The following is a 56,872-nucleotide window of genomic DNA, read 5'->3' as shown; positions in this document are numbered from 1 at the left end:
ATTTTGTACATTTCTACTATATTTAGTTTCATTTCACTTGGTATTACTATGGTTATGATGCCATTAACAACTGCTGGTATGAATGCTTTACCGATACGTTTAATCGCACATGGAACAGCGGTCAATAATACTCTTCGTATGGTGGCTGGGGCTATTATAACTGCTCTGCTGGTTACTATAATGAGTAGTACAAGCAGTTTTTATCATGATCTTTCAATGAATCAAGCAATGCTGAATGGTATACGAGCTGCATTTATGACGGCAAGTCTTTTAAGTCTAGGAGGATTTATCATAGCACTCCTTTATAAAAATCCTATAAAAAATACTTAATTCCTGTAACAATTATTATATAGTAATACAAGAGCCTTTCAATAAATTCGTTTTACCATTTTTATTTCGAAAAGGCAATAAATTAAAGTCAGCGCTGAACACGACTTTGAGCTTTACTAGAACAAGTCATTATGCAGTAATATTTTTAATGATTTCAGGAGGTTGAATGATTGTTACGTATTCATCTTATCCTTCTGTAATGATGGATGATACTAGCGATTTTATTACTTATACTTATTGGTAGTTTGATAGGAGTGATCCTTAAAAACATGAAAAGTATTACTATTGTAGAGAATCAGGAGAAGAAATTATTAGAAACTGCGACAAAGCTTAAAGGATATAGCTGGGTGACATTATTATCCATTATTTTGGCTATTTTCATTATGACAAATCGCAGTTTATTTTCCTAATGGAGGAATAGGTTGAATGAAAAGAAACATTGGTATATTGCTATTAATTGTCTCGATTATGTGGGTACTCCATACATTTTCAAAAAATTTTATGGTTGACCCTACTTTTGAAAAATTTATTTCTAAAAAGGATCTGCTTCTTACTGATCAATCCCTGTGGATCTTCATGATTCGACTTCATATTTTGCTTGCTATTATTTCGTTGCTTACTGGTCCATTAGGGATTATGAAAAAAATCCGAATTAAATCTATTAAATTCCATCGCTGGAATGGTCGATTCTATGTATTATCCATTATCTTAAATTTCATTCCTGGTCTCTATGTTTCATTTTTTGCCACTGGGGGATGGCTAAGTACAATAGGATTTCTTATTTTAAATAGTTTATGGCTTACAGCGACATGCCTTGGCTATTGGTATATCAAGAAACAAAAAGTAATTTTGCATAGTCAATGGATGATTCGAAGTTTTTTCCTTTCCTTTTCAAACATGTTGATTTATATCATTGTCGCCATTACATATAGCTTAATCAATATGCCCTACGAAATTTCCTATATCATAGCAGTCTGGTTATGCTGGATGATTAATCTGCTAGTAGCAGAGATAATTATTAGGAAGAAAATATGCTTATAAACCATAGTATAAGCAACAAAATGAATAGTAGTAGATTTGCAAAGCTATTTCTGTGTACAGTGAAATCTGTTTATAGAAATGGCTTTTTCAACATTGTTTGAAAAAATTCAGTTTCCTTTCATTTTTGATTTCTACAATGACAACAAAGGGAGGTATTGATGATGAAGAAATTAACTTTAGTAATCGTTCTAATAGCCGCAAGCTTTACAACAAATGGTGTAGTCGTACATGCAGATGATCACAAGCATGAAGATAAAAAATACGAAAAGTATAAAGACTATGACGATGATGATGACGACGATTACGAGTATGATGACGAATATTACGATGATGATGAAAATGAAGGTGAAACTTATTATTTTCAAGATGCAGTAAGGGAAAAAGGGACCTGGAATATTTGGACTCGAACTGTTACGGCAGATAAAGAAATATTACCTTTCACGGATTCTCAGAATGTTACTTTTAAGTTAGATGGAACAAATAAGGTATTAAACGTTTTTGTTATTCCTAAAGATGGAGAATTTTTTGTACCTGGAAAAACAATAGCACAGGCTTTAGGAGCAAAAGCAACCTTTTATCAAGCAAGTAAAATATTAGATATTCAGGATCAAGCTAATGAATTAATTTTTCGTGCTGGAACAAACGTTGCCTATGATAACAACGTTAAAGCACCCATTCCTGCACAAGCATTTTATGTGAATGAAGAATTGTATGTACCGATTAGTACAATCACGAACGGTTTAGGCTATATAGCTGAATGGCAAGCAAGCACTCAAGCATTTGTATGTCATCGAATTACGAAATAGGAGGGTAGGATTATGAAAGATCCGAAAAAGGCAAAATGGGTTTTAGGTGCATCGGGGGTACTTTTATCTGCAGCATTACTAACTCAAATGAACAGCCCAACACAGGCTGAAACATCACGCTCGAACAATATACAAAATTTAGATCAGGAAAGTATGACAGAAAGAGAAAAAGAACTCGTGCAGCTTGACTGGACAAATTTTGAAGTTACAAGTCAAGCAGCTGTTAAAAGCGAGCGAAAAACGAAAAGAACTTAATGGAGTTGGTCGTGTGGATACACTAACTTTGCAGATAATGAATACGGAATTTTATATTGCTATGCCCAAAGGTGTACACTTCACTTGGAAGGAAAAAGCAGAGAGATGGCTGCAATACGTAGCAAAAGAATGGTCAAGGTTTCAACCAAACAATGAATTATCAAAACTAAATGAATTAAAAATCGGAGATACGCTCCGCATAAATTCGTTTTTATATGATTGTCTCTTACAAGCAGATCAATATTATCAGCTTTCTAATGGTCTATTTTCACCATATCTTAAACTGCAAATAGAACAGCATGGCTACAATCAGTCCTTCCCGTTTAAAACTGCTAAAAGCAACACCTATCAAAACAAAACTCTGGCTGTGGGGAAACCATTTCAGTTTCTAGGCGATCGGTTAGTTATGAAAGTATCTGATCTGGAAATTGATTTGGGCGGATTTGCTAAAGGGTATGCCATAGAAAAATTGGCTAATTGGTTGAAGGAAGAAATAGCTGTTGATTTTGGTCTAATTGATGGCGGTGGGGATATGCAAATGTGGTCTGCTGGAGAAAAAACTTGGACAATCGGTGTTGCAGATGCCTTGGATATCGATCAGGAAATTAGTTCGATTAAAATGAAAACAGGTGCTATTGCTACATCTAATCGTGTTTATCGAAGCTGGCTGTATGAGACAACAAAAAAACATCATTTGTTGAATGGACAAACTGGTGAAGTTGTAGAGACAAATGTCTTACAGGCTTCTGTTGTAACATCCTCGTTATGTGATGCAGAGGTTGGTGCAAAACTTTGCTTTCTATTGGAAGAAGCTGAGCTGCAGCAATGGTTTGAGAAAAATTGTCTGAAAAGTGCACGCTTTATTGTGAAAGAGGGGCAAACAGCTACTTGGCAGATGACGGGAGTGAACTAAATGCTTACAAGTACATGGGAATGGATTCGATTATTAGGTTTTTTAGCGTATTTTTACTTTACTATTTCTATTATTTTTGGCTTGTTAAGAAAATCATCGTTTGTAAAATCACATAAAAATTTAATTTATCATATACATCAAAATGCAGGGTGGCTAGGGTTAATCACAGTGATAGCGCATATGCTTGTGCTAATAATAGATCACTATGAGCCGTATCGTTTAGGAGAGATTTTACTTCCTTTCACAGCTAACTATCAGCCATTTTCATCAGCTTTTGGGACAATAGCATTTTATTTATTTTTAATAGTGATCCTGACATCTGATTTATGGATTCGAACGATGAATCGCTCTATATGGAAAAAAACTCACTTTCTGGTGTTACCAGCATGGGCATTTTCACTTGCCCATGGTGTGCTTATCGGAACTGATTCAGAAAATCCTGTAATTCTCTTGTTTTATTTAATCTCCGCTGGGCTTACACTATCGATTTTGGGAGCGAGAACAGTAGGTCAACTAATGAAAAAGATAGATGTTTCAACATCACATCAAAAATAAAAAACATCCGCTTATCTCCTGGAAAAAGAGATAAGCTGATGTTAACATGTCACAAAGGGAATTCGATATGGAATGTAGTGCCTTTACCAATTTGACTTGTTGCATAGATTTTTCCATTATGCTGCTGAACAATTGCCTTTGCTATGGCCAGTCCTAAACCAGTGCCATTTCGTTGACGAGCAGTATCACTTCGATAAAATCGTTCAAACACTAAAGGTAGTTCCTGTTCCGTCATACCCATACCACTATCCGCAACTGTAATTTTTACAATGTCTTGATTCTTTAACAGCGTAAGTGTTATTTCTCCGCTATTTGTATATCTAATGGCGTTGTCTAATAAGATATAAAGCAGCTCTTGTATTTTCGAAGCATCGCCAAGGAGTTGGATGTTTTCTTGAATGTCAGTTGAAAATCGTATATCAGAAGGCATAATCCTTTGAAATTTTACACTGACTTTTTTAAATAAGGTAGATAATGGTATTAATTCTTTGGTAGGAGAAACCTGCTGTTGATCGTGTCGTGCTAAGAATAATAGTTTATCAATTAGCTCTTTCATTATCTCAGCCTCATCTTTTAAGTCCGCAATTAATTCCTTCCCTAGAGGGCTTAACTGTTTAGCTTCTTCTACCTCTAAAATTTCAAGTGAACTATAAAAAATACTGAGTGGTGTCCGTAATTCATGAGATGCATCTGAAACAAACTTTTTTTGCTTATTGAATGACCATTGAATCGGTATCATTGCTTTACCCGCTAAATAATAGCTTAGTAGCCCAATTAAGACCGTAGAAATACAGGTTAATAATATTAGTAAATATCTTACATTTTGGAAAAAGTGCTGCTGTGACGTTACAGATTTACCAACGATAATATAGCCGACTACCTCATCGTTGCTGAAAATTGGTTTTTTTTCAAGTAAAAAATGCTCTTCCTGCCATTTATAATGTTTCACAATGTTAGCACTTGGGCTGCTATTGTAGAAGACCTTTTCAACCTGTTCTTTCAGACCCTTATAGGATTCATCACCATGGACAAACAGACCATTCTTTGTGTAAATATAGTAAAAAAAATTACGATTTGGGTCATAGCTTAATATTTTTTTGTTTGCATGAACATGCTCAAAAAAATCATGTTCTTGCCTTACGTAAAAATCTTCTAATTCCTTCATTTGTTGATTTTCCATTAGTTTAACGAGTGAAAAATAAAGAACGATCACAAAGAGTGAAAATAATAGGAAATAAAGCGTTGCATTGATGTAAGCTAATTTTTTTCTCGTTGTATGAAACATTAGTTATCCCTCAGTTTATAGCCAATCCCTCTGATATTTTGAATATGTGATTTGGATTGACCATCATCGATTTTTTTCCGAACAAGCTTGACTAGCGCGTCTAAGGAATTATTCGAAACATCGTAATCGTAGCCCCATATATAAATGCAAATTTGTTCTCTTGTGAGTATACGACCTTTATTCATAAATAAATATTCTAAAAGTAAGAATTCATTTTTAGTGAGATCAATCACTTTATTATTGTACAAAAACACACGAGAATCTACATACAGTTGTAAATGATCTATTTGGATGACCTGTTCAATGATTTTATCTTTTCTTCGGAGCAATGCGCGAACTCTTGCTAGTAGCTCCTCCATTTTAAATGGTTTTACAATGTAATCATCTGCACCGCTATCAAGCCCTTTAATAATGTCATCTGTGTCATCCTTTGCTGTTAGCATTAAAATACTACCATTAAACCCAGTGTGTCGCAGCTGCCTGCAAACTTCAATTCCACTAATTTTTGGCATCATCCAGTCTAAAATAACAAGATCGTATATCTCAGTATGAGTATGGTCTAGCGCATCCTGTCCATTATCTGCCTCTGTAACAAGATGAAATTCCTTTTTTAATATATAAACAATATTTCTTCTAAGCCTTGTATCATCTTCTGCTAATAATATTTTCAAGGTTGTTTCCTCCTGTTTATACTATCAAGCTAACTATACGTTTTAAAAATGACATGAAACTGAAAATGTATTCCATACTTCGATGAGAGTCGAAGCTTTTCCTATCTATAATGTTACTTAAATATAGAAAAAGGAGGGACAACTATGAATATTTATAAATTTATTGCATTATTAGTCCTAACTACATTTTTAATGGGATCTTCCTTTGCCATTGTTAAGTTAGGTCTGCCTTATTCATCGCCATTATTATTAGCTGCACTTAGATTTATACTAGCAGGGGTTATAATGGCTGTTATAGTAATAGCTTTCAGGAGACCTCATCCAACCTCAAATGGTAGTTGGATGAAGATTTTAATAATTGGAGCATGTCAAACAGCTGGTGTTATGGGCTGTATTTTTTTAAGTTTGCGAACGATTACAGCAAGTGAATCTTCCATCTTAACATTTACAAATCCCTTACTCGTTGTAATATTTGCCACTCTCTTTACAAAGGCACGCTACCGCACATATCAATGGTGCGGTGTTGTCCTAGGATTGGTAGGCGTGATGATTACAATGGGTGCACAGGTTACCATACAAATCGGACTTATTTTTGGTATTCTTTCTGCTGTTTTTTGGGCAATGGCAACATTGCTAGCAAAAAAATGGGGAGTTTTATTTGATACTTGGGTTTTATCAGCCTATCAAATGCTTTTTGGTGGTTTAATTCTATTACTAGCTAGTTTCTTGCTTGAGCAGCCATTTTTTATTGTGAATAAGACTTCTATTTTTATTTTGTTATGGTTAAGTATTTTATCCTCTATCGTGCAATTTGCTGGCTGGTACTATCTTTTACAAAATAGCGATCCTGGGAAAACAAGTGCCTTTTTGTTTTTAGCCCCATTTTTCGGAGTATTAACAGGCTGGGCACTATTAGATGATCCACTCAAGCTTTCGTTAGTAGTAGGAGGTGTCTTTATTATTGCAGGAATTTATTTAGTAAATCGTAATTTTACTGCAAATGATAAGAAAAATCTCCGTGGAGAGATAACAGATGATAATTGATTAGTCTAGCTTATATCCATGTTAAAAACTTCTTTAAAGCCAGCTCGTCCTTTTTCAGTGACTTTAATAGCTCGGATAGATGGGACACGCGTAATCCATTCTAGGTTTAATAAATGTGTCAGCAGTCCGTGACCGAGAGCTCCACCAAGATGATATCGTCGTTCACTCCAATCTAAGCAGGCATGAGAAAATGAACGACGCTTTCTTTTTAATTCATCTAAATCAAGACCGAAATTAGTAAAAAATTGTGTACCTTCAGCTGTAATGACAAACTGTTTTTGGTCTAGCTCTAAATAACCAGTGGTAAGTAATGATTCAGTTAATTGCACACCTAATTTTCCAGCTAAATGATCGTAGCAGGTTCTTGCATCCTGTAGAATTTTTATTTGACTGGACTGCTTTAATGAACGCACTTCAGGTGGCGGAGACATTACGAGGAAGGATTCCAATAATTGTGCAATGTCTTCACCTGCTAGCTGAAAATATCGATGGCGACCTTGCTTTTCTACTTTGACAAGCTTGCCATCCACTAACTTAGCGAGATGAAAGCTAGCTGTTTGAGGTTTAATTGCGGCCATATATGCTAATTCACTGGCTGTATGGAAGCGACCATCCATCATACTAGCAAGCATTGTAGCTCTTGAGGTTTCGCCTAGAAGGGAAGCAATTTCTGCAATGTTCGGATTAATACTCATTTGTCACAATCCTTTCTCAATCGATGTTTCATTTTTCGTAAGAGTATTTATCGTTTACAATAATACATATAAAGGAGGGAGTAAATAGCATGGAAATGTCTTATGCTGTAATTTTTACATCACAGAGAGCAGAAAAGGATGGGGAGGGCTATGCTAAGATGGCTGAAGCTATGGATAACTTAGCACAAAAGCAGCCAGGCTTTATTCGTGTAGAAAGTGTTAGAGATGCCGAGGGAAAGGGAATTACGGTATCCTATTGGGAAACGTTAGAGGCTATTCAGGCGTGGAAGGAAAATACCAAACACTTAGTTGCACAGCAATTTGGGAAAGAGAATTGGTATACGCAATATCATGTGGAGATTTGTCAGGTCATGAAAGAATATTCTTTCACGAAATAATGAAACCTTATGATAGAGGGAGTTACTATATGACTACATCTATTTTAGAAGAATGGCACGAACAACGGAAAAATTTCAATCCATCTAATCCTGTTAGCATTAATCAAGTGCATGAGTTTAAAGAACAGGTGAAGCTTGAAGAGCAGACAGAGGGAACTTATCACAGCTTCAGCTTTGATGACTTCTGGCGGGGTTTACTATCATATGTGGAAAAGTTTACAGAACACTGAATGATTAGCTGTTCTTTTATATTTTGCTGAAGACTATTGAGACCATCAAATAAAGACGTCATTGTTACTATAATAAGCGCTTCTTTAGCTCATATTCTAAGATGTTAGTGAGAATGGAGGAATGAAAAATGTCAATTGAACGATTGGGGGAGTGGTTACAATCCTCAAAAAGGACAGTTATTTTAACAGGGGCTGGCATGTCAACTGAAAGTGGTATACCAGATTTTCGTTCAGCATCAGGATGGTGGCAAAATATTGATCCTCGTACAGTAGCCACTACCGAGGCATTGATGGAAAATTATACATTGTTTCATGAATTTTATAAAATGCGCATTGAGCATTTAGAAAATGTAGCACCACATGAGGGACATAAAATTCTTGCGGATTGGGAAAAACGTGGGATTGTATCTTTAATGATGACTCAAAATGTAGATGGGTTTCATCAATTGGCAGGTAGTCAGAGGGTGGAGGAACTACATGGCTCGATTCGCTCAATTCGCTGTCACCGTTGTCAGCAAGCCGCTTCAATGGAATGGTTTCTGAATAAGGAGAGCTGTAGACATTGTAATGGGAAATTACGGCCAAATGTTGTACTTTTTGGTGAAAGTTTACCCCAAGAGAGCTGGCACAGATCGATGGATGCTATTAAATCAGCTGAGCTTGTACTTGTCATAGGTACTAGCCTTGAAGTGTATCCTGTGAATCAGCTCCCTGCGATGACAAAAGGAAAAACGGTTTATATCAATTTAGATATAACACAGCATACCATACCATTTGATTTAATTATCGAAGGGAAAACAAAAGAAGTGTTGCAACAAGTGCAAATTTAAAAGAAGGCGCCTCGAGAAATCGATAGGCGCCTAAAACATTTGTGGTAAAAACTCCTTCATAAAGCGTTGATTTTTACGTAACCATATTTTCAAAATCATTCGATGTGTAAGTAGTCTTTGTCTTTTATGAGGTCTAGCCTTTGCCTCTATTAAGCTTTGCAGTAGAATACTTGTTTCTGTTGCAAATATTTGAGGATCGACAAGAACATCAAGCTTATAATCAATTAGTTGTGCAGCCTGTACTTTGGCGAGTAACTTCGAAAAGAGACTGTTCATTTCCTGAAAATTTTCTTCTAATTCTAAGTCGATCAAGGTAAATAATGTTTGTTCAATTTCAGTTTCAAGTATTTGTAAATCATGTGTTGACGGTATCAAAAAATCACCTCTTTCTTATACTATATAAAATCCAAGCGTCGCAAAAAGTATTCCGACCAAAATGGACGTAGACATATAAATAATCGCATGTCTCCATCTTTTCTGTTCTATGAGCTGTAAGGATTCAAAACCAAATGTTGAAAAGGTTGTATAGGCCCCTAAGAAACCAATTCCGATAAAATGCCATAGCCAATCGCTTAGATGTAATGCAAACAAAAGTCCAAGTGCGAAAGAACCTGTTATATTGATGAAAAATGTTGCCCATGGATATGTATGAACGATCCATTTCCCTAAATAAAATCTCGTCAATGCACCTAAAAATCCACCGATACCAACAAGAATCATACGGTACGCCCCTTCGCCAGTTTATGTCCTAGCCATGCACAAAGTAAACCGCCAATAACACTTATGAAACAATAAAACAGGGCTTGCATCCATTGATGATCTTGTAGTAGTAATAGGGTCTCCAAGGAAAATGTCGAAAAGGTTGTAAAGGCTCCAAGAAAGCCTGTCCCGACGCCTAATACAATGGGTGTGCGCTTTGGAAAAGTAGTAAAAAGCCATGCTAAAAAGAAGCAACCTATTAAGTTAATACAAAGTGTTATAACTGGAAAACCACCTGTAGTGGGAAAAGTCAGGCTAAGACTATAACGACTGATGGCCCCTAAAAATCCTCCAATTCCAACTGCTAAAAATGATTTCAAAGTTAGTCGCTCCTTAAATTTTATCCTGTACAAGCAGGCAGTAATTTTATCGTATTGTTGGAACAAGACTACACATATGTAAAAGTGTACAGAGGGCTCCACTATTTAAAGTTTCACATTCTATAAAGATTTTATCATGAGATATCATTTATGGAAATTTTAGATACCTAATTCTATAGAAATGATATTAATATAACAATATAATTATAGTGGAAATAGTTTTGAAACAACGAAAAAATCTACTACCAAAGAATGAATTTTCTGATTTTTCTATAAATTTATCTAAAAGCCATTGATTAGTATATATAGGGAGGATTAAAATAGAATTATATTTATTATTATTTAATAAATATATAAAAAAACGATTGGGGGTTTTTTATGAAAAAAACAATATCATTATTTGCATTACTGCTAGTGACGATGGTTGTTTTGATTGCATGCAACAATGATTCAGGGGAGAAGGAAGCAGCCGCTGAGAAGGATGTAGGATCACTTGTTATTACTGGGGATACAGTGACTGAGCAAGGTGGATGTGTACTAGCCAGCCGTTTTTCACCAGGAGATAAAATTATTTTCCGGAACAATGTACTAGATGGATTAACAAATGAGCAAGTAAAGGATGCAAAGGTGCAGGTACACCTATCTACGGGAGAAACACTTGATATGAAATATGGCAAGCATGGTGATGATAATTTTTGGGTAGTAGCTTATCCTGTAACAAAAGATACACCAACTGGAACACTTGATTATTCAGTTACAGCAGAATATAAAGAGCAAAAGGGAGAATTTAAGCCTTTTAATGTTGCTCCTTCTTTATTAACGATTGTGTCTGAAGACGTTGCACAGACACCAAAAGAGGAGCCGGTTTCTGCTGAGGCAGATGCGTCTGCTGTCGAAACGAATCAAGCTGTTGATATAATTGGAAAAAATTTTGAATTTCATGGTCCAAAGGGAGAAAAAGCTTTTTATGTAAAAGCAGGAGAGGAAGTAACACTTTCGTTAAAATCTGAAGAAGGTATGCACGGAATTACTATAGAGGGATTAGATGTTAATTTAGAAAAGGATGGCACTGTGAAATTTACGCCTGAAAAAGCTGGAGAATTTAATATGGTATGTAGCGTTTTTTGTGGTGCAGGTCATAGTGATATGACAGCTAAACTAGTAGTTGTTCAATAAAGGGGGGGTTTTATGAAGCACTTATTAAAATCGCCTTTGCTCTTCATCATTGTATTATTAACTAGTTTAAGCTTAATAGCTTGTTCTGATAAAGAAGAGCAAGCCATTAATGGACAACAAAATTCATCGACTAAAGCGGATGCTGAAAAACAAGAAACAGCTCAGGAAAAATTATTAAACAATATTTCCTTATCTAAAGTTCGAGGGTTTGTCCGAGATGAAGTTACTTTTAATGTCGATCAGTTAAAGGCAGGTCAACCAGTTGAATTAGTATGGAATGCTATAGATGGAGAATATCTCATCGAGGATTTGTATACAGTCGTTGGTCCAAAGTTTACAGAAAAAGAAATAATTTTACAGCAGGGTATCGCAGACTCAACAGGAAAATGGGCTGGCAAGTTTAATGTGCCTGAGGGCTTTGGCGGAGATTTTACATTATGGGTCAAACAAGAAGGGGAAAAAATCGGTCAAATTGGTTATACCGTTGATCCATCGTTTGTCATGGAGCCTAAATCTGGTCCTGTAGGTACAGAAATTAAGATTAAAATGGAAGGCCTTGGTTGGAGCACATATATGCGAAATTGGCAATTAACCTATGATAATAAATATACAGGGCTAATTACAGGGATTTCAACAAATGGAACTGCAGAGGCGAAAATTCGCGCTGCTGGCTCTGTAGGTGATCATGCCATTCGTCTTCGTACAGGATACTTAGGAATGCAATATATAAACTATTTACAGTCTCCATATCCAGACAAACCAGCACCAGATTTTATGTTTACAATTACAGATGGGGCTGCACCAACTATTGCTAATTATATAGAAGATGCACCAGTAGCTGCATCTGGCGGTGTTGACATGCCAAAATTGAAGCAGGGTGAAGGTGTCAAGGTTGAGCTAACTAAAAATGAGGGTATAGTAGGTGATCCTGTAAAACTGACATCCTCTGGTTTACCTAAGGAGACAGAAATAGAACTTATTTGGAACACAATGAAAGGAAGCCGTGTAAGCGGCAAAGGCTTTGGAGAGGAAACTACATTACTGAAAAAAGTTAAAACGGATGAAAATGGAGAGTTAAAGTATGATTTTACAGTTCCAGATGATTTAGGAGGCATACCTCATCGTCTCGATTTAGCTGCAGAAGGTAAGGTGTATGGGCAAGCTTATTTACGAGTTTTACCTTCTATCGTTGAATTTTCTCCAAAATCCGGTCCAGTTGGAACAAAAATTTCCATAACTATTAAGGGCGGTGGCTGGACTGAGTTTGATAATGCCTATTATTTAACTTATGACAATGCCTATACAGGTTATTTATGTGCCTTTAATAGCCAAGGAAATTTAACTTTTGATGTTATTGCAACGGGTGATGCTGGATATCATTTAATTGATTTATATCCTGGCATTTATAAGCAGCAGGAAAAGGAGACGGATATGACCTTGATTCCACAATTAACCTACTCCACGGATCATCCTGGTTCTGCAATGCCTGCTATTCGATTAGCTTTTGAAATTACAAAATAGTAATTCATTGCTTTAAAGCGCTAATTAATTCTTGAAAAACGTAAAAAATAACAGGAAGATAGTTGACAAATATTTCTATAGTATGATAATCTTCAAGAACACTATAACAAATCAAGTAAAGGAGGGCATGACAATGTTTAATTTATCAGTATCATTTCAAAACATATTTGCATACATTGTCCATGCCTAACTTTTATTTCTATTGCAGTAAAAGGCATGGGTTACACTTTGCCTTTCATAAGAGACACATGCTCTTTTTAGGGGATGTGTCTTTTTTGTTGCGTAAAAAGTTGTAGTGATTACACAAAAAGGAGTGTATTAGTATGCGAAGTACAGCACTAAAAATGATTTTCATCAAGGAATTTCTGGATAGTGGGTAGCAACGTTTTCACAGCACGAGGGAAAGAAGGTTATGATGTATGTTTGATGTATTAAGTAAGCTAAGCTGGTTTTTTAAGCAATACTGGAAACAATATACGGTGGCAATCATGTTCTTAATAATTGCTAGTGTTCTAGAGGTAGTACCTCCTTATTTACTAGGGTCCATTATTGATATATTGACTGTTGGGGAAATGTCGTCAGCTATTTTATCAAAGTATATTTTGATTTTTGTGGGAATTATTATTGGTGGTTATGCCCTGAATTTTGTGTGGCAATTCCGACTATTTGAAGGGGCTATTAATTTAGAGAAAATATTACGCCGGAATCTTATGCAGCATTTTTTACGTATGACACCAACGTTTTATGAAAAAAATCGTACTGGGGATTTAATGGCTCGTGCAACTAATGATTTAAACGCCGTGTCATTAACTGCTGGGTTTGGGATTATGACCCTGATTGACTCGACGATTTATATGGGGTGCATTATTTTTGCCATGGGCTATCTGATTTCTTGGAAGCTCACATTTTTTGCTATGCTACCTGTTCCAATCATGGCTATTCTTATTCAATATCTTGGAAAAATTGTGCATGAGCGTTATATGAAGGCTCAAGATGCATTTGGAGAGCTGAATGATAGTGTGCTAGAGTCGGTTGCAGGTGTACGGGTAGTACGTGCTTATGTGCAAGAAAAAAAGGATGAGGCAAGTTTTGCAGAGATGAGCGAAATTGTCTATGAAAAAAATATGCATACAGCAAAAATTAACGCGCTATTTGGACCGATTACAAAGGTCGGTACTGGCATTAGCTATGTTGTAGCACTTGGTTACGGTGCTCATTTAGTTGCAACTGAGGCGATGACAGTAGGGCAGCTTGTGACATTCAATGTTTACTTGGGGTTAGCGGTTTGGCCTATATTTGCCATCGGCGAGCTTATTAATGTGATGCAGCAGGGAAATGCTTCTCTTGATCGTGTACAGGAAACGCTCAACTATGAGGCAGATGTTCGAAATATTGCGAATCCACAAATGATTGCGACACCAAATGGAATTGGCTTTGATGATCTAACATTCCAATATCCTATGAGTCAGGTGAAAAACCTACAACGAATTTCATTGTCGTTGAAAAAAGGGCAGACACTTGGCATTGTTGGGAAGACAGGGGCAGGTAAAACAACGTTCCTACGACAATTATTACGTGAGTATCCAATCGGTGAGGGACAGCTATCAATTGATGGAGTAGATATTACTGCACAAACGAAAGAGCAATTACTAGATTGGATTGGTTATGTACCACAGGATCATGTGTTGTTCTCACGTACAATTCGTGAAAATATTTTATTCGGAAAAGAAAATGCGACACAGGCTGAATTGCAGCAGGCGATTCACGCTGCATACTTTGAAAAGGATTTAAAAAATTTACCGATGGGTCTTGAAACACTTGTAGGTGAAAAGGGCGTTTCCCTTTCAGGTGGTCAAAAGCAACGTGTGTCCATTGCGCGTGCCTTGATTAAGGATCCTGAAATTTTAATGCTGGATGATTCATTATCTGCTGTAGATGCTAAAACAGAGGCAAAAATTATTGAGAATATTCAGCGAGAACGACAGGATAAAACAACGATTATTACCACACATCGATTATCAGGCATACAGCATGCAGATATAATCATCGTGCTAGATGAAGGTCAAATTGTCGAACAGGGAACACATGAGCAGCTTCTTGCACTACAAGGATGGTATAAAGAGCAATTCGACCGTCAGCAGCTAGAAGGAGGTGCCTCATGAGTACGAGTCAACGTTTAACACGCTATGCCATGTATTTTAAAAAACCAATTTTACTCGGTCTGTTTTTCTTAACAATCGCTGTATTTACCGAGCTAGTCGGGCCATTTATTGCCAAGCATATCATTGATAATTATATGACAATTGGTCACATTGAAATCAAGCCAATTACATGGTTATTACTAGTTTATTTAATTTTAGCAATTGCTACTGCAGTATTACGCTATTTTATGTATATTTATTTGCAGATTGGTGCTAACCGCGTAGTGCAAAAATTGCGAAAGGATGTATTTGGGCATATTCAAACATTACCAATACAATATTTCGATAATTTACCAGCAGGAAAAATTGTAGCCCGTGTTACGAATGATACGGAGGCTGTTCGAAATTTATATGTACAGGTACTATCCAATTTTGCGACGAGTTTCATTTCAATTATTGGTGTTTACATTGCACTTTTCATTTTAAACTGGAAAATGGCTATGATAGCCTTACTCATGATTCCAGTGGTTTACTTATGGATGATTCTATATCGTAAATTTGCTTCTAAGTATAATGATGTCATTCGTACCAAAATTGCAGATATTAACGCTATGATCAATGAATCCATTCAAGGAATGACGATTATTCAGGCATTTCGTCGAGAGCAGCAAATGACAAAGGAATTTGATGATATGAATAATGAGCATTATGCGTATGAACGCAAGCTGCTTGTTCTTGATTCAGCGACTTCCTTCAACCTTGTCAATACATTAAGATTAATCATGTTTACAGTCTTTATTTTCTACTTTGGCACACAGTCCTTTACTGCAACACAAGTGGTATCTGCTGGAACCTTGTATGCCTTTGTTGATTATTTAACAAAATTATTTAATCCCATCACAAATATTGTCAATCAGTTTTCACAACTGGAACGTTCACTTGTTGCAGGGAAACGTGTATTCGAGGTGCTGGATATAAGTGGTGAGCCTGTCTCCGAAAAAAGCATACCAAGATATAAAGGAAATGTGATTTTCGAAGATGTTTCCTTTGCTTATAAAAACGAGGAATATGTATTGAAAAACCTTTCCTTTGAAGCTCACCAAGGCGAAACAATTGCCTTAGTAGGTCATACTGGATCTGGCAAAAGCTCCATTATGAACTTATTATTCCGCTTCTATGATCCATCTAAAGGGAAAATTACAATTGATGGTCTAGATATCACATCGGTGCCGCGTCAAACAATGCGTGAGCATATGGGAATTGTTTTACAGGATCCTTATTTATTTACAGGAACAATCGCTGCGAATGTTAGTTTAAATAATCCTAAAATCTCACGTGAAAAAATAGAAGCTTCATTGAAGGCTGTTGGCGGTGAGCGTGTTTTAGGAAATCTTCCAAATGGCTATGATGAGCCAGTGATTGAGAAGGGTAGTACGTTGTCATCTGGACAGCGTCAGCTTATATCCTTTGCTCGAGCGCTTGCCTTTGACCCTGCTATATTAATATTAGATGAGGCTACTTCAAATATTGATACAGAAACAGAGGAAATTATTCAGCATGCGATGGATGTGCTGAAAAAAGGGCGTACAACATTTATCATCGCACATAGACTTTCTACTATTAAAAATGCAGACCGTATCCTTGTATTAGATCGAGGTAAGATTGTAGAACGAGGTACACATGATGAATTATTAGCACAGGGCGGTATTTACGAAACAATGTATCAGATGCAGGCAAATTCATTACATCAATAGGTAGGTTTTTGATGGATAGTTAGCCCTGTCAACTTTAGGAAGCCCCATTTTGCAAAAAAAAAGTGGGGCTTTTTTTAGAGGGCACTGAAGAAGAAAATTCTTTTTGTATATTAAAAATCTATCTTTTGTTTGATTTAAAAACATATCACATTTTTTGTGGTAAATCGACTTTTTCAGTGTCCTCTTTTTTTATCGAATAAAAATGGTGACATGTCATTCCTTGTAAAATAACAAAGGTGTTTCATTGTAAAAGGCTAGCTTTTTCCGTAGAATAAAGTGATAAAAGTTGAAATTTACCAATTGGAGGAACTATGAAAAAGAATTTTATAATTTGTACAATGATCTTTTTGCTGTGCTGCTTCCCAATCACTTTTATTGACAATGTGGAAGCTAGTGAACAAACAATGACAACAAAAGTGAATAGCATTATCTCAAAAAACTGGAAGAACAATGAGTACAGCATTACCGTAAGAGATATGGAGACAGGAAGTATTCTTTATAATAAAAACGGTGATAAAATGATACGCCCTGCTTCTACACATAAGCTTTTAGTGAGTGCTGCTGCATTGGATTTGCTGGGAGCAGATTATCGATTTGAGACAAAGGTTTATATTGATGGACCAATTGAAAATGGTGTTCTTCAAGGCAATATTTATTTACAGGGCGGAGGAGACCCAACGCTTTTACCTGTCCATTTAGAATCATTTGCTAATGGACTGAAAAAATTAGGAATCTTGAATATCACGGGCTCTTTAATTGCCGATGACACGTGGTTTGATACAGAACGTTTAGCAAAAGGCATTGTTCCTCAGGACGAAGCGCTATCCTATGCTTCACGTATTTCAGCATTAACGATTTCGCCGAATGATCAATATGATATTGCTACTGTGCAAGTGAAAGTGACAGGCTCAAAGGTTGGAACTATGGCAAATGTTCAGCTTGCCCCGTTTGCTAGTACAATTCCAATTGTTAATAAGACTAAAATCGTTAAAAAGGGTGAGAAAAATACCATAGCTATTACACGAGAATATGGCACAGACCGTATTGTTGCTACAGGAAATTTACCAGCTGGTACAGAGAAAAATACATATGTGACTGTTTATGATCCAACTTTGTATACACTTGATGTATTTCGGGAAAAATTACTGGCAAAAGGAATCCAAACAATGCCTCTGGAGGTTGGCGAGGTACCCGACAATGCAAGGAGAGTAGGAATTTCCTATTCAAAACCATTAAAGGATATTAATTTTCGTTTTTTAAAACTTAGTATTAATGGTATGGGGGAAATGCTTACAAAGCAAATTGGACGAGAGCTACTTGGAGAAGGAAGCTGGTCAGCAGGCATTCAAGCAATTCGTACATATGGTAATGATAGTGGACTAAATATGGAGCAGTGGTATTTTGAAGATGGTTCAGGTTTAAATCATCAGAATCGTGTAAGCAGTATACAAGAAAGTCTACTGTTATATAAAATTCGAAGTAAGTCTTGGTATTTCTCCTACTTAGATGCATTGCCTCAGGCAGGAAGAAAAGGCAAGCTTGTTGGAGCGACTTTAGAAAATCGCTTACAGGGATATAGTGTATCTGCTAAAACTGGGTATATATCTGGTACATATGCTTTAAGTGGTTATGTCAAAGGAAAGAGTGGTAAATGGTATATTTTTAGTATTTTAACACAGGCCAATAAAACGTCTGCTATTCCAACCATCGATGACATTGTCAAACAGATTGCAAATGAATTGTAAAGGTTTTCACAATGATAAGCAATTTAGTTTTATTGTAATTTATTTAATGATAAACTATTTAATATTGAACTATTAAAGCAGCATTACCCTATTTAAAAGAAACAAAAGGAAATGTTATTAACTTTGCATCTGGTGCTGGTTTACAAGGACATGAAACATAAGCGGCTTATGCGGCTGCAAAAGAGGCAATCCGTGGTTTGTCTCGTGTTGCAGCAAATGAATGGGACGCTTCGGTATTAATGTAAATATTATTAGTCCACTTGCTAATTCACCAGGTGTACAAGCATGGGCAAAAGGCACAACCGAGTATTATGAAGCTGTTAGAGGTAAAATCCCACTAGGTCGCTTCGGGGATGTTGAACAAGATATTGGTCGTGTAGCTGTTTTCTTAGCTTCCGACGATTCGCAATATATCACAGGTCAAACCATTATGGTGGACGGAGGTTCAGTAATGCTTCACTAATTGCTTGGGGCTTTGAGGAGGATTTTTTTGAAACAAACAAATATTTTTAAACTCATTCATATGATTGAACAAATGAACAATGCCAATATTATTCGTTTTACGAAGTCATTTCCCTATCCGTTAGGGATTTCACCAATTCTTGTTTTAAGCGAGCTCCAGACAAAAGGGCCGCAGAAACAAGCTGAATTAGCAGAAACGATTGGCTATACAAAAGGAGCAATGACGAATATTGCTGAAAAATTAGTCAAGCTCGGTTTGGCAGAAAGATTATATGATCCGTCTGATCGTCGTACAATTCGCCTACAAATTACAACAGAAGGTGAAAAAGCCTTAATAAAAGCCCAATCTATTGGACAAGAGGTTTTTATGCAGCTTTTTGAAGTATTGAATGAAGAAGAGATTGCACAATATTTGCTAATCCAAGAAAAATTAGTGCAAGGAATACAAGACAAAAATATATAGTTAGAAAAGTCGCTTCGTTGTGAGGCGGCTTTTTTATTGTGATTGTGAAATATATACATAATTTAGCTGACGGATTTGAAAATTATTTAGATACATTTTATAATTATAATGTGGTTCTAATATAGAGACATTTGAGGTGGAAAATGGCATTAAAAACATTAGATAATTCATTAGAAGTATTAAAATATTTTAGTAAAGAGAATCCTACCTGGGGCGTGCGTGAATTAGCAAAAGAAATGAATATAAGCCATTCTATCATTCACAGGATTTTAGCTACCTTTGAAAATCATGGCTTTTTAAACCAGAACCCTGAGACAAAAAAATATGAATTAGGACTACGTTTTTTAGAGTATGGGCAAATGGTAAAAGAAAAATTAAATCTTTCTGATTTTGTTTTACCAATCATGAAAAAACTTTCTGAGGAAATAAAAGAATCCGTCTTTTTAACATGGCTTGACGGAGCAGATGGTGTAACGGTTGAAATTGCAGAAAGCTCGCAAACAATTAAGTTCTCTGTTTCAATGGGAACTCGTACACCGTTATACATAGGTGCATCTTGTAAGACCATCATGGCTTATCTTCCGGAGAAGAAGCAGAAGGACATTATGGATAGTGGCATGAAAAAATTAACAACTGAAACGATTACAGACCCTGGGGAGCTGTTAATTGATTTAGAAAAGATTCGAACACAGGGCTGGTGCTTTACTACAGGTGAATATTCTCATTCAGTATTTGGTCTCGGCGTACCACTTTTTAATAATAAAGGTGAGATTATTGCTTCATTAACCATTGCTGGTCCTAATTATCGTAAACCAGTAGAGGAAAAACTGCCTGATATGGTCAAAGTGCTCCAATATTCAGCGATGAGTATCCAACGATATTTCGATCAATTTAGTTTTAAATTATATCATGAGTAATCAACAAAAGGCTCAGATAGTTTTTTCTACTCTGAGCCCTTGCTTTTGTCATTTATAGTAGTTCTTTTATCAATGAAATGGCAACATCGATCTCCTTGAATGTGTTAAAATAATGTGGCGAGAAGCGAGCCATCTTATTGATGCTGTTTCGTTCCATAATCGTATTAGCCATAAAGGTTCCAGCCTCAATAATGACTCCATGCGTTGCTAAATAATTGGTCACATCATCTGGTGAAATACCTTCAATATTAAATGGGGTAATCGATAAACGGTTTGCTATTTGCTGGGGGCCATATATGACGATACCTTCTATAGATTGAAGCTGCTCTAGCAAATAAGTAGTTAATAGCTTTACTTGCTGATGGATGGCATGCATCCCAATATTATTTGCGTAATCGATAGCCGCACCTAATCCTAAAATACTAGGAATGACAGGGCATCCAGGTTCAAAGCGTTTGGCTGTTGTTACAAAAGAATAGTCATTGTTGGGATAGTCCCAATTGGTGCTTCCCCAACCAATCATTATCGGTGTTAGTGTTTGTATAAGCTCTTCACGAACATAAAGAATGCCTGAGCCTTCTGGACCCCGCAGCCACTTTCGTCCACAGGTAAGTAAGAAATCACAGTCAAGATCTTTGACATCGATTGGAATCAAGCCCACTGTTTGGTTTGCATTAATTAGTGTTAAAACATTCTTTTGCTTGGCTAGCTGACATATTTCCTTTGCTGGCTGAAGAGCACCTGAAGCATTAGACATATGTGCAAATGCAATCATTTTTGTTTTAGGTGTTATGAATTTTTCTAGCTTGTCTAGATCCACCATATAGTTTAAGTTTGTTTTAAAAACCTTTAAAAGAACACCTTGTTGCTCAAGTGCAAGCCAAGGCACATAGTTACTTAGCATCTCGGTATCCAAAACAATGACTTCATCGCCTTTTTCCCATTGCAAACCACCTGAAACAAAATTAACAGCCATCGAACCATTCGGGACAAAGGCGATTTCTTCTTTTTTTGCGCCTATTAATATTGCTGATTTTTCACGAACAATATCAATATTTTCGTAGGTTTCCTGACGAAAGGAGGGCAAATAGGGACCAATGCTAGCTTGTTTCTGTATATAGCTCGTCATGGTATCTACTACTGGCTGTGGCATTGCAGAAGCAGCAGCAGTATTCAGGTAGATATATTTGTCCAGCAGTGGCATATCCTTTTGAATCTTTTTTATATCAATTGTCATGTCCATCCCAACCTTATAAAATGATTAAATCTTTGGAAAACGTCATTAAATTTTCATAGCCATCCTCTGTGACTATCAAGTTATCCTCAATACGGACACCGCCCACATCCTTTACATATATCCCTGGTTCAATGGTAAAAGCCATGCCAGCCTTTAAAACGAGATTATTTTGCTGCATTAAATAAGGTTCCTCATGAGCACTTAGTCCAATTCCATGTCCTAGTCGATGTGTGAAAAACTCTCCATAGCCAGCATTTCGAATAATAGTTCTTGCAGTATCATCTATTTCATGAGCCGTTTGCCCGGGTTTAATAGCCTCAATAGCAGCTTCATTTGCTACCTTAACAATACTATAGATTTTTTCTAATGTTGGTGAAATTTCTCCTAATGCCACTGTTCTTGTTATATCTGCCACATAGCCTTTGTAAATCGAGCCGAAATCTAAAACGATTAATTCACCAGCTTCAATAGTTTTCGTAGAGGCTCTACCGTGTGGAAGTGCACCTCTATAGCCAGAAGCAACAATTGTTCCAAATGGTGTTCCTTCAGATCCTCGACGTCTCATCTCATACTCTAATTGTGCAGCCACCTCCATTTCTGAAATCCCGGCTTTAATAATTGGTAATGTTGCTTCGAGACTCTCTTCTACTATGTTCACAGCTTGTCTCATTAATTGAATTTCGTTGCTATCTTTATTTATACGAAGTTCTCGAATCACCTCTCCTATATCATATAAATGCTCATATGTAAGAGACTCAATTGTTTTTTGTTCTTTCACATGCATGAAGTCAAATTCTACTCCCATTACACGCAATGAACCTATTTGTTGTCTTAATTGCTGAAGAGCATGAAAAGGTCCTTCTTCATCTGAATAAGAGAAAATAGCATTGCTGCTTTTGGCATCCATTTTATTTAATTCTACTTGTGGCATTAAAAAATATAATTTTTCGCCTTTCGTGATAATTGCTAAAGCTATGCGTTCACTTTGTTTTAAATGTAAGCCTGTAAAATAATACATATTGGGTCCTGGAACCAAGACAGTTATGTCGATAGAGTTTTCCCTCATAAGGGAGACTAATTTTTCTCTTCTTTTTTGATACATTGAAAATACCTCCTAAATGCTAGTAAAATTATCCAACACCGTTTCTTTTATAGAGACAATGTATCTATTAATTTTAAAAAAAGTATATATCAACAATAATGAATTTTCAATTAATCAGAAAATTTTTTCTCAACTAAGTACTATTTCTTTGGTGATGAAGTGGTTTACACAGACTTTTTAAATCGAGGGATTTATCTCAAGGCTTTGAAGATTATTTACCAATTCAGGAATAGGTTGGCGTATATTTAGTAAATACTAGTGTACGTCTTTTTTTCGTCCAATATGCATATAAATAGACTATATAAACTTTTTTCCAACTTAAAACGTCAAAAAGAGGGGTAAATCTGTTTAGCAAGAAAGGACTTATGTATGGAAAAAAAAATGAAACGCTCTAAAGAGAGAAAGAGCAAGAAGAGAATATGGCTTTGGATATTAGGCAGCCTAGTAGCAATTTTTTTAATCTTTATAGGTACTGCTTATTATACGATCCAGAAAACGATGAATAAAATAAATACACCTTTAATTGAAGCAGCGGATAATGAGGGGATAGATCAAAAAACAGTAACAAAAAAAGAGCCATTTTCTGTGTTACTGCTTGGAGTGGATGAGCGTAAAGATGATAGTGGACGCTCAGATACAATGATTGTTGTAACGGTTAATCCTGCAAAACAAACGATGAAAATGCTTAGTATACCACGAGATACTCGGACGGAGATTATAGGTCATGATTCTGTGGACAAAATTAATCATGCCTATGCATTTGGGGGAGTTCCCATGGCTGTCGATACGGTAGAGCATTTTTTAGATATTCCAATTGATTATTATGTGTTTATTAATATGGAGGGCTTCCTTCAAATTATTGATACGATTGGCGGCGTTACCATCGAAAATGACATGGATTTAACCTATAATTCATATCATTTTCCAAAGGGAGATGTCACTTTAACGGGAGATGAGGCACTAATTTTTTCTCGCATTCGATATGAAGATCCTCGCGGTGATTTTGGTCGACAAATTCGTCAACGACAAATTATTGAGGCGGTTATGAAAAAAGCTTCTTCCACATCATCTATACTTTTAAAGGCTACTGATATGCTGGAAGTAGTTGGTGATAATGTACGTATGAATTTCACAATGAAAGATTTAATTCAGTTACAAAGTATTTATAAAAAAATGAATCGCAATATTGATCAGCTGTCATTTGAAGAGGGAGATGGCAAAAAAATAGATCATATATGGTATTATATCCCAAATAATGCGGAGCTTCAAAAAATTCAATCAGAGTTAAAAGAGCATTTGCAGTAAACGGGAAGGAGGTTGGTAGGGACTTTTTGGGTAATATAGCTGTAAAACTTTCGATCGTGAGGGGAGGGAGATGAATGAATGGGAGGACCCAGGTGCTTAGGTACACAGCTCTCAATAATTGCATGCACAGCTATGTACCTAAACGTAAGGCTCAAAAACATCCAATTAGATCTACTATACAGCAGTTACAACTATTGTGCTTAAAAATCTTTATATAAACTTAAAAAATCATTCAGGTAGGGTGCATGCCTAGTTGAATGATTTTTTTCTTTTTTATTTGAAATATCAGAAAATTTAGTGTATACTTTGATTTAGAAATGGTTTAGGGAGTGATTGTGATGATTATTGGGACAATTTTATTAGCAGTTGCATTACCTGTAGGTATTGTTTTAGCAGTAGACTTATTAAATGAACAACATCACTCTGCTACGCAAAGTAACCACTGATAATTTTTTAAAAAAAATTAAAATTAAGCTAGGCAAAGTGAAAGAAAGCTTTGTCTATTTTTTGTGGCTATGAAACAATTTTTGTGAATCATTCGTCAATACACTTTAGAAAATGTTATACTATAAAAAAACAGTATCGGGGAATGAATATGCAAGAGGAAAAAACAAATTTTAAAAAAGAAGTACTATCCTATCTTAAAATTATTGTGATTACAGCTATTGTTGTATTAGGCTGTAAGCAATTTTTATTCGCACCGATTAAAGTGCAGGGTGCTTCGATGTACCCCACTTACCATGATAAGGATATCATTGTTGTTAGTAAAACGAGTAAAATTGAACGCTTTGATCAAATTGTTTTTCAATCACCAACAGAGGACGAGTTATATATCAAACGGGTAATTGGTTTGCCAGGTGATACGGTTGAAATGAAGGATGATGTTCTATATGTTAATGGTAAAGCTTATAAAGAGGATTATGTGAATCGTCAAACGGATGACCCGAATCAATTACGCATTACAGAAAATTTCACTTTAGAGCAACTGGTCAATGAAAAAAAGGTGCCTGAGGGAATGTATTTTGTTCTTGGCGACAATCGTCTAAAAAGTTACGATAGTCGTCATTATGGTTTAATTTCTGAAGATGCCATTTATGGTGAAGCTAAAATAACCCTCTATCCGTTTAATCAATTCCATGTTGGTTCAAAAAAATAAACGTTTTAAATGTTTATGTATAAATATGTTAAAATGAAAAGGCAGAAATATTATTTTCAATCAATATTTCTGCCTTTTGCTATTTACTTTTTTAGCTGAAATACATTTTTTTAGTTATTTGATAGAGCGGTACATTCTGTATAAGAGGGATAATAGACACAAACCGTTGAATTTTCTACAGTTTCTTTGATGGGAATTGGCTGTTTGCCTAGTTTAGAGGAAATGTTTGCTGGTTCACCGATTGCAAGCTCTTCTATTACTAGTTCTACGCCATAAAACAACACTAAGAAATAGCATACTAAACCTACTATACGCAAACAATCACCTCGCAATATTCTTTCTAGTATTATGTATGGCCAAATTTGAAAAAATATAAGCTAAATCTAAAATCTTTCTTCTGTAAATTGCATTTTTTATTGTAAGTCGCTAGCTATATGTACAAATAAAAGGTATTAAATTCTATTTTTAACCATTTTTATATAGTGGATGTAAAGTAGAATCATAAAAAATTGTTGTCATGTAAAATTCAATATGCTAATATAGCTAGGGTAAATATTTGATCTGTATAACCTCAATAATATGGATTGAGGGTCTCTACCAGGAACCATAAAATCCTGACTACAAAAATTGTTCTTCATTTTTGTAGTCAGGATTTTTTTGTTTTTGTTAGCCCATCTCTGTTATTCCGGATAAATCAGGCTGATGTGGGACGAATGAAAAGTATCCTCTACAAAAATGATGTCTAACGGAAGGGTGATTACGATGAATTGGAGAGTTTATATTCTTGCTGCTACTACTTTTGCAGTAGGATTAGTGGAGTTAATTGTTGGTGGTATATTACCAAAAATCGCAGAGGATTTAAATGTATCCTTAGCAACAGCAGGTCAATTAATTACCATTTTTGCTCTTGTCTATGCAATTTCTGCGCCTGTCCTTTTATCATTAACAGCAAAAGTGGAAAGGAAGCGCCTATATCTTATTTCTTTATTAATCTTTACCATTGGGAATATCATGACATTTTTTAGTACAACATTCCTGACAGTGATGGTTGCTAGAATTTTTACAGCAATGAGCACAGCTTTAGTGATTGTCTTATCCTTGACGATTACAACAAAGATTGTCGAACCAAGACATCGTGCGAAAGCATTAGGACTTGTTTTTGTTGGAGTTAGTTCCGCACTCGTCATCGGTGTACCGATGGGAATATTTGTGACAGAGGCATTTGGCTGGCGAGCTGTGTTCTTAGGAATCGCTCTACTTTCAACGCTATCCATGATTCTTATTGCGTTGCTGCTTGAAAAAATGCCAGTTGTAGAAGTGGTCCCATTAAAGGCTCAAATTAAATCATTGGCTAATTTAAAAATCTTTAGTGCACAACTAACTACACTATTTATGCTGGCAGGTCATTATATGCTCTATGCATACCTCACACCGTTTTTAGTAGAAGCATTTCATATGAACGCTTCTTGGATTAGTATTTGCTATCTAATCTTTGGAATAGCGTCTGTCAGCGGGAATGCACTAGGTGGCTGGCTGAGTGATAAAATTGGTACTGGGAAAGCGATTATCATGATTGTCTTAGCATTTGCGGTTGTATTATTTAGTATTCCTTATACAATTGTTGCCCTGCCACTGTTTTTAATTGTCACTGTTTTATGGGGTGCACTTAGCTGGGCACTTACTCCTCCGCTGCAAAATTATTTAATACAAATTGATCCAAAAACATCTGATATTCAACAAAGCTTAAATACAGCCGCATTACAGATTGGAATATCCATAGGTTCTGCTGTTGGAGGAGCGATGTTTGCTGTAACAGGGTCCGTCATGCATTTATCTAGCTTTGGTGCCATCTTAGTTTTATGTGCATTAGGCTGTGCTATTTTCTCTTTAAAGAGAGCACCACTTTCTCAAGAGCATGAGCTGGACTTGACCTCCGCTCAGCACAATTCATAGAAATTTTTAAACATATCGTTCTGGGGGAAATAACCAAAAAAGTCATTTAAAAAGAAGGACAATCATGGCTCGAGATAGAATGTAAGTTTAAGGGAGGTTGGTAAATATATGCAGATAGATTTAACAGAGTTTAAAAATGTCAAGGTGGTTGCAGCAATTGATCAGACGTTTTATCGAAATGTGGGTGCTATTATTTTGTATGAAGAGGATTCACATACTTTATCTGTCCGCAAACTAAAAAGAAAAATCGCCAATCAATATATACCAACAGACGAACTCGAAAACTTTATGTTTGATTCTCAAGCGGATGCCATAAAGTTTACCCATAAACTTACTAGAATGAGTGCACTTGATTATTTACTAGTAGTGAATAAAGAGCAGCAGTTAAAATAATGCCCTATAGGGAGGCATTTGGAGTAGCCATATTCCAAATGCCTTTTTTGTATGGATACGATATTCATGGCGAATATTAGTTGACTAATGCTCAAATTGTTATGACGTATTTATTTTATACGTTCAGCTATCAAACAAATAATTAATTTCTCTATCAATTATTATCATACTGGAATAGGACAAGGAATAGATTGTTGTAGTTAAAGTATTTTAGGGGCTCAAAGAGAAAGAGATAAGGCCAATGTAATACTATTTTTTGATATTAGTTGAAAGAATTCTACTGATAAGAATCTAATCTTATGAGCTAATAAGGCGCAATGTAAAAATACAAAAAATTGTTTACAAAGACTTTACCTATTCTTGTAAAAGGAAAAGAGCCACTAATCATTTTTCTCCTGAATGTTAGTCAGTGAGAGGGAATTTAGCATAATCAGGCCTTTACAAAGGGTACGGCTCGTCTAATCATTTCAAATGGAGGGGGAATCGAATGTCAGAGTATCATCAACAGTCATCAGCTGAAGTTATGAAAACATTGAATGTAACAGATCAAGGATTGAGTGATTATGACGTTCAAAAGAGACAGGAAGTATACGGCTATAATGTATTGGAGGAAGGAAAAAAGACAAGTACATTAGCCGTTTTCCTTGGACAGTTTAAAGATTTATTAGTGATTATTTTAATCATTGCTGCATTCGTTTCATTTTTATTAGGGGAAGTAGAAAGTACAATCGTTATCATGATTGTTGTTATTTTAAATGCAATCCTAGGCACCGTACAACATGTCAAGGCTGAACAATCTTTGGATAACTTAAAAGCATTGACCTCTCCAATTGCCAAAGTCATGCGCAATAATCAGCTAATAGAGATTTCCTCGGAAGATATAGTCGTTGGTGATCTTCTATATTTGGAGGCTGGTGATTATATCAATGCGGATGGACGATTATTAGAAAGTCATAATTTGCATATCAATGAAAGCTCTTTAACGGGTGAGTCTATTGCTGTGGCCAAACATATCAATCCAATCAGGAATAGCAATGTAACAGTGGCTGATAAAAAGAATATGGTATACTCTGGTAGCTTTGTGACAAATGGGCGTGGCATTGTCATGGTTACAGCGATTGGCATGCAAACTGAAATCGGTAAAATTGCTAATTTATTAGATACAGCGAAAGAAAAGAAGACGCCCCTGCAAATAAGTTTAGATCAATTTGGGGAAAAATTAGCTTTAGGTATTACATTAATCTGTTTAGCTATTTTTACAATTGACCTGTTTCGTGGACGAGCACTAGTAGAATCGTTTATGTTTGCGGTATCGCTTGCAGTTGCAGCAATTCCAGAGGCTTTAAGTTCGATTGTTACCATTGTACTGGCTTTTGGAACGCAAAAAATGGCTAAGGAAAATGCTATTATACGAAAGCTCTATGCCGTTGAAAGCTTGGGAAGTGTATCCGTTATTTGTTCGGATAAAACAGGCACATTAACTGAAAATAAAATGGTGGTGCAAGAGGTCTATGTGGATCAAAAAGTGATTCCACATGATTGGCTGCACACGACGAATACAGTTGAGAAAAATTTGATTATCAAGGGGTTATTATGTAGTGATGCGGTGGAAAGAGATCAAAAGGAAATAGGTGACCCTACTGAAATTGCCCTTGTGAAATTGGGGAAGCAATATGGCTTTGATGAAGTTGTTATTAGGGAACGTTATCCAAGAATAGCTGAAATTCCTTTTGATTCAGATAGAAAGCTGATGAGTACTGTAAATAAGATGGATCAACAATCGATTATGATTACTAAAGGAGCAGTAGATGTTCTTTTACCTAAAGTCGTAAAAATTCAAACATCTGCAGGGATTCATGATATTACACAGCACCATCGTCAGAAAATTGAAGCGGCGAATCGTGATTTCTCTATGAATGGGCTAAGGGTACTGGCCATTGCCTATAAAGAGGTAAGGGACAGTCAAGCTATCAATGCAAGAGTCGAACGAGATTTAATCTTTGTGGGGCTTGTCGCTATGATGGATCCGCCAAGAAAAGAATCCAAAGAGGCTGTTGAAAATTGTATAAAGGCGGGTATAAAGCCAGTAATGATTACTGGAGATCATAAAATAACAGCGACTGCTATCGCCACGCAAATCGGTATTTTAAAAGATCCTTCAGAGGCGATTGAGGGGCATGAAATTGCAGGTTTAACAGATCAACAACTACAAGAAAAAGTGAAAGATTTTTCAGTTTATGCACGTGTCACACCAGAGCAAAAAATTCGCATTGTGAAGGCATGGCAGGAAACGGGGAGGGTCGTTGCTATGACAGGAGATGGCGTTAACGATGGTCCTGCCCTAAAACAAGCCGATATTGGTGTGGCGATGGGCATTACAGGCACAGAAGTAGCAAAAGATGCCTCCTCAATGATCTTAACGGATGATAATTTTTCAACGATTGTCAAGGCTATTGCAAATGGCAGAAGTATTTATACGAATATTAAAAATGCTATTTTGTTCTTATTATCAGGGAATGTGGGTGCTATTTTTGTTGTGCTATATGCAACTATTTTAGGCTTACCAGTGCCCTTTGCACCAGTGCATCTCTTGTTTATTAACCTGCTTACTGATAGCTTACCGGCTATTGCAATTGGTCTAGAGCCTAATAATAAAAAAACAATGAAGGACAAGCCTAGGGATATCCATCAACCGTTATTAAATAAAGTATTTACGACGCAGGTGGTGCTTGAGGGGATATTAATTGCCATCTCGACCATTATTGCCTTTCAAATTGGGTTGTCAACAGGTGATACTTTAACTGCGAGCACGATGGCATTTACCACATTATGTTTGTCACGCTTAGTGCATGGCTTTAACTCTAGATCAAAAGAATCTATTTTTACCATTGGTATATTTTCCAATAAATATACTTGGCTAGCATTTTTAATTGGCTTTTTAAGCTTACATGCCGTATTATTTATGCCAATGCTTACAGGTGTTTTTGAAGTTGCTACATTAAGTTTGGCACAATTAGGTTTTATTTATAGTCTGTCTGTTCTACCATTCCTTGTCAATCAGTGGTACAAGCTGTTTTTTGTGAGAACTCGATAATAGGTGAAAAGCAACAAGCTCTCGTTTTTTTGAAACGAGAGCTTGTCATGTTGTTGAAATACTATTATGTCAATGACATCAAGGTGACAAATTAAAAAGTATAGCCCTTTTTCAAAACGAGGGGTTGATTTCCGTTCCGACTGAGTGCTTTCCTGGGGGCGTCCGATGAGCCGCTTCACTCGCGTAGCTCGCTCCAGGGTCTCATCTGTGACGCTGAATCCCCGAGGAGTCACTCAGTCTACACTCCAATCAACCGTTGCTCATCGTATTTTCTATTGGCATTTCACATAAATGTGTAGTGATAAAATGAAGTCCTAACCAATACTATTTTGCGCAATAGTGGAGCCTTGAAAACATTTTTCTATGCGAAAACGAGTGACAGCAATAAGTGGCTTTATGTAAAGCAACAAAATGATTCTATACATAAAGTTTAGGGCAACAACTATAGAATTGTGCTATTATATCCATTTAATGATGGTAAGTAACATACTTTTACTTTACTTTTGAGGGAAGAAAATATTTAAAGTTCTACACTATTGTTGATTGGAGTGCAAGGCTACTCGACTCCCGTGGGATAGCGAGACAGACGAGACCCTGCACGGAGCGTCAGCGCAGGAAGCGGCTCGTCGCTCGCCCACAGGAAAGCGAGTAGCCTGGAACGGAAATCACCTTCATTTGACTTAGTAGTGTTCACAAAGAGTCCCTTGACCATTTAGTTTTTCAACACTATGACAAGCTCTCGTTTTTTTGAAACGAGAGCTTGTTTTATCTATTTGTAGCTGGAGCTAGTAACCAGCCTTTGTCCTTACTTAACTGTATGAGCTTTGCACCCAGTATGGCATATCTCATATGAAGCTCACCATACTTTGACACATATTTCTTTTTTACAGCTTTTTCAAAAGATTGGCTAACTGAAATAACAGAGGAAGCAATATTCATCGATAGGATGGCACTGATTTCGGTATCATTGATAGCAGTTTTCCCACGTATATCTCCCATTTTTAACTTTTTATAGTCAATGGATGCAGAAGGGGTAAGCACGCCATTGTCCTTTAATAAGGTTTGTAATTGCTTATTTTCCTCTTTTAAACATTGAATAAATTCTACGATAATCACCTTCAGATTTTTATCGGTAGCATGCTTAAAAAATGCATGATTGGACGCTATATAGCTATTATTAACGCCAAGCTGTGTCCAAATCTGAAAAATTTCCTTAAAACGTAATGACTCTAAATTATTATTTACCAATTCCATAATTACACTTCCTAATTCTCATTGTATTTATTTAAAAGTAGGATGTGTTTTAAATTGGAATTTTAATCATTTTTTACATTAAAAGGTTATTTTTCTTCTTATTTTTATAGCTATTAATGGTTGTTTTCAATGCGGCAAAGTTTCCAATTGCTGCATACCCATAAAAAAAGCCCATAAATACACCGGCAAGAAGGCTATGTCGATGGCTTATAAAGATAGAAATAATCAAGCCAATAGCAAGGGCAATTACTGGAACATATTTAGGCTGAACATGCATAAATACCTTAATTAGCTGTGTAATAAGTAAAACGGCTGGAACGGCTATCACAGCATCCCAAAAATTTGTATGGATCAGTGGAAATAATTCCATTCTTTACACCTCATTTAGTAAAAACAAAGCGATGACTTTACTATATATGGTTTCCCTTTTATCTATTTTTATGCGATAAAAGTTGATCAACGTTGAGTGCTGCTGCCTATTAATTAGTAATAGGGGCCATATGGATACATATATGGGCTGCGGTGCGGGCATGAATACGGATTTGTGTACTGTGGATACTGATACTTGTGTTTACGATGATGAGAATCTTTTGGTTTATCAGAAGTTGATTTTACACGATTACAGTCTTTGGCTGGTCCAATATATGTCGATGGTACAACTGGTGCTATTGCTTTTTTCCACAGATTTTCATCTAAGCAATAAGTGTGAGCCATAATATTGGAAGGTGTAAATCTCAATATATCTGAACCTAAAATAACCTCAGGAGTCGGGGCATCAAAAATAGCTAGTAGATGCGTGTCATCCTCAGTAGCTACCTCATAATGCCACCAGCCTTGAGGTACATTTGCAACTTGGCCCGGTTTTATAGGATAGTTTTGAAGCTTCTTAGTAAAAGGATTAAGTATGGATACGATAGCAGCACCAGCAATACAATATACAAGCTCTCCTGCATTTTGATGATAATGTGGTTCAATTACATTGTCCCTACTTAGAAAAATATCAAGCAAGGACACATTTTCCAATGTATTTAATTGTTCTATTCCAAGAACATTTATATAATTTCGATTATCTTTTTTAAACAGCGTACTTTTATTGACGTCAAAAGTGAACTGTGTGGATGGTGACGTATAATCAATTGTTGAGCTAATAATGACATCCCTTCTAAATCAAAATGAAACACTCATCATAAGCATATGTACAAAGTCATTTTAGGCTTAAACAAAAGCCTATGTTTAGTTTCCATGTTAAAGTCCAAATTAGCTAAAATTACCACTTCTAATTAAGAACGTGTGTGCGTATAATAAAAACACAAACATTCGTTCTGTGTCAGGGGCAGCTTTGTTAGACTCACTTGATTTTTGGGGAGGAAAGTAAAGGTGAAAGAACAGTTAATAAAGGCAATGCAACGTCAACAAATAGTCAGCATGATGTATATATCCCAGTCTGGTGCCATTACGAAAAGGCGTATAAAGATCATCAAGCTTGCTGGTGATTCATTTACAGCATTCTGCTTTACAAGGCGAGCAAAACGCACATTTATGATTAACAATGTTCTAGCGATAATGCCCGCTGCACGTGGAAAGCGTGAGGTTATATGAATTATGACGCTCTACCACATAGGGACATTTTTTGTATTGATATGAAATGTTTTTATGCTAGCTGTATTGCCGTGCTAGAGGGTTTAGATGTTTTGAAAGTTCCTATTGCCGTTATAGGTAATTTTGAACAGCCAGGTAGTATCGTACTTGCAGCTTCACCAATGATGAAGGAAAAATTTAAAATCAAAACAGGAAATAGGCGTTATGAGATTCCTAAGCATCCAGATATTAAGCTTTTTGAACCGAAAATGTCATTTTTTCTAGAAATGTCAATGGAGATTACTCGACTTATAGCTAAGTATGTCCCTGCTGAGGCGATTCATGTCTATAGTGTCGATGAAAGCTTTGTAGATTTAACAGGTACAGAAAAGCTTTGGGGCTCTCCTGAGCAAGCAGCTAAAACGATTCAACAAGCGATTTACGAGCAATTTCGCATCCCCTCCGCAATCGGTATGGGACCCAATATGCTAATGGCTAAATTAGCATTAGATTTAGAGGCTAAAAAATCTGGCTTTGCTAAGTGGAGCTATGAAGATGTTCCAAAAAAGCTTTGGCCAGTACGACCATTGTCCGAAATGTGGGGTATTGGCAAACAGATGGAACGGAGCTTACATGCAATGGGTATACAAACAGTTGGAGGGCTAGCAAACGCAGATTTAAAGGAATTAGAAAAACGTTTTGGTATTATGGGCAATCAATTATATTACCATGCATGGGGAATTGATCTTTCCTCGTTAGGAGAGCCTTTAGTAACGAATGCAGCGTTAAGCTTTGGGAAAGGACAAATGTTAATGAGAGATTATCATACCCGAAAAGAGATTGCGGTTGTGCTACTGGAAATGTGTGAAGATGTAATGCGGCGAACGCGTGAAGCAGGATATGTTGGCCGCACAATCAGCTTAGGGCTTTCCTATAGCCGTAATGCGATGACAAAAGGGTTTCATCGCTCTCGAACGATTGAGGTACCAACAAGTGAAACGCTTGTCATGTATCAAACTTGTCTTGAATTACTGGATGAGTATTTTGCGGGTGAACCAGCACGTCAATTGTCTGTTAGAATAACGAATTTGGAACCGGAACGCAGTATCCAATTGGACTTATTTGATGCACATAAGGAGCAGCGACAGATCATTGGTCATGTTATGGATGCAATCCGCAGAAAATATGGAGCAATAGCCTTATTAAGGGCAGCTTCTTATACAAAGGCGGGTACAGCTATCACACGAAATCGTTTAGTAGGTGGGCATTTAGCATAAGGAGTGAATGAGATGATACGAGATAGAGGAAATATTAAATGGACGGCGATGATGTTACCAGAGCATCTGAAGCTTCTGAAAGAATGGAAACAAGAGAGCTATGTTGAGTTGCCACGTGAACTTGCTGAATGGGAGCTGGAAGAATTACAACAAAGCATAGAGCGTGCTTTAATGGAAAATAAAAATATTATGTTAACTGTATGGGAGAACGCTAACTATTTGCAGTGGAGTGGGGTCATTCAAGCCATTGATGAGGAGAATCAAGAGCTATTATTAGAAACAATTACAAACACAAAGCATATCCCTTTACGTAAAATTTATGCCGCACATCTAGAAGATGATTATAATGATTAACGGTGAACAACGAAGTTTACTGCATCAATATATTTTATTGGATTTAGCTGTAAAATCATTGCAGCAGGATTACAAACGGGCAGAGTACTTTAAAATGAAGCTTGTTTTTTTACCTTTAATGGATGCCTTGTTAAAGAATTTACGAAAGGATTATTTCCAGCTAAAACGTCAACTAGCTCAGCAGCAAATACGAGTAGTGGGGTGGCATCGCATCGATGAATATTTTAGTGATGTGCAAATTGCCACAGCAGGAAACGATGAAGTGCTACGCTACGCCAACCAAGCGTTAAAAACACAAGTTGAAGAACTATTGTTGCAGCAATTACAAAATCACTCATTTGAGCTTACATAATGAGTGATTTTGTAAAATTAGTTAACAAACCTTGAGGAATCACATAAATCGCCAGGAAATCCACAAGTGATTAATTTAAATTCGATAATAGCTAAATGTGTAAATTCATAACAATTTGCTCACCAATAGGCCCCATTCTTCTTTCCCCATGATCAACAAAGCCTACTTTTAAATACAGGTTTTGAGCAGGAATATTTTTATGGTTCACCACTAAAGCGACCTCGTTGCATTCCTTAAATTCTCTTTTAATAAAGTCTGACAGTGCCAGCATGCCCTTTTTAGCGTACCCATTTCCTTGTTGCTTATGGTCAATAGATAATGCCGTAAGTAGCATAGCATTTGGATTGCTAGAGTATTCTTTCACTCTCTCTGTTGCATGAAGAACAAAAAATCCAACTGGTACATTGTCACTTAAAATAACAATTGGGTACTGTCCAACCATTTCTATAGAAATCTCTTTAGGAAGGGCCGTAAATTGAGATTGCTCTTCTGGAAGATCAAAGTCATGTAAAACATCTACATAATCTTCTGAGAAATGTACTAATTCAATGGTGTTTATAGTTTGCATAAAAATGACCTCCTTTTTTAGTATTCTAACACAAGAACAAATGTTCGTAAATAGAGTGAGAAGATCAAAAGGAAGTGTACCTTAGTGAAAAAAAGAGTGACTATAAAATCACTCTAAACAAAACAACAGGGGGAAGGGGTCACCTATCTATATAAAGGATTCTTATAAATCATCTAATTTTACAAGTTTGCCATTCGTAGCGTTGACTGCAAATGCACAATCTAATTTCCCACACAAAATATATTGTGCTAATTGTTTATCGTAGACATATACAGGTGTAAGCTCAAGATGATCTTGCAATTTATCAAATGCTTGATTTTCGGTGATTGTTCCTTTTTCAGCGGTAGTATAAGCTTCAAATGTCTTTAACATAAATTGACTATCCATACTATTGATTGCTTGTAAATTTTCCGCATCAATGATAACAAGTAGCTTTCGTTTGAAAATAAAATTGGAATGCTCATTATATTTTAAAGTTGCATAAATATAGTTATCCTGACGATAAAGGGTTGTCAGTAACCACTTCCCAGTATCATTCGGATATTCTTGACGTAAAAAATCGGAAACGGTGCTTATACACTGTTCTTTTTCAAGATTTGTAATTGGTAATAAATTCGGATGACATTCCCTAGATATAACTTGTTCTAAAGTGACATCATTGTCAACGGTAAGGGATGTTTTTTCGAATGATTGCTTAATTGGTGAATCCCAATAAATAATTTTATCGATTGGCAATTGTATTTTGTCATCTACAAAAAATTCATAGGGGATTGTCCTTGTTAAATCATTCGTTACATAAATTTCCTCAAAGCCATAAAAGGGAAGAATTTGCTTCTGCTTCTCTAAGGGGAACTCGATAAGCTTTATTTGTTTTTTTTGCAAATCTGCAACCTTTTCTAAGGATAATGCAGGAACATCTTGTTTAAATTTTTCTTTAGGAGGAAATTGACCTATGGCTGAAAAAAGTGTCAGCTGACCATCCTGATTATATTTAATTTCAATAAAGCCGGATGGGGAAACCGGGATACCCATAAAACATTCTTTAAAAAATAATCTTCCACTTTCCTCTTCTATTAACTGAAACTGCTCGTTATAGGTAAGTCCTGTTTCTTCCTCAACCCATTGAATAATATCGTTTGTGGAAGTGCTGACAATTATGTTTTTTTCAGCAAAAGACTCGTTATCTACAAATAAGATGCTTTTAAGTTGACCAGTATGCACATCTATGTCAATAATTGCAGTTCCTGGTGGATTTAAATCATTCTCTTCTGTCTTTTTAGCATGAGAAGGAAGCCATTCTGTAGTGAATATATAGGTTGTATCTTCAAATATGTCTAAGCTTCTATGAAATGAAGAGGTATGTAAATAATAATTAGTTAATCCGAATTTTTCTTTTGTTGCAGCAATTAATGCTTGTATTTTTTGTTCCATATAATAACGCTCCTCAAAATAATCGTTTCAATTGATATACGATAGTGCTATTGGAAAAGTTTCGTAATATAAAGAACAAATGTGTAATCATCAAAAAAAGCTATAGCGTACGGTAGCGCTACAGCTTCAAGTGACCTATTTAGGTTAGTCAGTAAAGGCATTATATCATATAGTTTGAAAAACAAACAATAACAAAGCAAGGTAGATAGAACGGTAATAAAATACAAAAAACAGTAAAAATATCTAATGATTTTCTTGCAGAAATAGGAATGTTCGTTCTAATATATTAGCAAGCTAATGCTCTTATTCACAGGAGAGCTGGATGTCACTATGCAATGCTAAAAACAAAAAAAGTGCATTTAGAGCGAGATGAATTTGAGCTTGAGGAAATAGCGTATGCATTAAGTGGAGTTTGGAATTATTAATAAGTATGGAGGAATATCAACTTACTTTAAAACAGAGGATAAAATTATGTATTGGTTAAAACAGATTGAACTATACGCTCCAAAATAGAAAAGGTGATAAAAATGACAATAAAAAAATGTCCGTCTTGTGGATATTTCACAGTTGAGAGTGACTTTGATATTTGTGAAGTTTGTTATTGGCAATATGATGCAGTGGCACAAGACATGCCAGATAAAGTGATTGGTCCCAATAATGTTTCTTTACACCAAGCACAAGTAAATTATAAAGAATTTGGTGCGTCTGAAAAACGATTTATAGAATTTGTCAGAGCTCCCAAAGAAGATGAGCTTCCAGAAAATAATGTGGAGTGTTAATAGTATATAAGGAGTACCGAGACTAATTCAAAATTGGTTATATCAAAACACTTACTTATGGGATTTGCAGAATGGAACAATGACCACTGATCGTTTAATTAAGTTGTATGAATCAGCAACATAGAAGTAAATAGGGGAAAAGATGACAACAAATCTAACTTAGCCGAGTTGGTCATCTTTTTTGTATTTATTAGGATGGAATTGCCTATGTAATATATCTGCACCAATAAAAATACAAAACGTCCCTAAAATTTTTAAAAGTATATTTTTGAATAACAAAGAATCGTCAATAGTTATAACTATCAACATAAGTCCAACCGTAATAAATATTAATCCTATTAGCCCTTTAGCAAACCTCATATACAATCTCCTGATTTAGTGACTTACTTTGTTAAACTTCCTCTTAAATGCTCCATACCCTATAGCAGTCATTATGGAACTTTTAGCTAAATCTATTTCCTCTTCCATGTCATTTTGCTTAATTTTGAATATTCTATCGTTTTGTCTTTTGTATTTGGATATTCAATTGTATTATTTACAGATATCGGTTTTTTATCTTCGCTGCAAGCAGTATGTAAAAATGCTTGCAAGTTCCTATGTATATTATTAGCCCATATCTCCCTTTATATTTCCATTTTAGGAAATTGAGAGTGAAAAGTACATATGAAAAAACAGATAACCTTTTTAGTTATCTGTTTTTTCATCTATACGCTGTAGCAAGTCACCTAAATTCTTTACATCTAGAGCAACCATAATTTTCTCAAGTGCATCCTTTAGATACAATCTTATTTTTTTCTAATCAGTGTATCCCCAAGAGGGATTCCAACTACAACAACCAAAACCGTTAGAATTAACAGGGCTCTAAAAATAAAATACGCAACTTGATCGAACATCGTATCTCTCCTTTTTTCTTATTAATTCATACCTAGCATTCCGAAATTATCCAATTCCTATGGAAGAGTCAAACTTTTTTGTGCTTTTTATAGTATAGTTTACGTCATTACAATGTATGTATGCAGTCACCACTTTTAATATTTGTGGTCTTCAACAATAGGGCGCAATTGTTTAATAAGCGTCGCCGTTACTAACGAGGTGCCGAGTTAGTAATCCATAAAAGACCACTCTGGATTTTTTAAGGGCACTGAAAAACTAAAGAAATTCACTTTTTATATTAGAAATTTGTCTTTTGTTAGATTTGAAAACTTAAAAAAGTCGATTTGCATCACATTTTTGTGGCAAATCGACTTTTTCAATGCCCTTGATTTTTTTTGGTGGTCTTAAATCTTGATTCAAAAATAGGCGACTTCGGGTGACCAAAAAGCGACCAAGCAATTAAATAAATACAAATTTCTTTGGATTTAGGTTAGCCCATTGGATATAGTCAGCGAACAAGAATGGGCTACAGCACACACTTTTGGATATAGAAAGATTTGTTTAGATTTAGAATTTGAAAATCAAATTAATTCATATTCAAAATGAAGCGAGGGATATTTATAAAGTACATTTTTTAAAGGTTTTGAGTGCTAAAGTAAACATGTTTTCACGGACAGTTGAACAACCAAAGTGGCAGTTGACTGAGTCTATGTAGAGCAAGAGTTAGCTTAGAAGTTTAAACGATAAAAGGGTCACTTGACCAGAGTGACCCAAGCCAACAAATCGGGAGGTGCAAAGCTAATTTGCTTTACATTACTATTAATATGTTTAATAGCTTTTTTTATCTAGTGAATTGCCTGACGAATAGAATAAAATAAATAATAGTAGAAACATTAAAAATGAATCAAATGAATATAAAGTCGAGTACCTACATGTAAATAAGTACCCGACCTTTTTAGCTATTCTTTAATTGTTTCATCAAATGTTTTTCGACCCGGATTTACTTTATTGACGAAAATAGTGAGCTTACTAATAGAGTCTTCAGTTAAAGGTATTTTCCCATTGCTCTCATATTTTTTCCACGCTTTAACGTTTTTACGATATAGTTTTTCAGATAAACGGAAAATGTCTATATCCTGCTTTAAACCCTCTCGATAGGTTGTTAAAATTTCTTTTTTAACATGCTGTATAATTTTTTTTCGAATTTCATTTCCAGAAACTTTTGTTTTAAAGCCATTTACAGTAGCATTAAATTTCACATCTACCTCAAAAGTTACTTGATTATTTTTAACAATTGGTTTTACGTTAAGATCTATTTTGTCTAAATCTACTGTTAGGTAATCTCCTTCATCATCGTCTAATTGAAATGTTACATCTCCTCGATTTTTTTTATCCTGCATCCATTGAAGCCCTCTTGCAGCATTTCCATAAAGAAAGCCTTTAAATCCATCTTTTGAAAGTACCCCAACACCGGTAAAGGCAGTTTCCATAGATGGTCCATTTGTCGTATTCCAATTTCTATTGATTGAAACAAAGGGAATACTTATTTCATGGCTAGGTTCATTTAAATTGATCACTAGTGTCCGTAAATCAACAGGCTCTATCATTGTTTCTAGTTCATTTGTATATAGCGGATTACTTAATTTGGAAGCCGTGAGAGATTTATTAAATATTGGTGTAATTAAAAGAATTTCCTCAATAGGCTCTTTGGTAACGTAGGTCAATATTTGATATCTTGTCTCCCTATGCCGTAAAAAGCTGTCAATAATAGAAATGGCATTTTCGCTTTTCATGGCATCTTCAGAGAAAAGAATATAAGACATATGTCCCCAGAAGACTTTTTGGTCAATGGAACGATATAAGCTAAAAAATGCTTCTTCCATCGTTTTCCCTTTTGCACGACCAATTTCTGCCTGTACACCTTGAGGAGCAGGATTCTCTGACTTGGCAACACTGGCGAAGTTAATTAATTGCATATAGATTTCATATTGATCATCTTTAAAATCAATACCAATGCCGAGAACATAGTACATTCTTTGAGGCTCAGAAACATCCCAACAGCCAGAAAGCAGTAATGTAGCAACTAAACTTGAGAGTAAAATAATTTTTTTCATGTATTCATCCCATTTTTTGAGGTACTCATGCTATGTGATACGTTTTTAGTTTAGACAAAAAAAGTGAGGATTATAAGCCAAGAAAAGTATTGTACGGATAGAAGAAAAAATTATGGTCCTAATTTTTTTGAGCCATTAATTTCCCAATATATATTATGAGCATTACAGAGTGAGATTCGTGAAGGAAAAATTTTTTTACAAGGAGACAAAAAAAGAATCTATTTTGAATAAAGTCAATCAAAATAGATTCAATAATTTTGGGTATTTGAGGATTTGTTCAGTACTACATTTGCGGGGCTTCCATGCCAAACTTTGCCCATTCCTCTTTTGCTGGACCATAAATACCTGGAACAGTTAATCCTGCCTGTCGCATAAGAACAGTTAATTGCCCTCGATGGTGGCTTTGATGTTGAAGTAAAAACAGTAATAGTGACCCATTTGGCATTTGTTGACCAATGAATTCAATACATTCCTCCATTGTACGGTCAGTCCATTGTGATTTTAGCGCCAGCACAAGTGCATTGCTTGCTTGTTGATAGCTGTCTGCAATAAATTGAGCCGAGGTTGGAACAGGAAAATCTTTGGCTGGTGCTTCAAACATTAAATGTGTATTGGAAGTAATAACACGAATAGCGGTAACAATATGCCAAGCAATTCGACCTAATGTCCAATTTTGTGAAGTAATTTCCTGTTGAAGTGATTCATCTGTTAGGTTATTTAGTAATTTGTGTGTGGCACTGGCTTCAAACTCCCAAGATTGCAAAAAATGATCGACTGTTTGGAACATAAAAATCCTCCCTATAGTTGAGTTTTAACTTTAATTATACTCTCCCTCGAATGAAATAGAATTGTATTTTTTTATGAAAGAGATAAAAGGGAGGAGTGGTAGGAAAAATAAAAGAATGAAGATATTCACATTGAATTCTAGACAATATGAGTTGGTGAATTTGAAAAGGCAGAGATTATGTTATCTGCCTTTTCAATATCCTTTATATAGGTTATTTTCTTATTATTCGTCTTTAATCACTAGAAAAACACCACTAAAAATTAACATTGTACCGAGCCAAAAAGAAAGTCCAATTGTTTCATTTAACAGTAGCCAGCCTAAAAAGGTTCCGACGACTGGTTGGAAGAAAAAGAATAATCCTCCACTGGAAGCATTCATTAATTGAAGCCCTTTGTTCCACAATAAAAAACCGCCAGCTGTAGAAACAATACCTAAATAAATTAATCCGCCTGAAATAGTTGGCTGCAAAACACTCGATACATCTAAATACTTTATTCTAGGAAGAACAATGGGCGTCAGTAAACACACAGCCACCATAGATGTATAAGTGGTAATAACAATCTGCGAATATTGCTGGGGAATTTTCTTCACTAACACGGACATAAATGCCCAAGTCAACGCAGCAACTAATAAGTAAAAGCCGCCTAATTGCTGGCTAACATCAATTTGTCCATTCCCAACAATAATGGCAACACCGATCGTCGCTAGAACAATGGAAAGACATTTTTTTAATGTAATTTTTTCTCTCAAAATAAAGCGTGCAAACAGGACCATAAAAGCAGGCGTAGTCGACGTAATAATAGCACCCATTTGAGCAGTAGAAAGCATTGTACCCATTTCCTGTGTGACAATCGAGATTGTATTACCGATCAGACCAACAAGGAAAATCATTAGCCAATCTCTTTTAGCTATAGACCATGATTGCTTCATACAGATACCAATAGTAGCAAGTGTGATTACAGCAATCACATAACGAATCCATACAAGTTCCAAGGGTGGAACAACCTCTACGACTACTTTTACGACAACATACATTGCCCCCCAAATACTGGCTGCGAGCGATAAAAAAAGGGCACCTATTATTTTATTATTCATGTTTTTTCCTCCGTTTTTTATAGAAATCTATGTCCTTAACGGAGAAAAACTCCTCTACCGTTAAGGAAGAAGAATTGTTGGTACATCCTGTTCAAATAATGGAGAAAACATCATGTAAATCAACTCCAATCTATGTACATTTTTAACTATTATAAATTACATTAACGAGTTTGAACAGAATTAGCAAATGACAATCTATAAAAGATATTAGATTCGAGTACTTGGATTTTTTGCGTATTTTATTCATTATTTTAAGCATCCTATGAAATAGATAGGAGTGAAAAAATGAAAGATGTAAGCTACCTACAAATAGCTATTGAAACCATTATAACTTTTTTTGTTCTTCTAACCTTGACTCGTTTTTTAGGTAAAAAACAATTAAGTCAGCTGACTTTTTTTAATTATGTTACAGGAATAACAATAGGCTCCATTGCTGCAAACATGATTGTTCTTAGTACGAAAGATTATTTAAAAGATTTACTCAGTCTTGTAATTTGGTGTTTACTCACTACAATTATTGGTTTTATCAGTCTTAAATCAGGGAAAATTAGAGTAATCCTAGATGGTCAGCCTACAATTGTCATAAAGCATGGAAAGATAGACAGAAAAGCATTAAAAAGAACAGGTATTAATATTGATGACTTAACAATGATGACTAGACAATATCAAATTTTTTCAATGGCAGAAATAGATTATGCTATTTTAGAACCAAATGGTACACTTAGCATTCTCAAAAAACCAGCGTTTCAAGAGGTACAAAAAAGAGATTTTAAAATTTATCCTACAACTCCAGTTTTTATACCTATAGAAATCATTACAGATGGAAAGTTATTATTGAGAAATTTATTAGAAGTTGGCAAAAGTATAGATTGGTTAAATAATGAATTAAAAAAAGCTAATATAAATGATATTGAAGAAGTATTTTATGCTGAAATACAATCAGATGGAAGTATATTTATACAGAAATTTTAGATTGGGATTCCCTAGTTTATTAAATTTTGTTTATTTTAATTAATGCTTGTAGGCTTTTCAACTCCTTCCTATGAACTACATAAAACTTTTATGTTAATCCCCCAACTATTACAATTCGAACAAGTATAAATTACTTCAAAAGGGAAAAATTATAGATTGGAGGTGATTATTTTGACTGACAAAAAGCAAGAAAAAAGAGCATTAAATCAAGAGGAATTTACAGAAGATTTGAGTCCTGATGATTTAGATGTACGTGAGGAGAATAATCTTACAAAAGAGCAAAGTAAGAATTCTAATCAAGAGCAATATACCAAACAAAAAGAGTAGCATAATGATTGATTAGTTCGGCTGCAACTTATTGTAGTCAGCTATAGTATTCTTAAAGTAGTGCATATGATGAAGTGACCATAGAGTTGCTTCGTCATTTTTGTATACATAAAGGAATTGAAAATTATTAATTTTTTGAAAAAAGTGTTGACTAAAGAGGGAGTTACAAGTAGGATAAAATAAATGTATTCTTATAAATTTAATAAGGATTAAAAGGAGAGAGATAAGATGACAGTAACAACATTTAAGGCCAGTACATATTTAAAAGATAAAGTATTGGTAGAGGCCAATGTAAGAGGACATAAAATTATAATAGATGAACCAAAAGAGTTAGGTGGAGATGACCAAGGTGCAAATCCTGTAGAACTTGTTCTTTCTGCATTAGGTGCGTGTCAATCAATAGTCGCAAGAATTTACGCAAATAAATTGAACATAGACCTAAAAAATTTTTGGGTTGAATTAGAGGGAGACCTTGATATAGATGGTTTTTTAGGAAAATCTGATGTAAGACCTGGATTTTTAACGATTCGATATACTTTCCATATTGAAACAAGTGCATCGGAAGAGAAGGTAGAAGAATTTAAAAAAATTATTGAAGCGCATTGTCCAGTAGGCGATACGATTGCTAATACTGTCAATCTTGTTTCTGCAGGCATTGTCATTGAGAATACAATCGCTTAACTTTTATGCAGAAAGATGTTGACATTCTTGATAGATACACCTAGACTATTTTTCTATAGCTCTCGTCTCTCATTTAGGGACGGGGGCTTTGTTTATGTCAAATTAGAACAGCATCTTGATAAAGAGCTTGCAAATTTATCGAATTCATTCAAAGAGGATGTAGATAAGGAGTTTTAAATAGAAGGTCACTCATTCAAAAATAATGAGTGATTTTTTATTGTATTCGAGTAAAAAATATTCTGAATACCATATGTACCCCACATAAGCTCATAACAAAATTCATATAAATAAAAATAAAATCTATTAAGGTAAAGATTTAGTAGTTATAGCTAGCCTATTCGCTTGACGAGTAAATCATGCTAAAAATTAAGAAATTCTTCAGATTCTACTAAGGAAAAATTTAAGATTACCTTTTTATACTTATAATATAAGGAAATTAACGAAACCATTTGAAGATTTAAAACGTATTGGTAGTAGTAAAGAATATTGAAGTAGGTGAGGAAATGTCATACACCATTTACATAGTACTAACAAAAACAGGTACATTATTATCGAAGGCGATCGGGATGTATACTGGGAAAGAAATGAATCATGCATCCATAGCGTTTGATGAAGAGCTTTTTGATATGTACAGCTTTGGGCGAAGGCAGCTAAATAATCCATTAAGTGGTGGTTTTTTGCGGGAAAATGCAGAAAGAGGACTATTTGAGACAGCAGATTGTGTCATCTATCGTTGCAGAGTTTCGCATTATCAATACTTAGAAATGATGAAAATTGTCCGTTATATGTATTGGAATCGAGATCGCTATAAATATAACTTTATTGGACTTTTTGGGGTGATGATGCAAAAAGAGGTTCGCAGAGAGCGTGCTTATTTTTGCTCACAGTTTGTAGCAATGTTATTAAAGGTCGGAGGTTTAAAGATTTATCAAAACCCAGCTTTAATGACGCCACACTGTATTGCTCAATTACCATATTTAGAAAAGGTATATGCTGGAAAGATTGCAGACTATTTACATAATGTGCGAACGCCAGCTATGTTGTATGGCTAAAGAGAAATAATTACGAGTGCGTAGTCTTGTTAATTCTTTTGATTCAACAGGCATACAAACACCCGCCCCTAGCGGATGTCACGAATTTTGAAGAGAGCTATTCAAGCAAACCATAAAATTAAATTCCTCACTCAGGCAATCACAGAACTTGATGATTTGCCTGAGTTTTTTTATCTTGATTCAGCAAAATATTCCGACCTCTAGTGGCGAGATGAATGCGGTTTTTTCCTATTCAGTGAGCGTACAAATGGTCGCTGAAATAGAGGAACTCAGGCTAAAAATCTTCACATCCTGGTAAAAACGCCTGAGTGACCAACATCGTGTTGCTGCCGCTGCGTTAGCACTACGCTTTCGCACAAAAAACATCTGTTGGCCCAAAGCCCCTGGCGGATGTCACGGATTTTGAAGAGGAGCTTTTCGAGCGAGCTCGAAAAAAATCCGGACGCAATTACGCTAGGGCGTAATTTATTAGTAATATTTACCTCGTTCGGAATGAAAATAAACCTAGATGCTGGAAAGCTGAAAATGAGTCCTATTCCTGTTAAAGAGCTACCATAAAATTGGTATCATAGGAATACTAGATTAGTATGTTTTTAAAGTGAAACAACATCGAGGAGGATGCGTAGATGAGTGAAGAAGTTACAGCGGTTGGTTGGGATGCGATTGATCAAGTACTAGTACAGGTGTACGGTGAGCAGGAGCCAATGCATTACGGAACATTGATTCCTTATTCACTAGGTGGACAGGATCCTTTGGATGGGATAAGTGCCTATAAAAGTGAAAAACCGATTCCACATTGGCATTTTGTTACATATGGTTTCTCGGAATTATATGAAAAAGAATTTGAAAATGAGGAATACAGCGGGTATGGATTTGAATTGACATTTCGATTGGTGCGTAACGAGAACGAGGAGGAGCCACCTGCTTGGGCCTTAAATTTACTACAAAATATGGGTAGATATGTTTTTAATAGTGGCAATGTTTTTAGAACAGGAGATTATTTGGATGCAAATGGTCCCATTTGTCTTGATACAGATACACAATTAACCGCGCTGGCCTTTACGCAAGATCCTGAGCTGGCTGAAATTGTTACGCCAAATGGCAAGATGGCGTTTCTCCAAATGGTTGGCATTACAGAGGATGAGCTAGAAGCGATGCAGACGTGGAATACACTGAGTATGCTACAGGCGGGCATCCAACAAATACCAAACTATATCACTGATTTAACGCGAGCTTCTTTACTACAAAATGCTCAAATTGCAGAGGCCGTTGAACAGGGAATGGAAAAAGAGGGCTCCAATACTGGCTTTCTTTTTGTAGGTCAACTGGCATGGGAAGTGGAGGAAATGGGTTTTAACAAACAATCACATATCATCCAGCTAGGGGCTAAGCAAGCAGATGTCATAAGTAAATTACTGCGTGGGCGAATTTTAAAAGGCAGAAGTCTTAGCTTAGTTGGTCAAAATATAACGATTATGTTTAAAGCGGCTGATCAAGTAGGCTATCATGAGGATGGACAAGAAATTACGATTACATTGAACAGGGCGGCGGTTGACGAGCTAAGTCAAAAGCTAGTGCCGCAAGAAAGTCAATTTGAATTAACTTCTTTAGCTGGTGTCAGCTTTCAAATTTTGAAAACGCATATTAAAAATCAAGAAGGAGCGGTTGTGAAAACAATCGGATAAGATCAGTCTCTCGCTAAAATTATGGTTTTTAGCGAGAGATTTTTCTCTAAGTATGGAAGGGAGATTGTGTGATTTGAAGCAGAATGTAGAGCATTTTCTAACGGATGTATGGGAAAAACTAACTGCCGTTTATCAGCAAGAAAGTAAAAGAATAAGCTCGCTTAAAGATTGGAGTCTACTCCAAGCAGGCGTATTTAACTATCTAAAAGTTTCATGGAAAAAAGAAAAAAACCATTACGGTTCCATTTATATTGATGTATATGAGCCATTTAGTTGGAGTGATAGTGCCTATAAGGTGGAAGTAGGTCCATACATACAGGAATTTACAGAAATTAATCATGTTGAGGAGCTTTTTTTCGCTTTATGTACAAAAATAGAGACGATGTTTCAATCAGAGCAATATGGTTCTCGATTTTTTGATTATTCTTTTCAGGTGGTACTCGAATTTGAGCATGATAAGACCGTGTTATGTTATCAAAAGGAGCTGCTTAATGACCGCAAGCTACAGCTAATGAAACAGGAGCTAGCAACATTTATTCAAACAAAGGTTATGGCTGAGTTACCTGTACGCCCAAGTGACAATGATGAATTTTTCTTTGCGCGGCATTTGGTGAATCCTTATTTTTTTCACCAAACAGCAGATGATATCGAACCACTTATTTGTCGACTACAAGAAAAGCATCATGCCAATAAGAAGCGTTTAGACCAGTGGATCTATCATTATAGTAGAGCGTTTAAACATTGGGCAGAAAAGCTTTTTTTACAGCAGTATTTTGTACCAACTGGAGATTATATAAATGAATGGAGGCTGAAAAACGAGGACACTCCCCAGCAGGTTGAGCAGGAAAAACTAGATTTCTTTCTGTATGTTGCGTTGAAAATCGGTCAAAAAGAACCTGCTACTCGTTTGCAATACCTTGAACTTGCTAAACAGCTCGGCTCTCAACAAGCAGCGGATTATTTACAGCAGGGGAGCGGACGTTTTGAAAGTACACGAAAGAGTGATATTTTTCAAGGACAAGCAAATGATATTTTTCAAACAATTGATATACGGATAATGTCAGAGGAGGAAACGGCTTATCATGAAGCACTCTATTACATAATAGACCTTTTGCAGGAAGGCTTCCCAAAGAGCTATAAGCTGACCTTAAAAACCAAAGTGAAAAATTTTCTTCCTATAAAGAAGTTAGCTAAATCAAAGCTGCATCAGTTTTTTGCAAATTGTCTTGTGTATCCTAGCCTTTATCCATTGCTGGCGAACTATACACAGTTAGCTATAAAGGAGTTTGCATGGTATCAGGATGTAGAGCCTAGTGAAAAATCAGCTATGCCTGGAACCTATGCGGTCTTTGGTTTAGGGTTATACAGTAATGCCTATTTCCCTCTCGTTCAAAGCTATATGGCAATTGTTGATACAGAGCATCAGTCTGTGCAGAATTATTATGCAGAGGCTTTTGTAGAAGCACATGCCCTATCAGTTGAGCTCATGCCTGTGTTTGTAGCTATTCTACTTGGAGCAAATGAATCCGTTAAGCCACTTAAGGGCATTGAAATAAAGGAACAGGAACTACTTTCGGCACTTATACAAGAGCTAGAAAATAAAGAAGACCACCAGCGTGAATTTGTTTTATATCAACTATTTGGCAATTCCAAAAAGTTAGCACAGAGTGTGAATCAAGCGGCGGCACCAATTAAGAATGAGCTAGAGAAATTACTACAATGGATGGGTTAATCAAAGAGGGCAAACCAAATGTAATAGATAGCGGCCAACATGATGAGTGACCTGTAGAATTGGTATCCTATAGTGCATGTGGTTATATAATGAACATAAAGTAATGTCTAATAAAGCATATATTAATGAAGATTTGAATGTGCTAAATTTTGAACGAATCAAATGGGACGGTGTTCGCCTAATTTGGCTGCTGTATTGCTTGCTCGACTTAGAATGTTTAGCGAAAGAGCAAGAGACGTTTGCAGTATGTGAGGAAGATATAGCTATTTTAAAACAGATGATAGAGGTAGTAGAATCTTGTCAAGATACGGATGCAGCTAGACAGCTTGAGAAGCACTGGAAGTATGTTTTCAAGTCCAATCAATATGAACGGGTTGTTATGGAAATCTGGGGTTATGCAGATTTACTAGTATTTAAGGATGGTTATCGCAAGTAGCGTGGACGAATAAAAGATCTTATGTCAATTGCTACTTGGAGAGGACAAGACGGTTTTCGCTAGAAAAGATGAAGTTCTATTTTGGCTCTTATTTGTAAAAAAGAGCAATTCTGATGGGCTGAAGCCGTGAGTACGGTTTCTTTAGACATCAAATTAAGGGAGGAGCAATAATATGGGAGCATGGGGCTACAAAGCATTGGAAAGTGATGAGGGATTAGATGTAGTTGGCTTTTTACAGGACTATATCAAAAATCAAATAAATTCAAATTATTTATCGTTAACTGACATTGTCAAGGCGATGAAAAATGATGGCTTTTTTGGAGATACCTTTAAGGACATCGACTTTTTTTACGATGTTAGCGCTATGGCATTAGCAGAAATCTATATTACCTATCTCGATACAGGTAAATTTCTTAGTGACGAAAGTAAATGTGGAGACGTCCAATCTTTGACAGCTGATGAGGGTGCTTTAACATTTATCATAAGATATTTGACAGATATTAGAGATGAGGTGCCAGATGAGCATGGAAGTAGAGAGATTGTAGAGTTATGGCACGAGTCTAAAAGTTGGCATGCATGGCAATCAAACCTAAACGATCTTATTCATAGAATTGAACAAGAAATCAGCAATTTACAACAATAAAAAGCTACATAGAGTGATGATAATTGACATATGAATTTTGGATAATGGCTTCAATTGCGGAATTGGTTGAATATCCAGATGAGACATGTGATGAATGTATACCTCATTCGAATTTTCAGGCTATTATGGATGTGCTTGACATTAAAGTGCCCATAGAGGATATACACGAACGTTTTCTTGAACAACCCGTTAATACAGGAGATGTTTTAGTATTTGCAAATAAGGACCAACAAGATAGATGTATTGTTCTCGATACCTATCGTGATCCATATGACCAATTGGATATGATTCAGTTTGGATGGAGAATGAGCACAAAGGAAGGCATTTCTATAGTAAAACAATTATCACGTAGACTTTATGATAATTGTGAATATGCGGTTTGTTACAAGGAAGGTCAATCCGTCCTTTATAAGGTACTGCAGAAAGAACGCTATCCTCGTAAATATAGCTATATGAAGATGGTTCATGAGCAGCAAATGAAGAAGTATGTATTGTGAAAAAATAAAAAATAAATGGATTCGTGGCACTTTCAATGCAGTCGTGCCACGAATCCATACAATATAAATCATATAAAGAAAAAACTAAGTAAGGAAAATAGGATGGAGATGCCGAGAATAGGCCCGACGATTTTCATGTGTCTTTTTCGCCCCATCACAACAATGGCAACATATTCACGAATCATCGCGTTTGGCCAATAATAAAAGGCCGTTTTCGAGCCAATGCCCTGACTGTTTAAACCTGCAAGTCTTGCATAGATGCCTGCACGGAACAGATGGAAATTATTTGTTGTAAAAATACTGTTATAGACCTTATCTTGTTTGTTATCATCCATTATCCGTTTTGAAAATAACATATTTTCATATGTATTAACAGATTGGTTCTCTTGCAATGTATGCTCGATAGGAATACCTTTTCCAATTGCGAATTTTTGCATTGCCTCGGCTTCTGGAAGACTCTCGTCAGAACCTTGTCCACCAGAAAAGATTATTGTTGGTGGTGAGGTAATTGCTGCCTGTTTATGATAGAAATCAATGGCCTTCTGAATTCTACTAGCTAAAAGTGGTGGTACCTTGTCATTAATTAAGCCACTGCCCAGTACAATGATATAATCCTGATTTAACTTTGGTCGATTGAATTGGTACAGAAAATAGGCTGATAAGAAATTAGACAAGTGAATAAAAAAATAAAATGTTATAAGAGATATCCCACCAAAAATCGGTTGGAGGTGGATTGAGAATAAGCTTGCTGGATATATAATCAGTAGTAATATAAATAATAAAATGCCCAGCGCTACAAGTAATGTTAAAGAATTAGCCAAACGTTTTCCCTCTCTTTTCATTAACACTCTTGCATTTAAAAATAAACCAAACATTAAAGCTAAAATTGCAAAGGGAATGAGGATAATTAGAGCGATGAGCGGAATAATTACAATCATCCTTAATAAATATTGATCAGATGCTAAGGATGCGAGAACACAGAATAAAAGAAAAGAACAGACAAAAAGATTAAATAGCAGGCCGTTAATAATCTTTCTAGGGTCTTTCAAATAAGAAATGAGAAAAATAATGAAAAGCATAAGAGGAATAATTCCAAAATACATAAAAACATGCACCTCAATGATGTAATGGGTTGATTTGTATCTTTATATTATAAGTAATTATTGGATGAAATCAACTACTGACAAAATAAAAAGGAGTATCAGGGATATACTCCTTTTTACTGCCGACTTCTATTTTTTGTGAGAGCTGTTATAAGTTTTATTAACATAATTGATATACTCACTGCGAGTAAGTCCACCAGTTTGTCGATTAAATTCATCATAGGTGATGTTTGCTGGAAGACCAAATTCATCTAATACTTGCTGACGTTCTTTTTGATATTGCGGGTGATCCAGTGATCTTGATTCATCACCCTCTTCTGGCTTTAGCCAATCATTAAAAACACCTGCACAAACACCATGATTAGTAAAACGGCTACCAGTTTTAAGCGAGGTTATAGGCTCTGGCTTACTAATGGTTCCTGTGCCCCATGAAAGACGGTATCGAGACTCCTTGCCATAATCAAGAGTTAAGCCATACCCAATGGGGAATTCAATATCAGATTCAGTTAATGCTTTGTGCCCAACCTTTTCATAGCATCCACGCATAAAATGATCGTCCATCACAATTCGCGTTTGTGCGGCTAATGGAGCGGATATGATTTCATCGAGATGAGGGGACCGCTCTGCCGTTGTAAGCAAATAAGGACGGATAAATAATGGCATTGTCATGACATCATGCCAAATACTATCCTCTGCAAATAGATTATCCTTTTGCATTTGACGCAAATCTCCAATAACAAGGACATAGCCATCTACGAACAAATCTATCTCTACACGAAAAATATCTCCTGGAACAGCTTTATAACGTAAGCTTTTCATACTTGTAAGTTTCTTAAGCTTGTCTGAATAGTTTGTTGGAAGCTTCGAAGGAAATTGCTGTAGCCATTCCATGACGTCAGCCTTAGTTGTTAGATGTTCAAAGCCAGTTAATGGGAGCTGGTAATAGGTTTTCGCATTTCGAGCCATGATATAACAAGATGAATGACCTTGATTGCCTAGACTAGCAGAGAAGACAACGCCTGTTGCTTTTACTGCGGAAATATTTGTGTAATTTAATTTCTTTTCTTTTCCACGAGCCGTTTGAGGGGCTATGACCTCACGATTGCGTGTTAAAATATTTACATCAGCCTCTTGGTAGCTTTGCTCATTGATGAAAATTCTTTTTTTAATGAGATCACCATCAAGGTAAATAAAATAATCCTCTCGAATTTGGAGCGTGTCCCAATGCTCTTCTATGAAATGTAGTCCAAAATAAGGGCGTATTGAATTTGTTAACCAACTAGTAAATGCTGTCAATTGGATTTCCTCCTACTTTGAGTGATGATGTCAAGTATACTGAAATCCTATTGTTACGAAAATAGCATAATTGAAAAATGGTTAAAATAGTCATTTTAGTACAGGAAGGCTGATTGCTTTAGAAGCAGATAAAATACATATATTGATTCTATGGACCTGACATAATAGGAATCACTATGGCATGTTAATTTTGTTATAATTGAAGCGATAGAGGTGAAATAAAAAATGCATATTGTGACAACTGAAGGTGTACCGTTTGAGTGGCTCAACCAATTACAGGAAATACATGCGCACGTCTTTGATGGTGCCAATCTGCCAGTAGTAAAACTTGAAAGAAAAAATGGCCTACTTTGTCTATTGGCTATTGAGGATGAACGTCTTATTGGCTTTAAACTCGGCTATATCCATCCTGATGGTGTTTTTTACAGCTGGCTAGGTGGTGTTCATGCAACCAAGCGTGGTCAGGGAATTGCTAGTCTACTTATGCGTCAGCAGCATGCCTATATTCAGACAATGGGCTTTAAAAGAGTTCGTACATATGGTAGGAATGAGCGAAAAGCAATGCTTATCACGAATCTTAAACATGGATTTGATATTGTCTCAACATTTATTGATGATAAAGGTCGACATAAAATAGTATTTGAAAAATTATTGGAATAGGAGTTTTAACATGAAGGCATACTTAGCAAATGGATTATTTTCATTAGGAGATCGTTTAGTAAATGAGCAGCTGGCTGCGGCTATAAGGGAGGCAGTACCAAGTATTGAATTGTATGTGCCGCAGGAGAATGACGCCATTAACGATAAAACAGCCTATGCGGATAGTCTAGCCATTGCACAAGCAGATTTAGAGATGCTACAAAAAAGTGATGTGCTTGTAGCTGTTTTAGATGGTGTGGAGATTGATTCAGGTGTGGCGGCTGAAATTGGTGCTTTTGCAATGCTGAATCGACCAATTATCGGTATCTTTACAGATGTGCGCCAGCAGGGCAGGGATAATATGCAAAAAATAGAGGCACTTGTAAGGGACGGCATTGAAAATCAGTTTATATATCGTAATTTATTTGTAATCGGCTTGATAAAACGCAATGGAATCATTACATCTTCCATTGAAGAGGCTGTCAAAGCCATTCGAAAATTTAACAAATAGGAGGCAATTTGTATGCTACTCTCAACAACAGATGTTGTGGCAGGGAAGGAAATTGCGGAAACAATTGGCTTAGTAAAAGGTAATTCTGTTCAATCAAGAAATATTGGCCGTGATATGATGGCAGGGCTTCGTAATATTGTCGGTGGAGAAATGAAGGAGTATGCAGAAATGCTAGTCCGTTCTCGAGAAATAGCCACTAGTGCAATGGAGGAAGAAGCCAAAAAACTAGGTGCAGATGCCATAGTAGGTGTTCGATTTTCTACCTCGTCTGTAATGGATGGTACATCTGAGGTATTAGCATATGGAACAGCCGTAAAATTAAAGAAATAAAAATGAAAGGCTTCAATCAACAAGATTGAAGCCTTTCATAGTGTGTGTGCCCGGCACGCGCAACAACTAGGTGGTGAAAGTCCACTACAGACTTGGCAGTAGGAACTGTTAGCGAAAGACAAGGGTGTCCATGGTGACGTGGAATCTGAAGGAAGTCGGACGCAAAATCTCGAACTGACGAACAGAAATCAGATACAAGGCTGACTTGGGATGGATGAACTTGCACATCAAAGTAAAGTCCAATACTGCCCGAATCCCATACAGTAAATCTGGCAGTTACATGAGAGGAAAGTGGTTGTGCTTACCCGGGGAGATCTCTTGAGGGTTATTGAATTAACAATCGGATTAGTGATAATCGGATGAATCAAGAGAAGTCAGCAGAGGTCATAGTAACTTTCTAACGAAAGTAAAGGGCCGAACAATCTTAAATCTTGAATGAACAAGGAGGTGAAGACATCCCGACGAAACACAGAAAACATCGAGGTAAAGACCAAAAGATGGCTACTTATAGAGGGATAAGCTGGAAGTGAAAGAGTATATAAGAGTGTGTAGGGATGTAGACATGGAAATGAAGAAACAAGATGGTATCCATTTAATCGATAGAATCGTTACCAACGGCAATTTATGGAGAGCTTATAAAAAGGTAAAAGAAAATGGAGGGGCTCCGGGCGTAGATGGAATAACAGTTCACGAACTAAAATCTCACCTACGAAAACATTTTGAGCCACTTAAAATCAAACTAAGAGATGGCACTTACCAACCGCAACCGGTGAAAAGGGTAGCTATTCCAAAATCGGATGGCACGAAGAGATATTTAGGGATTCCTTGCGTACTCGACCGGGTAGTCCAACAAGCTATTCTACAAGTAATTGACCCAATCATTGATCCGCATTTTTCGAAGAATAGTTTCGGCTTTCGGAAAGGAAGAAACGCACATCAAGCAATCGAACTCGCCGAACAATACTATCAAGAAGGATATCGAACGGTGGTGGACTGTGATTTAAAAAGCTATTTTGATACAATCCATCATCAACGACTAAGAGCGTGTCTAGAAGAATTCATTACAGATAAGATTGTCCTTAAACTTATTTGGGAATTCTTACGTTCTGGTATTCTTGATAAAGATATTTACGTTGAAACAACGGAGGGAGCTCCGCAAGGTGGCCCGCTGTCTCCTATTCTAGCAAATGTTTACTTAAATAGAGAACTGGAAAAACGAGGACATCGTTTTATTCGATATGCGGATGACTTTGTGATATACGTGAAAACGCCTAGAGCGGGAGAGCGTGTCATGGCAAGTGTGAAGAAATATATCGAAGAAGATTTAGGGTTAACGATTAACGAAAAGAAAAGTAAAGTGTGTGGTGCAACAAGCGCCACATTTTTAGGGTTCAATATACAAAACTTAAGGGGAAAGTTGGATGCCGACCGAATAAATCCGCTAAACAACGATTCAAAGATAAATTAAGAAAATTAACGAGTCGTAAAAGAGCAGGTACGTTTGAAGTGATTGTGAAAAGAATCAATAAATAAGGGTTGGATGGATGAATTACTATGGAATTGCCAATATGAAAGCCTTCATAAAAGAAATACAGGGCTGGTTAAACCATCGATTGTGTCAACTCATCTGGAAGCGATGGAAGAAACCAAGAACGAGGTATATGAAATTACGTCAATATGGAATTGACCATGATGATGCGATGAAAATAGCACATTCAAGAAAAGGATACTGGCGACTATCGAGAAGTGAGATTATCCATCGAGCATTAACAAATGAAAAGCTCATAAAGTGGGGGTTAAAAGACTTAACCCAGCTTTATGAGCTCAGATACTTAAAAGATTGAACCGCCGTAAACGGATCCGTACGTACGGTGGTGGTGTGCTGTGCAAAGGCACATTAGAGATGAGGAAAGGCCCCTCGATAGAGATTGAAACAGGCAAATCTATCAAACAAC

General features: G+C 36.0%; 64 protein-coding genes, 1 pseudogene and 1 riboswitch (1 of these 66 cut by a window edge). Of the genes and pseudogenes, 45 read left to right on the top strand and 20 right to left on the bottom strand.

Annotated elements, in window-relative coordinates:
• The 7 genes from ACQKIM_RS11250 to ACQKIM_RS11220 all read left to right on the top strand — a co-directional run.
• A protein-coding gene (locus ACQKIM_RS11250; protein WP_427543495.1) for an MDR family MFS transporter crosses the window boundary here: on the top strand, positions 1–330 show its end. It extends 1,059 nt beyond the left edge of the window; 330 of the gene's 1,389 nt are visible here — the last part of the coding sequence; its start codon lies beyond the left edge, outside the window; it ends in the stop codon at positions 328–330.
• Positions 331–599: 269 nt separating this feature from the next.
• The gene (locus ACQKIM_RS11245; RefSeq protein ID WP_427543493.1) at positions 600–740 is read left to right on the top strand and encodes a hypothetical protein; all 141 of its coding nucleotides are present in this window, start codon (positions 600–602) and stop codon (positions 738–740) included.
• A 16-nt stretch (positions 741–756) separates the two neighbouring features.
• Positions 757–1,371 carry a DUF2306 domain-containing protein gene (locus tag ACQKIM_RS11240; protein ID WP_427543490.1) on the top strand — a complete coding sequence of 205 codons (615 nt, stop codon included), beginning with the start codon at positions 757–759 and terminating at the stop codon, positions 1,369–1,371.
• Positions 1,372–1,532: 161 nt separating this feature from the next.
• The gene (locus ACQKIM_RS11235; RefSeq protein ID WP_427543487.1) at positions 1,533–2,177 is read left to right on the top strand and encodes a copper amine oxidase N-terminal domain-containing protein; all 645 of its coding nucleotides are present in this window, start codon (positions 1,533–1,535) and stop codon (positions 2,175–2,177) included.
• Positions 2,178–2,189: 12 nt separating this feature from the next.
• Positions 2,190–2,432 carry a hypothetical protein gene (locus ACQKIM_RS11230; RefSeq protein ID WP_427543484.1) on the top strand — a complete coding sequence of 81 codons (243 nt, stop codon included), beginning with the start codon at positions 2,190–2,192 and terminating at the stop codon, positions 2,430–2,432.
• A 13-nt stretch (positions 2,433–2,445) separates the two neighbouring features.
• On the top strand, positions 2,446–3,345 hold the full coding sequence (locus ACQKIM_RS11225; RefSeq protein WP_427543480.1) for an FAD:protein FMN transferase: 900 nt from the start codon (positions 2,446–2,448) through the stop codon (positions 3,343–3,345).
• Positions 3,346–3,900 (top strand): ferric reductase-like transmembrane domain-containing protein, encoded by a 555-nt coding sequence (locus ACQKIM_RS11220; protein WP_427543477.1) that lies wholly within the window; start codon positions 3,346–3,348, stop codon positions 3,898–3,900.
• A gap of 49 nt (positions 3,901–3,949) precedes the next feature.
• On the opposite strand, the gene ACQKIM_RS11215 is transcribed toward ACQKIM_RS11220, so the two are convergent.
• Entirely contained in the window at positions 3,950–5,185 is a 1,236-nt protein-coding gene (locus ACQKIM_RS11215; protein ID WP_427543474.1) for a sensor histidine kinase, read from the bottom strand.
• Complete coding sequence (locus ACQKIM_RS11210) at positions 5,185–5,856, bottom strand: response regulator transcription factor (RefSeq protein ID WP_427543471.1); 672 nt, start codon at positions 5,854–5,856, stop codon at positions 5,185–5,187. Before ACQKIM_RS11210 ends, ACQKIM_RS11215 begins: the two co-directional genes overlap by 1 nt.
• Positions 5,857–6,000: 144 nt before the next feature.
• On the opposite strand from ACQKIM_RS11210, the gene ACQKIM_RS11205 reads away from it, so the two are divergent.
• Positions 6,001–6,900, top strand: a complete 900-nt coding sequence (locus ACQKIM_RS11205) for a DMT family transporter (protein ID WP_427543468.1) — start codon at positions 6,001–6,003, stop codon at positions 6,898–6,900.
• 5 nt (positions 6,901–6,905) lie between these two features.
• Here ACQKIM_RS11205 and ACQKIM_RS11200 read toward each other — a convergent pair whose 3' ends face one another.
• Complete coding sequence (locus ACQKIM_RS11200) at positions 6,906–7,595, bottom strand: ArsR/SmtB family transcription factor (RefSeq protein WP_427543465.1); 690 nt, start codon at positions 7,593–7,595, stop codon at positions 6,906–6,908.
• 89 nt (positions 7,596–7,684) lie between these two features.
• On the opposite strand from ACQKIM_RS11200, the gene ACQKIM_RS11195 reads away from it, so the two are divergent.
• From ACQKIM_RS11195 to ACQKIM_RS11185, 3 genes are all read left to right on the top strand, one after another.
• A complete protein-coding gene (locus tag ACQKIM_RS11195) occupies positions 7,685–7,993 on the top strand; it encodes an antibiotic biosynthesis monooxygenase family protein (protein WP_427543462.1) in 309 nt (102 codons plus the stop codon).
• Positions 7,994–8,022: 29 nt separating this feature from the next.
• On the top strand, positions 8,023–8,223 hold the full coding sequence (locus ACQKIM_RS11190) for a hypothetical protein (protein ID WP_427543460.1): 201 nt from the start codon (positions 8,023–8,025) through the stop codon (positions 8,221–8,223).
• Positions 8,224–8,351: 128 nt separating this feature from the next.
• A complete protein-coding gene (locus ACQKIM_RS11185) occupies positions 8,352–9,053 on the top strand; it encodes an SIR2 family NAD-dependent protein deacylase (RefSeq protein WP_427543457.1) in 702 nt (233 codons plus the stop codon).
• Positions 9,054–9,083: 30 nt separating this feature from the next.
• Here the strand turns inward: ACQKIM_RS11185 and ACQKIM_RS11180 are convergent, their stop codons facing one another.
• From ACQKIM_RS11180 to crcB, 3 genes are read right to left on the bottom strand one after another with little or no spacing between them, the layout of a single operon-like run.
• On the bottom strand, positions 9,084–9,428 hold the full coding sequence (locus ACQKIM_RS11180) for a hypothetical protein (RefSeq protein ID WP_427543454.1): 345 nt from the start codon (positions 9,426–9,428) through the stop codon (positions 9,084–9,086).
• Positions 9,429–9,443: 15 nt separating this feature from the next.
• A complete protein-coding gene (locus ACQKIM_RS11175) occupies positions 9,444–9,773 on the bottom strand; it encodes a fluoride efflux transporter FluC (RefSeq protein ID WP_427543451.1) in 330 nt (109 codons plus the stop codon).
• Positions 9,770–10,132: a fluoride efflux transporter CrcB gene (gene crcB, locus ACQKIM_RS11170; RefSeq protein ID WP_427543448.1), complete on the bottom strand. Its 363-nt coding sequence runs from the start codon at positions 10,130–10,132 to the stop codon at positions 9,770–9,772. The genes ACQKIM_RS11175 and crcB overlap by 4 nt, the downstream gene beginning before the upstream one ends.
• A gap of 378 nt (positions 10,133–10,510) precedes the next feature.
• Between crcB and ACQKIM_RS11165 the strand changes: the two genes are divergently transcribed.
• From ACQKIM_RS11165 to ACQKIM_RS11130, 8 genes and pseudogenes are all read left to right on the top strand, one after another.
• Positions 10,511–11,308 carry a hypothetical protein gene (locus tag ACQKIM_RS11165; RefSeq protein ID WP_427543445.1) on the top strand — a complete coding sequence of 266 codons (798 nt, stop codon included), beginning with the start codon at positions 10,511–10,513 and terminating at the stop codon, positions 11,306–11,308.
• 12 nt (positions 11,309–11,320) lie between these two features.
• The gene (locus tag ACQKIM_RS11160; RefSeq protein ID WP_427543442.1) at positions 11,321–12,829 is read left to right on the top strand and encodes a hypothetical protein; all 1,509 of its coding nucleotides are present in this window, start codon (positions 11,321–11,323) and stop codon (positions 12,827–12,829) included.
• 419 nt (positions 12,830–13,248) lie between these two features.
• Positions 13,249–14,991, top strand: a complete 1,743-nt coding sequence (locus ACQKIM_RS11155) for an ABC transporter ATP-binding protein (protein ID WP_427543439.1) — start codon at positions 13,249–13,251, stop codon at positions 14,989–14,991.
• Positions 14,988–16,724 (top strand): ABC transporter ATP-binding protein, encoded by a 1,737-nt coding sequence (locus ACQKIM_RS11150; RefSeq protein ID WP_427543436.1) that lies wholly within the window; start codon positions 14,988–14,990, stop codon positions 16,722–16,724. Before ACQKIM_RS11155 ends, ACQKIM_RS11150 begins: the two co-directional genes overlap by 4 nt.
• Before the next feature lie 311 nt (positions 16,725–17,035).
• Positions 17,036–18,469, top strand: coding sequence for a D-alanyl-D-alanine carboxypeptidase/D-alanyl-D-alanine endopeptidase (gene dacB, locus ACQKIM_RS11145; RefSeq protein ID WP_427543433.1), 1,434 nt, complete (start codon positions 17,036–17,038; stop codon positions 18,467–18,469).
• 71 nt (positions 18,470–18,540) lie between these two features.
• Positions 18,541–18,932: pseudogene (locus tag ACQKIM_RS11140) on the top strand (SDR family NAD(P)-dependent oxidoreductase); the annotation flags it as partial.
• Between the two features lie 27 nt (positions 18,933–18,959).
• A complete protein-coding gene (locus ACQKIM_RS11135; protein ID WP_427543430.1) occupies positions 18,960–19,394 on the top strand; it encodes a MarR family winged helix-turn-helix transcriptional regulator in 435 nt (144 codons plus the stop codon).
• A 143-nt stretch (positions 19,395–19,537) separates the two neighbouring features.
• Positions 19,538–20,311 (top strand): IclR family transcriptional regulator, encoded by a 774-nt coding sequence (locus ACQKIM_RS11130; protein ID WP_427543427.1) that lies wholly within the window; start codon positions 19,538–19,540, stop codon positions 20,309–20,311.
• 52 nt (positions 20,312–20,363) lie between these two features.
• On the opposite strand, the gene ACQKIM_RS11125 is transcribed toward ACQKIM_RS11130, so the two are convergent.
• Together ACQKIM_RS11125 and ACQKIM_RS11120 are read right to left on the bottom strand one after the other, a co-directional pair.
• Entirely contained in the window at positions 20,364–21,548 is a 1,185-nt protein-coding gene (locus ACQKIM_RS11125) for an aminotransferase class V-fold PLP-dependent enzyme (RefSeq protein WP_427543424.1), read from the bottom strand.
• Between the two features lie 13 nt (positions 21,549–21,561).
• Positions 21,562–22,650: a M24 family metallopeptidase gene (locus ACQKIM_RS11120; RefSeq protein WP_427543421.1), complete on the bottom strand. Its 1,089-nt coding sequence runs from the start codon at positions 22,648–22,650 to the stop codon at positions 21,562–21,564.
• A gap of 369 nt (positions 22,651–23,019) precedes the next feature.
• Between ACQKIM_RS11120 and ACQKIM_RS11115 the strand changes: the two genes are divergently transcribed.
• The 3 genes from ACQKIM_RS11115 (at position 23,020) to lepB (ending at position 25,111) form a co-directional block, all read left to right on the top strand.
• The gene (locus ACQKIM_RS11115) at positions 23,020–23,955 is read left to right on the top strand and encodes an LCP family protein (protein WP_427543418.1); all 936 of its coding nucleotides are present in this window, start codon (positions 23,020–23,022) and stop codon (positions 23,953–23,955) included.
• 338 nt (positions 23,956–24,293) lie between these two features.
• Positions 24,294–24,401: a transcriptional regulator gene (locus ACQKIM_RS11110; protein ID WP_427543415.1), complete on the top strand. Its 108-nt coding sequence runs from the start codon at positions 24,294–24,296 to the stop codon at positions 24,399–24,401.
• A gap of 149 nt (positions 24,402–24,550) precedes the next feature.
• Positions 24,551–25,111, top strand: a complete 561-nt coding sequence (gene lepB, locus ACQKIM_RS11105; RefSeq protein ID WP_427543412.1) for a signal peptidase I — start codon at positions 24,551–24,553, stop codon at positions 25,109–25,111.
• A gap of 110 nt (positions 25,112–25,221) precedes the next feature.
• On the opposite strand, the gene ACQKIM_RS11100 is transcribed toward lepB, so the two are convergent.
• Positions 25,222–25,428: a hypothetical protein gene (locus tag ACQKIM_RS11100; protein ID WP_427543409.1), complete on the bottom strand. Its 207-nt coding sequence runs from the start codon at positions 25,426–25,428 to the stop codon at positions 25,222–25,224.
• A gap of 224 nt (positions 25,429–25,652) precedes the next feature.
• Positions 25,653–25,752: riboswitch (purine riboswitch) on the top strand.
• A 121-nt stretch (positions 25,753–25,873) separates the two neighbouring features.
• On the opposite strand from ACQKIM_RS11100, the gene ACQKIM_RS11095 reads away from it, so the two are divergent.
• From ACQKIM_RS11095 to ACQKIM_RS11080, 4 genes are all read left to right on the top strand, one after another.
• Complete coding sequence (locus ACQKIM_RS11095) at positions 25,874–27,064, top strand: MFS transporter (protein WP_427543406.1); 1,191 nt, start codon at positions 25,874–25,876, stop codon at positions 27,062–27,064.
• 108 nt (positions 27,065–27,172) lie between these two features.
• On the top strand, positions 27,173–27,457 hold the full coding sequence (locus ACQKIM_RS11090) for a hypothetical protein (protein ID WP_427543403.1): 285 nt from the start codon (positions 27,173–27,175) through the stop codon (positions 27,455–27,457).
• Between the two features lie 487 nt (positions 27,458–27,944).
• Positions 27,945–30,551: a cation-translocating P-type ATPase gene (locus ACQKIM_RS11085; RefSeq protein ID WP_427543400.1), complete on the top strand. Its 2,607-nt coding sequence runs from the start codon at positions 27,945–27,947 to the stop codon at positions 30,549–30,551.
• Between the two features lie 165 nt (positions 30,552–30,716).
• On the top strand, positions 30,717–30,842 hold the full coding sequence (locus tag ACQKIM_RS11080) for a hypothetical protein (RefSeq protein ID WP_427543397.1): 126 nt from the start codon (positions 30,717–30,719) through the stop codon (positions 30,840–30,842).
• Positions 30,843–31,316: 474 nt separating this feature from the next.
• Here the strand turns inward: ACQKIM_RS11080 and ACQKIM_RS11075 are convergent, their stop codons facing one another.
• From ACQKIM_RS11075 to ACQKIM_RS11065, 3 genes are all read right to left on the bottom strand, one after another.
• Positions 31,317–31,805, bottom strand: coding sequence for a DUF3231 family protein (locus tag ACQKIM_RS11075; RefSeq protein ID WP_427543394.1), 489 nt, complete (start codon positions 31,803–31,805; stop codon positions 31,317–31,319).
• 73 nt (positions 31,806–31,878) lie between these two features.
• Positions 31,879–32,175 carry a hypothetical protein gene (locus ACQKIM_RS11070; protein ID WP_427543391.1) on the bottom strand — a complete coding sequence of 99 codons (297 nt, stop codon included), beginning with the start codon at positions 32,173–32,175 and terminating at the stop codon, positions 31,879–31,881.
• Positions 32,176–32,288: 113 nt separating this feature from the next.
• Positions 32,289–32,954 (bottom strand): cupin domain-containing protein, encoded by a 666-nt coding sequence (locus ACQKIM_RS11065; RefSeq protein ID WP_427543560.1) that lies wholly within the window; start codon positions 32,952–32,954, stop codon positions 32,289–32,291.
• 228 nt (positions 32,955–33,182) lie between these two features.
• Between ACQKIM_RS11065 and ACQKIM_RS11060 the strand changes: the two genes are divergently transcribed.
• Genes ACQKIM_RS11060 through ACQKIM_RS11045 form a run of 4 tightly spaced genes read left to right on the top strand, consistent with a single transcriptional unit; the run spans position 33,183 to position 35,366 of the window.
• Entirely contained in the window at positions 33,183–33,404 is a 222-nt protein-coding gene (locus ACQKIM_RS11060; protein WP_427543388.1) for a transcriptional regulator, read from the top strand.
• Positions 33,401–34,660 carry a DNA polymerase thumb domain-containing protein gene (locus ACQKIM_RS11055; protein ID WP_427543385.1) on the top strand — a complete coding sequence of 420 codons (1,260 nt, stop codon included), beginning with the start codon at positions 33,401–33,403 and terminating at the stop codon, positions 34,658–34,660. The genes ACQKIM_RS11060 and ACQKIM_RS11055 overlap by 4 nt, the downstream gene beginning before the upstream one ends.
• A gap of 12 nt (positions 34,661–34,672) precedes the next feature.
• Positions 34,673–35,014 (top strand): YolD-like family protein, encoded by a 342-nt coding sequence (locus ACQKIM_RS11050; protein WP_427543382.1) that lies wholly within the window; start codon positions 34,673–34,675, stop codon positions 35,012–35,014.
• Positions 35,007–35,366 carry an aconitate hydratase gene (locus tag ACQKIM_RS11045; protein ID WP_427543379.1) on the top strand — a complete coding sequence of 120 codons (360 nt, stop codon included), beginning with the start codon at positions 35,007–35,009 and terminating at the stop codon, positions 35,364–35,366. The genes ACQKIM_RS11050 and ACQKIM_RS11045 overlap by 8 nt, the downstream gene beginning before the upstream one ends.
• A gap of 91 nt (positions 35,367–35,457) precedes the next feature.
• Here ACQKIM_RS11045 and ACQKIM_RS11040 read toward each other — a convergent pair whose 3' ends face one another.
• Positions 35,458–35,934, bottom strand: coding sequence for a GNAT family N-acetyltransferase (locus ACQKIM_RS11040; protein WP_427543376.1), 477 nt, complete (start codon positions 35,932–35,934; stop codon positions 35,458–35,460).
• Between the two features lie 162 nt (positions 35,935–36,096).
• Positions 36,097–37,365 (bottom strand): hypothetical protein, encoded by a 1,269-nt coding sequence (locus ACQKIM_RS11035; RefSeq protein WP_427543373.1) that lies wholly within the window; start codon positions 37,363–37,365, stop codon positions 36,097–36,099.
• A gap of 527 nt (positions 37,366–37,892) precedes the next feature.
• Between ACQKIM_RS11035 and ACQKIM_RS11030 the strand changes: the two genes are divergently transcribed.
• Positions 37,893–38,144, top strand: a complete 252-nt coding sequence (locus tag ACQKIM_RS11030; protein WP_427543370.1) for a CPCC family cysteine-rich protein — start codon at positions 37,893–37,895, stop codon at positions 38,142–38,144.
• Between the two features lie 159 nt (positions 38,145–38,303).
• Here the strand turns inward: ACQKIM_RS11030 and ACQKIM_RS11025 are convergent, their stop codons facing one another.
• The 4 genes from ACQKIM_RS11025 to ACQKIM_RS11010 all read right to left on the bottom strand — a co-directional run bounded on the left by ACQKIM_RS11025 (position 38,304) and on the right by ACQKIM_RS11010 (position 43,013).
• Positions 38,304–38,504 carry a hypothetical protein gene (locus tag ACQKIM_RS11025; protein ID WP_427543367.1) on the bottom strand — a complete coding sequence of 67 codons (201 nt, stop codon included), beginning with the start codon at positions 38,502–38,504 and terminating at the stop codon, positions 38,304–38,306.
• Between the two features lie 1,472 nt (positions 38,505–39,976).
• Entirely contained in the window at positions 39,977–41,131 is a 1,155-nt protein-coding gene (locus tag ACQKIM_RS11020; protein WP_427543364.1) for a Ger(x)C family spore germination protein, read from the bottom strand.
• 283 nt (positions 41,132–41,414) lie between these two features.
• Entirely contained in the window at positions 41,415–41,918 is a 504-nt protein-coding gene (locus ACQKIM_RS11015; protein WP_427543361.1) for a DinB family protein, read from the bottom strand.
• 222 nt (positions 41,919–42,140) lie between these two features.
• Positions 42,141–43,013: a DMT family transporter gene (locus tag ACQKIM_RS11010; protein WP_427543358.1), complete on the bottom strand. Its 873-nt coding sequence runs from the start codon at positions 43,011–43,013 to the stop codon at positions 42,141–42,143.
• Between the two features lie 285 nt (positions 43,014–43,298).
• Between ACQKIM_RS11010 and ACQKIM_RS11005 the strand changes: the two genes are divergently transcribed.
• The 9 genes from ACQKIM_RS11005 (at position 43,299) to ACQKIM_RS10965 (ending at position 51,038) form a co-directional block, all read left to right on the top strand.
• Positions 43,299–43,985, top strand: coding sequence for a DUF421 domain-containing protein (locus ACQKIM_RS11005; RefSeq protein ID WP_427543355.1), 687 nt, complete (start codon positions 43,299–43,301; stop codon positions 43,983–43,985).
• A gap of 171 nt (positions 43,986–44,156) precedes the next feature.
• Entirely contained in the window at positions 44,157–44,312 is a 156-nt protein-coding gene (locus ACQKIM_RS11000; RefSeq protein WP_427543568.1) for a hypothetical protein, read from the top strand.
• A gap of 228 nt (positions 44,313–44,540) precedes the next feature.
• A complete protein-coding gene (locus ACQKIM_RS10995) occupies positions 44,541–44,993 on the top strand; it encodes an OsmC family protein (RefSeq protein ID WP_427543352.1) in 453 nt (150 codons plus the stop codon).
• A gap of 503 nt (positions 44,994–45,496) precedes the next feature.
• Positions 45,497–46,045, top strand: a complete 549-nt coding sequence (locus tag ACQKIM_RS10990; protein WP_427543349.1) for a hypothetical protein — start codon at positions 45,497–45,499, stop codon at positions 46,043–46,045.
• A gap of 626 nt (positions 46,046–46,671) precedes the next feature.
• Positions 46,672–47,730 carry a suppressor of fused domain protein gene (locus tag ACQKIM_RS10985; RefSeq protein ID WP_427543346.1) on the top strand — a complete coding sequence of 353 codons (1,059 nt, stop codon included), beginning with the start codon at positions 46,672–46,674 and terminating at the stop codon, positions 47,728–47,730.
• 73 nt (positions 47,731–47,803) lie between these two features.
• Positions 47,804–49,462, top strand: coding sequence for a DUF6138 family protein (locus tag ACQKIM_RS10980; RefSeq protein WP_427543343.1), 1,659 nt, complete (start codon positions 47,804–47,806; stop codon positions 49,460–49,462).
• Positions 49,463–49,565: 103 nt separating this feature from the next.
• Entirely contained in the window at positions 49,566–49,898 is a 333-nt protein-coding gene (locus tag ACQKIM_RS10975; protein WP_427543340.1) for a hypothetical protein, read from the top strand.
• A gap of 172 nt (positions 49,899–50,070) precedes the next feature.
• Positions 50,071–50,541, top strand: coding sequence for a DUF4259 domain-containing protein (locus ACQKIM_RS10970; RefSeq protein ID WP_427543337.1), 471 nt, complete (start codon positions 50,071–50,073; stop codon positions 50,539–50,541).
• Positions 50,542–50,564: 23 nt separating this feature from the next.
• Positions 50,565–51,038 (top strand): hypothetical protein, encoded by a 474-nt coding sequence (locus ACQKIM_RS10965; RefSeq protein WP_427543334.1) that lies wholly within the window; start codon positions 50,565–50,567, stop codon positions 51,036–51,038.
• Positions 51,039–51,106: 68 nt separating this feature from the next.
• Here the strand turns inward: ACQKIM_RS10965 and ACQKIM_RS10960 are convergent, their stop codons facing one another.
• Positions 51,107–52,141 (bottom strand): YdcF family protein, encoded by a 1,035-nt coding sequence (locus tag ACQKIM_RS10960; RefSeq protein ID WP_427543331.1) that lies wholly within the window; start codon positions 52,139–52,141, stop codon positions 51,107–51,109.
• Positions 52,142–52,270: 129 nt separating this feature from the next.
• Positions 52,271–53,437, bottom strand: coding sequence for an immunity 26/phosphotriesterase HocA family protein (locus ACQKIM_RS10955; protein ID WP_427543328.1), 1,167 nt, complete (start codon positions 53,435–53,437; stop codon positions 52,271–52,273).
• Between the two features lie 225 nt (positions 53,438–53,662).
• Between ACQKIM_RS10955 and ACQKIM_RS10950 the strand changes: the two genes are divergently transcribed.
• The 5 genes from ACQKIM_RS10950 to ACQKIM_RS10930 all read left to right on the top strand — a co-directional run bounded on the left by ACQKIM_RS10950 (position 53,663) and on the right by ACQKIM_RS10930 (position 56,761).
• Positions 53,663–54,097 carry a GNAT family N-acetyltransferase gene (locus ACQKIM_RS10950; protein ID WP_427543325.1) on the top strand — a complete coding sequence of 145 codons (435 nt, stop codon included), beginning with the start codon at positions 53,663–53,665 and terminating at the stop codon, positions 54,095–54,097.
• A 10-nt stretch (positions 54,098–54,107) separates the two neighbouring features.
• A complete protein-coding gene (locus tag ACQKIM_RS10945) occupies positions 54,108–54,587 on the top strand; it encodes a nucleoside 2-deoxyribosyltransferase (RefSeq protein ID WP_427543322.1) in 480 nt (159 codons plus the stop codon).
• A 12-nt stretch (positions 54,588–54,599) separates the two neighbouring features.
• Complete coding sequence (locus ACQKIM_RS10940; protein ID WP_427543319.1) at positions 54,600–54,917, top strand: YbjQ family protein; 318 nt, start codon at positions 54,600–54,602, stop codon at positions 54,915–54,917.
• Positions 54,918–55,485: 568 nt separating this feature from the next.
• Positions 55,486–56,385, top strand: coding sequence for a group II intron reverse transcriptase/maturase (ltrA, locus tag ACQKIM_RS10935; protein WP_427543316.1), 900 nt, complete (start codon positions 55,486–55,488; stop codon positions 56,383–56,385).
• 76 nt (positions 56,386–56,461) lie between these two features.
• The gene (locus ACQKIM_RS10930) at positions 56,462–56,761 is read left to right on the top strand and encodes a group II intron maturase-specific domain-containing protein (protein ID WP_427543313.1); all 300 of its coding nucleotides are present in this window, start codon (positions 56,462–56,464) and stop codon (positions 56,759–56,761) included.
• The last annotated feature ends 111 nt before the right edge of the window (positions 56,762–56,872 follow it).

The organism is Lysinibacillus sp. NPDC047702, from assembly GCF_050272555.1.
Classification (GTDB): domain Bacteria; phylum Bacillota; class Bacilli; order Bacillales_A; family Planococcaceae; genus Lysinibacillus.
This window is presented reverse-complemented; position numbering and strand designations above follow the sequence as displayed.

What these genes read in the sequence shown, in the direction of transcription:
- ACQKIM_RS11010 (WP_427543358.1), bottom strand. Translation starts at nt 43,013, where the DNA reads ATGAATAATAAAATAATAGGTGCCCTTTTTTTATCGCTCGCAGCCAGT.
- ACQKIM_RS10970 (WP_427543337.1), top strand. Translation starts at nt 50,071, where the DNA reads ATGGGAGCATGGGGCTACAAAGCATTGGAAAGTGATGAGGGATTAGAT.
- dacB (WP_427543433.1), top strand. Translation starts at nt 17,036, where the DNA reads ATGAAAAAGAATTTTATAATTTGTACAATGATCTTTTTGCTGTGCTGC.
- ACQKIM_RS11185 (WP_427543457.1), top strand. Translation starts at nt 8,352, where the DNA reads ATGTCAATTGAACGATTGGGGGAGTGGTTACAATCCTCAAAAAGGACA.
- ACQKIM_RS11035 (WP_427543373.1), bottom strand. Translation starts at nt 37,365, where the DNA reads ATGGAACAAAAAATACAAGCATTAATTGCTGCAACAAAAGAAAAATTC.
- ACQKIM_RS11220 (WP_427543477.1), top strand. Translation starts at nt 3,346, where the DNA reads ATGCTTACAAGTACATGGGAATGGATTCGATTATTAGGTTTTTTAGCG.
- ACQKIM_RS11245 (WP_427543493.1), top strand. Translation starts at nt 600, where the DNA reads ATGAAAAGTATTACTATTGTAGAGAATCAGGAGAAGAAATTATTAGAA.
- ACQKIM_RS11130 (WP_427543427.1), top strand. Translation starts at nt 19,538, where the DNA reads ATGGCATTAAAAACATTAGATAATTCATTAGAAGTATTAAAATATTTT.
- ACQKIM_RS10945 (WP_427543322.1), top strand. Translation starts at nt 54,108, where the DNA reads ATGAAGGCATACTTAGCAAATGGATTATTTTCATTAGGAGATCGTTTA.
- ACQKIM_RS11075 (WP_427543394.1), bottom strand. Translation starts at nt 31,805, where the DNA reads ATGGAATTGGTAAATAATAATTTAGAGTCATTACGTTTTAAGGAAATT.
- ACQKIM_RS11050 (WP_427543382.1), top strand. Translation starts at nt 34,673, where the DNA reads ATGATACGAGATAGAGGAAATATTAAATGGACGGCGATGATGTTACCA.
- ACQKIM_RS11175 (WP_427543451.1), bottom strand. Translation starts at nt 9,773, where the DNA reads ATGATTCTTGTTGGTATCGGTGGATTTTTAGGTGCATTGACGAGATTT.
- ACQKIM_RS11160 (WP_427543442.1), top strand. Translation starts at nt 11,321, where the DNA reads ATGAAGCACTTATTAAAATCGCCTTTGCTCTTCATCATTGTATTATTA.
- ACQKIM_RS11115 (WP_427543418.1), top strand. Translation starts at nt 23,020, where the DNA reads ATGGAAAAAAAAATGAAACGCTCTAAAGAGAGAAAGAGCAAGAAGAGA.
- ACQKIM_RS10985 (WP_427543346.1), top strand. Translation starts at nt 46,672, where the DNA reads ATGAGTGAAGAAGTTACAGCGGTTGGTTGGGATGCGATTGATCAAGTA.
- ACQKIM_RS11095 (WP_427543406.1), top strand. Translation starts at nt 25,874, where the DNA reads ATGAATTGGAGAGTTTATATTCTTGCTGCTACTACTTTTGCAGTAGGA.
- ACQKIM_RS10950 (WP_427543325.1), top strand. Translation starts at nt 53,663, where the DNA reads ATGCATATTGTGACAACTGAAGGTGTACCGTTTGAGTGGCTCAACCAA.
- ACQKIM_RS11080 (WP_427543397.1), top strand. Translation starts at nt 30,717, where the DNA reads ATGAGCCGCTTCACTCGCGTAGCTCGCTCCAGGGTCTCATCTGTGACG.
- ACQKIM_RS11045 (WP_427543379.1), top strand. Translation starts at nt 35,007, where the DNA reads ATGATTAACGGTGAACAACGAAGTTTACTGCATCAATATATTTTATTG.
- ACQKIM_RS11040 (WP_427543376.1), bottom strand. Translation starts at nt 35,934, where the DNA reads ATGCAAACTATAAACACCATTGAATTAGTACATTTCTCAGAAGATTAT.
- ACQKIM_RS11190 (WP_427543460.1), top strand. Translation starts at nt 8,023, where the DNA reads ATGACTACATCTATTTTAGAAGAATGGCACGAACAACGGAAAAATTTC.
- ACQKIM_RS10975 (WP_427543340.1), top strand. Translation starts at nt 49,566, where the DNA reads ATGTCTAATAAAGCATATATTAATGAAGATTTGAATGTGCTAAATTTT.
- ACQKIM_RS11215 (WP_427543474.1), bottom strand. Translation starts at nt 5,185, where the DNA reads ATGTTTCATACAACGAGAAAAAAATTAGCTTACATCAATGCAACGCTT.
- ACQKIM_RS11200 (WP_427543465.1), bottom strand. Translation starts at nt 7,595, where the DNA reads ATGAGTATTAATCCGAACATTGCAGAAATTGCTTCCCTTCTAGGCGAA.
- ACQKIM_RS11165 (WP_427543445.1), top strand. Translation starts at nt 10,511, where the DNA reads ATGAAAAAAACAATATCATTATTTGCATTACTGCTAGTGACGATGGTT.
- ACQKIM_RS11070 (WP_427543391.1), bottom strand. Translation starts at nt 32,175, where the DNA reads ATGGAATTATTTCCACTGATCCATACAAATTTTTGGGATGCTGTGATA.
- ACQKIM_RS11155 (WP_427543439.1), top strand. Translation starts at nt 13,249, where the DNA reads ATGTTTGATGTATTAAGTAAGCTAAGCTGGTTTTTTAAGCAATACTGG.
- ACQKIM_RS11025 (WP_427543367.1), bottom strand. Translation starts at nt 38,504, where the DNA reads ATGAGGTTTGCTAAAGGGCTAATAGGATTAATATTTATTACGGTTGGA.
- ACQKIM_RS11020 (WP_427543364.1), bottom strand. Translation starts at nt 41,131, where the DNA reads ATGAAAAAAATTATTTTACTCTCAAGTTTAGTTGCTACATTACTGCTT.
- ACQKIM_RS11030 (WP_427543370.1), top strand. Translation starts at nt 37,893, where the DNA reads ATGACAATAAAAAAATGTCCGTCTTGTGGATATTTCACAGTTGAGAGT.
- ACQKIM_RS11005 (WP_427543355.1), top strand. Translation starts at nt 43,299, where the DNA reads ATGAAAGATGTAAGCTACCTACAAATAGCTATTGAAACCATTATAACT.
- ACQKIM_RS11110 (WP_427543415.1), top strand. Translation starts at nt 24,294, where the DNA reads ATGATTATTGGGACAATTTTATTAGCAGTTGCATTACCTGTAGGTATT.
- ACQKIM_RS11120 (WP_427543421.1), bottom strand. Translation starts at nt 22,650, where the DNA reads ATGTATCAAAAAAGAAGAGAAAAATTAGTCTCCCTTATGAGGGAAAAC.
- ACQKIM_RS11235 (WP_427543487.1), top strand. Translation starts at nt 1,533, where the DNA reads ATGAAGAAATTAACTTTAGTAATCGTTCTAATAGCCGCAAGCTTTACA.
- ACQKIM_RS10995 (WP_427543352.1), top strand. Translation starts at nt 44,541, where the DNA reads ATGACAGTAACAACATTTAAGGCCAGTACATATTTAAAAGATAAAGTA.
- ACQKIM_RS10940 (WP_427543319.1), top strand. Translation starts at nt 54,600, where the DNA reads ATGCTACTCTCAACAACAGATGTTGTGGCAGGGAAGGAAATTGCGGAA.
- ACQKIM_RS11195 (WP_427543462.1), top strand. Translation starts at nt 7,685, where the DNA reads ATGGAAATGTCTTATGCTGTAATTTTTACATCACAGAGAGCAGAAAAG.
- ACQKIM_RS11015 (WP_427543361.1), bottom strand. Translation starts at nt 41,918, where the DNA reads ATGTTCCAAACAGTCGATCATTTTTTGCAATCTTGGGAGTTTGAAGCC.
- ACQKIM_RS10930 (WP_427543313.1), top strand. Translation starts at nt 56,462, where the DNA reads ATGAATTACTATGGAATTGCCAATATGAAAGCCTTCATAAAAGAAATA.
- ACQKIM_RS11240 (WP_427543490.1), top strand. Translation starts at nt 757, where the DNA reads ATGAAAAGAAACATTGGTATATTGCTATTAATTGTCTCGATTATGTGG.
- ACQKIM_RS11150 (WP_427543436.1), top strand. Translation starts at nt 14,988, where the DNA reads ATGAGTACGAGTCAACGTTTAACACGCTATGCCATGTATTTTAAAAAA.
- ACQKIM_RS10960 (WP_427543331.1), bottom strand. Translation starts at nt 52,141, where the DNA reads ATGTATTTTGGAATTATTCCTCTTATGCTTTTCATTATTTTTCTCATT.
- ACQKIM_RS10990 (WP_427543349.1), top strand. Translation starts at nt 45,497, where the DNA reads ATGTCATACACCATTTACATAGTACTAACAAAAACAGGTACATTATTA.
- ACQKIM_RS11205 (WP_427543468.1), top strand. Translation starts at nt 6,001, where the DNA reads ATGAATATTTATAAATTTATTGCATTATTAGTCCTAACTACATTTTTA.
- ACQKIM_RS11125 (WP_427543424.1), bottom strand. Translation starts at nt 21,548, where the DNA reads ATGACAATTGATATAAAAAAGATTCAAAAGGATATGCCACTGCTGGAC.
- ACQKIM_RS11085 (WP_427543400.1), top strand. Translation starts at nt 27,945, where the DNA reads ATGTCAGAGTATCATCAACAGTCATCAGCTGAAGTTATGAAAACATTG.
- ltrA (WP_427543316.1), top strand. Translation starts at nt 55,486, where the DNA reads ATGAAGAAACAAGATGGTATCCATTTAATCGATAGAATCGTTACCAAC.
- ACQKIM_RS11055 (WP_427543385.1), top strand. Translation starts at nt 33,401, where the DNA reads ATGAATTATGACGCTCTACCACATAGGGACATTTTTTGTATTGATATG.
- lepB (WP_427543412.1), top strand. Translation starts at nt 24,551, where the DNA reads ATGCAAGAGGAAAAAACAAATTTTAAAAAAGAAGTACTATCCTATCTT.
- ACQKIM_RS11230 (WP_427543484.1), top strand. Translation starts at nt 2,190, where the DNA reads ATGAAAGATCCGAAAAAGGCAAAATGGGTTTTAGGTGCATCGGGGGTA.
- ACQKIM_RS11090 (WP_427543403.1), top strand. Translation starts at nt 27,173, where the DNA reads ATGCAGATAGATTTAACAGAGTTTAAAAATGTCAAGGTGGTTGCAGCA.